The following is a 57,671-nucleotide window of genomic DNA, read 5'->3' as shown; positions in this document are numbered from 1 at the left end:
CGTACCGGCGGTGAGTCGCTCGGTCCAGTAGGCGAGCTGACGTTCCCGGTCGGCGGCCAGGATCTCGGTGCGCCACCGCGCGTAGTCGCGGAAGCGGACGCCCGGTTCGGGGAGAACCGACGCGGTGGCGTCCGGATCGGAACTCCGGGCGACGAACGCGGTGACGAGATCGCGGGTCAGCGGTCCCATCGACTGCCCGTCGACGCTGAGATGGTGCGTGACGAGGACCAGCACGTGGGTTCGCTGATCGAGCCGCAGCAACTGCAGCCGCAGCGGCGGACCGTTCACCACGTCGAGCTCCGCCCACGCCAGGTCGGTGAGCACGCGCTCGAGTTCGTCGGCTTCGACGTCCCGTGCCTCGAGTCCGCGACCGATGAGGTCGGTCACCCCGCCGGTCGGCAGTACGACGAGTTCGGGGCCGTTCTCCCCCAGCACGTGTCGTGTGCGGAGGGACTCGTGGCGGTCGACGACGTCGACGAGGGCCGGGTGCAACACCGCCGCGAGGGACTCGGAGTGGAGGTCACCGGAGAAGCGCACGGCGACCGGCACATTCCAGTCGGCACCGGCGCCGCTGTTCACGGCCTCCCAGATCCGACGCTGTGCCGGCGCGAGCGGTGCGGGCTCGTCGTCGTGGCCGCGGACCAGTGCCGGGACGTCGACTCCGGACGGGTCGTCCGCGGGCAGGGCATCGATCTGGGCGGTGAGGTCGGCGACGTCGACCGCATCGAACAGCATCCGCACAGGGATCCGACGACCGAGCTCGGCTTCGAGGAGCGCAGCGACCCGCGTCGCCGACAGCGAGTTGCCCCCGACGTCGAAGAAGTTGTCGCCCAGGCCGATCCGTGCCGCGCCGGTGACCTCGGCGAGCACGGTGGCCACACGTTGCTGCAGCTCGGTCTGCGGCGCCTCGTAGAGGCGCTCGGCCGGCCTCGGTCGAGGTAGACGTGCCCGATCGATCTTGCCGTTGTCGTTGTGGGGCAGGGCGTCGAGGACATGCACCTCGGGACGCAGATAGGCCGGCAGCAGCTGAGCGGCCTCGCGCCGGACGACCTCGGCCTGTGCGTCATCGCCCGTCACGAAACCGACGAGCCGATCCTGCCCATCGGCACCTGCGAGAGCCACGACCGCCGCATCCACCACGCCGGCGCATCGCCGGAGCGCGGCCTCGATCTCGCCGGGCTCGATGCGGAAGCCGCGCACCTTCAGCTGGTGATCCGTGCGGCCCAGGTAATCCAGCGAGCCATCACGGTTGCGCCGCACCAGGTCTCCGGTGCGGTACATCCGGTCGCCGGAAGCCTCGGCACTGAAGGGATCGGCAACGAACGCAGTCGAGGTCCGCGCCGGATCGGCGTGATAGCCCCGCGCCAGCTGGATTCCGCCCAGATAGAGCTCACCGGCCACCCCGACGGGGACCGGCTGGAGACGTGAATCCAGAACGCGGATGGTCACGGCCGGCTGTGGGCAGCCGATCGGGACACGGCCCGCCGGCGGCGTCGTGACCTCGTGGCCCGTCACGCTGACCGCGGCCTCGGTCGGGCCGTACAGGTTGTGGACTATTGTCTCCGGTGCCGCCGACCGCATTCTGCTCACGAGTTCCGCGGGGAGTTCCTCGCCGATACACAGGACGGTGGTCAGCGTGGCCGGTGGGTCGCCGGCGTCGAGAATCATCGCCAGCGCCGACGGCACGGTCGGCAGGACGGTGATCCGGTGGCGGTCGAGGATGCGGAGCAGCTCGCCGCCGTCGCGTTCGGCATCCGGTTCGGCGATGACGACGCGGGCACCGGCACCGAGGGCCCACCAGTACTCCCAGACCGAGAGGTCGAAGCCCGCGGAGGTCTTCACCAGCACCGAGTCACCCGCGGCCATCGGGTACCGGTGCTGCATCCAGCGCAGTTGTTCGCCGACGGCCGCGTGGGACATGCTCACGCCCTTGGGGATTCCGGTGGAACCCGAGGTAAACAGCACGTAGGCGGTGGTGTCCGGGTGCGGCGCCGGGAACTCGCACGCGTCGGGGCCCTCGATGAGGTTCAGCGAGTCGACGTCCAGCAGTTCGAGATCACAGTAGGGACGCGCGCCGGGTGCATCTGGACCGACACCCAGCACGAGGACCGGATCGGCGACGTCGAGGATCATCGAGGCGCGTTCCGGCGCCGAGAGGTCCACCGGCACGTAGGCGGCGCCGACGGTGGCCACCGCATACATCGCCAACAGCTGCGGCAGTCCGCGGGGCGCGGTGATCGCCACACGGTCGTCGGGTCCGACGCCGTGATCGGCGACGATGCGTGCCAGTGCCGTGACCTGCTGCGCAAACTCGCGATACGACAGCACGCGCTCGCCGATGATCACCGCGTCGGCGTCGGGGGTGCGCTCCGCCTGGGCGTGGAAGGCCGCCGCGAGGCCCGCGCTCCGCCCCACCGCCGTCTCCGCATCGGACCGGGATGCGGTCGTCGTGAGGGACCGTTGCTCCTCTTCCGACAGCAGTGGCAGGTCCCCCACCGCCCGGCCCGGGGTGTCGACGAACGCGGTGAGGATGCGCTGGTACCGCTCGACGAACTCGGCGGCGGTCAGGGCGTCGAACAGGTCGGTGGCGTAGACCAACTGGCCGGTCAGTCCGCGAGGTCGTCCGTGGGCGTCGAAGGTGTCCGCGAGCGTGAGGTGCAGGTCGAACTCGGCGACCTCGACGCCGTCGTCGATCACCTCGACCTCGAGGCCGGGCAGGGACAGATCCATCGAGCCGATGTTCTGGAACGACAGCGCCGTTTGGAAGACCGGGTGATGCGAGGTCGATCGCGGCAGGCCGAGTTCTCCCACGATACGGTCGAACGGCACCAGCGCGTTCGAGAATGCGTGCAGTGCAGACTCTTTGGATGCCGCCACCGCTTCCTCCACGGTCGCGGAGCCGTCGATGACCGTCCGTAGTGCGAGCATGTTCACGAACATGCCGGCAACCCGATCGAGGTGCTGTTCCCCGCGGCCCGCGATCGGGGTGCCGATGACGACGTCGCGGTTGTCCCCGAGCCGGCCGAGAAGGACGGCCAGTGCGGTGTGCGCAACCATGAACGGCGTGGCGTCGAGTCGGTTGGCCGCCTGGACGATCCGCGCGTGCAGGGCTGCGTCGATCGCGAAGTCGATCCTGGCTCCGTGACCGCTCGGGTGTGATGGCCGGGGCCGGTCGAGCGGCAGGTCGACGACCGGCGGCGCTCCCCGCAGTCGTTCCTGCCATCCGTGCAGCTGTGCGTTCGCGATCCCCTCGTCGAGGACGGCCCGTTGCCAGAGCGCGTAGTCGGCGTACTGCACCGACGGCGCGCCGATCGCCGGACCCACTCCGGCGTAGTCGCCGGCCAGCTCACCGGCCAGCATCACCATCGTCAGGCCGTCGGCGCAGATGTGATGGGCGACGAGGACGAAGACGTGCTCGTCGGGTCCCGCGCCTTCGACACGCAGCAGCACGGCCCGGATGGGCGGCTGTGCCGTGACGTCGAAGGTCGTGCGGGTGATGCCCCGGATGGCGCTGTCCAGGTCGTCACGACGGGCCGTGATCTTCTCGAGAACGGTCGGCGTCGAGTCGGCAGGCAGGACGACCTGATGCGGTCCGGCTGCGCTGTCGGGGTAGATCGTCCGGAACACCTCGTGCCGGCACAGCAGTCCGTGTAGTGCAGCCTCGAAGGCCGCGTGGTCGAGTTGCCCGGTCAGGCGCAGCACGATCGGGATGTTCTCGGTGAGTGCGCCGGGATCGAACCGGTTGAGGAACCACATGCGCTGCTGCGCCGGCGACAGCGGGATCTGTTCTGGCCGCGGCAGTTCCCCGAGAACCGGGCCGACGCGAAGGGCCGACGCGTCGAGTCGTGCGGCGAGCGCCTGGGCGGTCGGCGCGTCGAACAGGTCGCGAACGGACACTTCCCGTCCCGAACGGGTGCGGATCCGGGCGACGGCGTGGGCGCCGATGAGCGAATTGCCGCCTGCATCGAAGAAGTTGTCGGTGGCACCCAACCGCTCGCGGCCGAGGAGTGCGGCGAAGACCTCGGTCACCAGCACCTCGTGGGCGGTGACGGGGGCGACGTGTTGGGTGCCGGCGAACGACGCGGCCGGCAGCGCACGCAGGTCGACCTTGCCCGCCGGTGTCAGCGGGATGGCCTCGATCTCGACGATCGCCGCGGGGATCGCGTGGCCGGGCAGGGTTTCCCGCAGGTGCTCGAGCAGGGTGTTGGGGTCGAAGGGATGGACTGTCGAGACGACGTGCGCGACCAGGGCGGCTTTGCCGTCCGGTCCTGGCTGCGAGGTGACGACGGCCGCCCGAATCTGTGGATGCGCCCGGAGCAGGGCCTCGATCTCGCCGGTCTCGATGCGATGGCCGCGGATCTTGAGCTGCCGGTCGATGCGTCCCCGGTGAACCAGTGCGGGGCCGCCGGATTCGGCGTCGGCGCGGACCCGCACGAGATCGCCGGTGCGGTAGCGCCGCGATCCGGGGGGACCGTCCGGGTCCGCGACGAAGGTTGCGGCGGTCAGCGCCGCGCGACCGTGGTAGCCGCGGGCCAATCCCGTTCCGACCAGATATAGTTCGCCGCTCACACCGGGCGCGCAGGGCGCCAGTGCGGTGTCGAGGACCGCGACGCGGGTGCCGGTGATGCCGCGCCCGATGGACATCGGCTCGGTGTCGGGCACGGTCATGGGTCCGGCGAGCGTTCCCATGATGGTCGACTCGGTGGGACCGTAGGCGTTGAAGAACCGCACACCGGCGGCGATCCAGCGTTGCGCGGTCGCCGGCGAGCAGGCGTCACCGCCGACGATGATCGTCCGCAGGTCCGGGAGATCATCGGGTTCGATGGTGTCGAGTACGCCGGGGGTGAGGAAGGCGTGGGTGATGCGTTCGCGGCGGAGCAGGTCGGCGAGGTCGTCGGCTCCGTAGATGTCGGGGGGCGCGACGATGGTCGTGGCACCCGCGTCGGTCGCCATCAGCAACTCGAGCACGGCGGCGTCGAAGCTCGGTGACGCGAAGTGCAGCACGCGGCTGTCCCGGTCGACCCCGTACCGACGCTGTTCGGTGACGAACGAGGCGACACCGCGGTGCGAGACCGCCACGGCCTTGGGTCGTCCGGTGGAGCCCGACGTGTAGATCAGGTAGGCCAGCTGATCGAGGTGGCGCGGTGCCCGCAGTTCGGCGTCGGCGATCGGATGGGATGGAAGCGCGGCGAGTTCGGCGACCGTGCGATGGTCGTCGAGAATCAGGAGCTCGGCACCCCGCCGGGCCATCTGTTCGCCGGAGCTCGCCGTGGTGACGATGATCGACGCGCCGGAATCGGCGAGCATGAACGAGATCCGGTCCGCCGGATAGGCCGGGTCGACGGGGACGAAGGCGCCGCCGGTGGCGGCGACCGCGCGCGTCGAGACGACCGACCAGAACGACCTCGGAAGTGTCAGCGCCACTATGGTTTCCGGACCTGCACCGCGGTCGATGAGGGCGCGCGCCAGTTGTGCAGCACGGCGTCCGACCTCGTCGGCGCCGAAGGCCCGCCAGTCGCCGGTGTCGTCGTGACCGACGAGGCGGTGATCCGCGTTGCCGATCGCTTCGGCGAAGAAGACCGGTGCCGGGGCCTCGGGGCCCGACACCGCGGCCACCATGGTCCGCTCGCGGTCATCGAGAAGATCCAGGTCGCGCAGAGGTGTTGCCGGGGTCGTCGTGACGGCTGTGATCGCGCGACCGAGTCGGGTGAGGAGGTCCGCGGCGGTCGAGTTCCGGTAGACGTCCGGCCGATGGATCAGCGCGAGGTCGAGGCCGTCGTCCGCGGTCGGGGTCGCGGTGAACTCCAGGTCGAACCGGGCGACCGGGATGTCGAGGCGTACCGCACGTGCCGACGACAGGGCGCTGTCGCGCGCGGCAGCAGGATGGTCGCCGTCGACGGTCAGGGTCGCCTGGATCAGCGGGTGGCGAGACCCGCTGCGTGACAAACCGAGATGCTCGATGATCTCCTCGACATCGAGTTCGCCGTGATCGATCGCATCGACCACGACGTCACGCGACCGCGCGACCAGCGCGTCGAAACCGGTATGCGGGTCGACGTCCAGTCGCAGCGGGACCATCGTCACGAACATGCCGACCAGGTCTGCGACGTCCGCGTCGGATCGACCGGAGGCCGGCGTGCCGATGACGATGTCGCGACCTGGGCCGGACCGGCTGAGGGTGAGGGCGAGTGCCGCGTGCAGAACTCCGAAGACGGTACTGCCGGAACGATCTGCGAGGGTGCGGATTCGCTCGGCCTCGTCGGGTCCGAGCGCCAGGTGGTGGACCTCGGGTGCGCTGCCGTCGGCGTCGGCCTCGGGTGCCGACAACGATGGGGCGTCCGCGAGCGTCGACTTCCAGTGGGCGAGGTGCCCCGCGAGTTCAGACGACGGGTCGGCGGCGGCTCCGAGCCGGGCCGCCCGGCGGACGACGTGGTCGGCGTACTGGATGGGCAGCGGGGACCATGCGGGCGCCCCACCGTTGAGGCGTGCGGTGAAGGCCCGTTCGAGGTCACCGGCGAGAACGCGTAGCGACCAGCCGTCGGCCGCGACGTGGTGGATGGCGAGCACGACGACCGTCTCGTGTCCCAGCTCCCGGACGACGATCCTCAGGGGCAGATCCTCGGATAGATCGACGGTCGCGGACAGGGCGGCGCGGACCGCGTCCTCCTCGGACGAGAGCCCCTCGGCCACCGGCGATTCGAGAACGCTGACCACCGGATCGAGGTCGTACTCGCCGCGCGCGAGGATCACCTGGCGCGGGCCGGTGGCGCTCTCAGGGTAGACGGTCCGCAGGATCTCGTGGCGTTCGACCACGTCGCCGACCGCAGCGCGCAGCGCCTCACGATCGAGGGTCAGCGGGAGCCGGACCGGCGCGACGATGAGGTACTCCGACGACGCCGGATCGATCCGATTGTGCAGCCACATCTGGAGCTGTGCGGGTGCCAGCGGGAGCACGTCAGGACGTGCCATCTCGGTGACCGGCGCCGCGCCGCGCTGGGTGGCGTCCGCGGTGGCGGCGAGGGCGGCCGCGGTTCGACCGTCGAAAACCGCGCGTACCGGAACCCGGACGCCGAGCTTCGCGGCGATACCGGCAACCACCCGAGTCGCGACCAGGGAGTTGCCACCCGCCGCGAAGAAGTCGTCGTCGATGCCGACGTGGTCGCCGAGGACCTCCCGGATAAGCGTCAACACAACATCTTCGGTCGGTGTCCGGGCCTCGGTGGCACCGCCGACGATGGCAACCGGCGTCTCGGGTGCCGGCAGGGCGCGGCGGTCGATCTTGCCGCTCGTCGTCGTCGGCAGGGAGTCGGAGAACAGGATGTGGGTGGGCACCATGTGATCCGGAAGGTGCGCGGTGAGGTGCGCGCGAAGCTCGGCAGAGGTGGCCGACACATCGTTCTCGACCACCAGGTGAGCGACGAGCTGGGTGCCGAGGCGCGGGTCGTCGTGGGTCACGACGACCACTGCGCGCACCGCGGGATGCGCCGAGGCGACGGCCTCGATCTCGCCGAGTTCGACGCGCTGGCCACGGATCTTGACCTGGAAGTCGCTGCGTCCGAGGTAATCCAGGACGGGCGCGGCGTCACCGGCCGTGCGACGCCGGCGCACCAGATCACCGGTGCGGTAGAGGCGTTCTCCGTTCCCCCACGGCGCGGCGACGAATCGGGTGGCGGTGAGGTCCGGGCGGGCGTGGTAGCCCCGGGCCAGCTGGACGCCACCGAGGTACAGCTCGCCGGTCACGCCGGCGGGAACGGGACGCAGACGGTGATCGAGAACGTGGACGGTGTTCCCGGGCATCGGGCGCCCGATCGGGATCGGGGCGCCGTCGGCGGTGTCGGAGACCTCGACGGCAGTCACGTCGACGGCGGCCTCGGTGGGTCCGTACAGGTTGTGCAGCGCGGCGGTCGTTCGCGCGCGGACTGCTTGAGCCGTCGGAACCGACAGCGCCTCACCGCTGGTGAAGACCAGCCGTAGTGAACTCAGCACGGCCTCCACCGGCGCAGTGGCCAGGAAGGCATCGAGCATCGTCGGCACGAAGTGGATCACCGTCACCCCGTGCTCGGCGATCACCGCGGCGAGGGCTGCGGGGTCGCGGTGGGCATCTGGGTCGGCGAGGACGAGATCGGCGCCGCAGGCCAACGGCCAGAACAGTTCCCACACCGAGACGTCGAAGGTGATCGGTGTCTTCTGCAGGACGACGTCGCGGCCGTCGATCGGGTACTGCTGCTGCATCCACGCGAGTCGGTTGACGATGGCCTCGTGCGGAACGCTGACCGCTTTCGGGACACCCGTCGAGCCCGAGGTGAACAGTACGTAGGCCGGATGTCCGGTACGGAGAGGGCTGAGCCGGTCCGCATCGGTGATCGGGGTGTCACGGCGGTCGAGATGCAGGTCCGTCGGATCGAGGAGCCGATCGGCGAACGCGGCCGGCAAACGTTGCGCGACGTCCGGGGCGGCGAAGATCCGGACCGGATCGGTGGTCGCGAGCATTGCGGCGATACGCGGTGCGGGAGCCGCGGGGTCGATGGGTACATAGGCGCCACCGGCAGCGACGACGGCGTGGATCGCGACCAGCATGTCGATCGACCGCGGCACGGCGACTGCGACCGTCTGCTCCGGACCGACTCCGGCGTCGATCAGCGCGCGGGCGGTGCGAGCCACGCGATGCGCGAACTCGGCGGCCGAGATCGTCTGCTCGGCGTCGATGACCTGGCCGGCGGCGTCCCCGGCCAGTGCATCAGGAAGCGTGCGCACAGCGGGGTCGACGGGCGACGGTCCGCCGCTTCCCCACTGTTCGATGGCCCGGTCGAGTCGTGAAGCGTCGAGGAGCGTCAGATCGTGCACGCGCGAGTGTGGTCGCGTGACGAGCTGTTCCAGGATGTGCAGCAGGTCGTCGGCGAACCCGGCGACGGTGTCGCGGTCGAACAGATCGGTGACATAGGTCCAGCGCGCACGCACCGGCGCGTCCAGGCAGTCGGTGACCGGTGGCATGTCGAGGGTCAGCTGAAGGTCGAAGCGGGCCATCGGCACATCGATCGACAGCGGGGTCGCGGTGAGTTCGCCGGCGTCGATCGGTCCGGGGACCGGATCGCCGAAGGCGAGCATCACCTGGAAGATCGGATGGTGTGCACCGCCGCGGTCGATTTCGTACTCGTCGGCGAGCTCGTCGAACGGGATCTCCGAGTTCGTCAGTGCGGCGAAGTCATCCGCACGCACCGTGTCGATCAGATCCTCGACGGTGCGGTCCTCGTCGACGTGGGTGCGGAGCACGACGGTTTCGACGAACATGCCGACCAGGTCGTCGGACAGTTCGCTGCCACGCCCCGACACGGGAGTTCCCACGACGATGTCCGAGGTACCCGAGAGTCGCGCGAGCAGAACGGCGAGGGCGGTGTGGATGATGTGGAACACGGTGGCGCGCCGGGTCTGTGCCACCGCCGCGAGTTGCTTCGCCAGAGCGGGGTCGATACCGAACTCGACGGTGTCGCCGTGATGAGTCGGTTGCGCGGGTCGATTGCGGTCGACGGGCAGCGGGAGAGGTCCGGGCAGGTCCGTGAGCGTCTGCCGCCAATGGTCGCGCTGACGGGTGATGCTCGGATGGGCGTCCCCCTCCCCGGTCTCGCCGAGAAGCGTCGACTGCCAGATCGTGAAGTCCGCGTACTGAGCCGGCAACGGTTCGCGGGTTCGCAGGGTCCCCGCGGCGGCTGCGAGATAGCCGTCGAGCAGGTCGGCGACGAGCGGACCCATCGACCATCCGTCGGCAGCGATGTGGTGGACGACGATCACGATGACGTGCGACGCGGGTCCGGTGCGGAACACCGCGACACGGAACGGGATTCGACCGGCCAGGTCGAAGCCGCGATTGGCGACCTCGGCGATGTGCTCCTCGACGCCGCTGATCACCTCGGCATTCACGCCGCTGAGGTCGATCTCCGCGGTCTGCCGGGCCTCCTCGGTGGTCAAGACGTGCTGACGGGGCGTCCCGGCCTCGGCTGGGTAGATCGTACGGAGGACCTCGTGCCGGTCGACGACTCCGGTCACGGCGGTCCGGAGCGCATCGCCGTCGAGCGGACCGTCGACCTGAACGGCGAACGGCAGGTTGTAGAGAGCAGTACCCGGCATCATCTGGTCGAGCAGCCACATCCGGCGCTGCGCCCGCGACAACGGCAGGATCCCGGGTCGCTGCCGGCCGGCGAGGCGGGGCCGGTCGGAGGCCGCGGCCTCGTCGACGGCCCGCGCGAGGTCGGCGATCACGGGTGACTCGAAGACGGTACGAACGGGCAGGTCGACGCCGAGGACATCAGCGATCCGACCCGAGAGTCGCGCCGCCATCAGCGAATTGCCGCCGAGGTCGAAGTAGTCGTCGGTCGCGCCGATCACCCGGTCGGCATCCGCGGGGAGCAGGTCGTCCAGGATGCCGACGAGGATTCGTTCGGTGGCGGTCCGCGCCGCGACGTGCTCGCGCTCGGCACGCGGCGGCTCGGGCAGCGCATTGCGGTCGACCTTGCCGTGGACACCGCGCGGCAGTTCGTCGAGCATGATCGCGGAGACCGGGACCATGTAGGCGGGGATCCGGGCGCGCAGGTCGGCGAGAGCTGCCATCGCGTCGAGCGCATCCGTGTTGCCCGGTGCGGGGACGAGGTAGGCGGTGAGCGTGTCACCGTGATGGGCGGCGACCGCGGCGGCCGCGATCCGGGGATCGGCGGCGAGAGCCGACTCGATCTCCCCCAGCTCGATGCGCAGGCCACGGATCTTGACCTGGAAGTCGTTGCGGCCGTGGAACTCGAGCACGCCGTCGGGACGGATGCGCGCGAGGTCACCGGTTCGGTACATCCGCTCGCCGGTACCTGCCGGGTCGGCGACGAAGCGGTCCGCGGTCAAGTCGGCGCGTCGCTCGTAGGCGGACGCCAGCTGCACACCGCGCAGGTACAGCTCGCCGACGACGCCCAGCGGCACCTGGTGCAGGCGGGTGTCGAGGACGACCGCACCGGAATCGTCAACCGGCACACCGATGGCCACCGTCGGAGACGGCACTGCAGAGGACGCCACGGGGGTGGGTGTCCACTCGTGGTGGGTGATGCCGACCGCCGCCTCGGTGGGTCCGTAGAGATTGAAGACACGCGCACCGACCACGTCGGCGGCGCGCTCGGCCGTCGAGGGTGCCAGCGCCTCGCCGATGCACAGCAATCGCCCGACGGGATGAGGAGTACCGGCGGTGTCGGCGAGCGAGTCGAGATGCGCGTCGAGCAGGGACGGCACGAAGTGTGCCGCGGTGACCGAGGTACGTGCGAAGAGGTCGGCGATGTAGCGGGGGTCGAGGTGACCGTGCGCGGTCGCGACGACCAGGCGGGCACCGTTGACGAGGGGCCAGAACAGTTCCCACACCGACAGGTCGAAGGTCAGGGCCGTCTTGAGGACCGTGGTGTCGGCGGGTCCGAGGGGGAACTCTTCGGACTTCCACCGCAGTTGGGCCGCGATTGCTCGATGCGAGACCGTAACGCCCTTGGGGGTGCCGGTCGAGCCCGAGGTGTAGATCACGTAGGCCGTGTTCGACGGTCGCAGCGGCGCGATCCGCTCGCGGTCGGTGACCGGCGAGGTGTCTGCCGGCGGAACAGCCGTCACGTCGAGGACGGCGGCGGACTCCGGGATCGGGAATGTCGGCGTTCCCGCGGTCAGCACCACCGAGGGTGCGCACGAGTCGAGGACCAGCCGGGTCCGACGAGCCGGCGCGTCCGGATCCACGGGGACGTAGGCTCCACCGGCGGCCAGGACTGCGAGGACGGATTCGACGAGGGCCGCCGATCGTGGGATCGCGACCGCCACCCGCACCTCGGGGCCCACCGCGGCATCGATCAGGTTGCGGGCCAGCGAGTTCACGCGTGCCGACAGCTCCGCATAGGTCTGCGACGACCCGGTGGCATCGTCGTGCAGTGCCACGGCCTCCGGGTTCCGAGCGGCACCGCGCGCCAGGAGTGCGGTCAGGGTGGCGTCGTCGCGGCCGCTCACCGGTCCGGTCAGCGTGCCGGAGGTGACGTCTGCGGCGAGGTCGCCGACCGGGGTGTCCACGGCGTCGAGGGCAGCAGTCAGGAGCTCGACCCACAGCCGGTGCCAACGTTCGACGGTGCTGTGGTCGGACAGGTCCCGGTCGTAGTCCCACTGCACGCGCATCGGCGTCCGGTCCTGCGCGTCGCCGCGGTGATCCAACCCGCCTTGCTCCACCACGGTCAGGTGGAGATCGGACTTCGCCACTCCCAGCGACGGTTCCAGGATCTCGGCGTCGACACCGTCGAGGGTGAGCCGCGCCGGGGCGAGGTTCTGGTAGGAGAATCCGACCTGGAAGAGCGGGTGATGGGCCGCGGAGCGTCGTGGACGGATGGCGTCGACGAGACGGTCGAACGGCACGTCGGCGTGCTCGAACGCGTCGAGGTCGACGGTGCGCACCTGTGAGAGCAGTTCGGCGAAGGTCCGATTCGGGTCCAGGCGGGTCCGCAGCACGACGGTGCCGACGAACATCCCGACCAGGTCGGCCAGATCCCGGTGGTGGCGGCCGGCGACCGGGGTGCCGACGGCAATGTCGTCGGTTCCGCCCAGCCGCGACAGCAGGATCGCGAGGACGCTGTGGGCGACCATGAACGGCGTCGTCCCGGTGTTCCGTGCGACCGCGCGCATCCGGTCGACGAGCTCGGCGTCGATCTCGGTGTGCAGTTCACCGCCGCGCATCCGGGGGTGGGCCGGTCGCGGGCGGTCGGTCGGCAGCGCGAGCAGATCGGGCAGGCCGCTCAGATGTCGCTGCCAGTAGTCCAGTTGGACGGCGGCGACCGAGGACGGGTCGTCTTCGTCGCCCATCACGTCGAGATGCCAGAGCGTGTAGTCCCGGTAGGTCACCGGCAGCGGCGTCCACTCGGGTGCGGTCCCGCCCTTGCGGGCCTGATAGGCGACGACGAGGTCCCGGGCCAGCGGCGCGGTCGACGAGCCGTCGGCGGCGATGTGGTGCACGACGGCCACGAGAACGTGGTCGTCCGCGCCGACGGCGAGCAGTCGGATCATCAGCGGCACCCGTTGTGCGACATCGAAACCGGTGGTTGCCAGCGCGGCCAACCGGGCATCGAGGTCCTCGACGTTCTCCGGTTCGGTCAGGGTGCGCAGGTCGACTGCGGCGGCCGGCTCGACCTGCTGGACCGGACCGTGCGGGCCGTCGGGGTAGACGGTCCGCAGGGCCTCGTGGCGTTCGAGGACGTCGAGGAGCGCGTCGTGCAGTGCGTGCCGGTCGAGGGCGCCCCGCAGGCGGAGGGCCAGTGGGATGTTGAAGACCGGGGAGCCCGTGTCGAGCTGGTTGATTGCCCACATGCGGCGCTGGGCCGGCGACAACGGCACCGCCCCGTCGGACGCACCGCCTCCGGTGCGGAGTTCGGGGATTCGACGGGTCGCCGGATCCGCCAGCCGGGCGGCGAGGTCGGCGACCGTCGGTGACTCGAAGACCCAGCGGACCGGGATGTCGGTGTCGAGTTGTCCCGATAGTGTCGACACCATCCTGGTGGCGGACAGGGAGTCGCCGCCGAGGGCGAAGAAGTCGTCGTCCCGGCCGACCTGCGCGGCGCCGGTGCACGCGGCGAAGGCACCGGCGACGGCACGTTCGGTGTCGGTCCGCGGCTCGGTGTAGGGCGCCGCCCGGATCGTGGGCACCGGCAGGGCCGCACGGTCGAGCTTTCCCGAGGTGGTGGTGGGGATCCGGTCGAGACGCAGGAGCGCGGTCGGCACCATGTGTCCGGGGAGGACCGCCCGCAACTGCTCGCGAATGGCCTCGATGTCGGCTGTTCCCGTGTAGTAACCGACGAGGAAAGTGTTTCCGGCAGAGGGGCTTCCGCCGACGACCTGCATCGTCTGCGGTTCGGTGACCGCGAGGTCGACGCCGGGGACGGCTCCGATCGCGGCGTCGATCTCGCCGAGTTCGATGCGGAATCCGCGGATCTTCACCTGCCGATCTGCTCGACCGAGGTAGTCGAGCCGGAAAGCAGCACCCTCGCCTCCGCCGGTTCGGCGCCAGCGGACCAGGTCGCCGGTTCGGTACATCCGTGCGCCTGCCGGGCCCCACGGATCCGCCACGAATCGGGACGCGGTGAGGGCTTGCCGCCGGTGGTAGCCGAGCGCGACGCCCGCACCGCCGAGGTAGAGCTCCCCCGTCGCGCCGGCCGGTACCGGTTGCAGGCGGTGGTCGAGGACGATCGCGGTCGTCCCGGTGATGGGCCCGCCGATGGTGACCGGCTCGGTGGGATCGAGAGGGCCGGCGAGGGTCGCCATGACCGTGGCCTCGGTGGGCCCGTACGCGTTGAACATGCGTCGGCGACCGGTTCCCCAGCGGGCGACGAGATCGGGCGGGCAGGCCTCGCCGCCGACGATGACGGTGTCCAGATCGTCGAGTCCGCCGGGACCGTGCGCGTCGGCGGGCAGGGTGGCCAGCGCGGCGGGGGTGAGGAAGGCGTGGGTGATGCGTTGTTCGCGAAGTAGCGCAGCCAGTTCTCCGCCGCCATAGATGTGCGGCGGGACGATCACCATCGTGGCACCCGACGCGAGGGCAAGGAGGGTTTCCAGCACTGCGGCGTCGAAACTCGGTGATGCGAAGTGGATGGTGCGCGAGCCCGATCGGACGCCGTAGCGGCGAATTTGCTCGTCGGCGAAGGAGGCCAGACCGCGATGGCTGACGACGACGCCCTTGGGGGCGCCGGTCGAGCCGGAGGTGTAGATGACGTAGGCCGGGTCGTCGACGTGCAACGGGCGGAGCCGGTCCGCGTCGGCGATGGGGTGTGCTGAGGCGTCCCGGTACGCGGCGACGACCAGGTCGTCGTCGAAGCCGATCCACTCGCACAGGCTGTTCAACCCGTCGAGCCGAGCGCGACCACCGGGGCCGACGATGCCGAGATCGACGGCGCTGTCGTCGAGGAGGTAGCTCAGCCGGTCGTCGGGCAGCGCCGGGTCGATCGGCACGTAGGCGCCGCCGGCGAGAAGAACCGCGAGTTGCGTTGCGACGGAGTATCTCCCGCGCGGTAACAGCAGTGCGACGGTGACGCCGGGTCCCACGCCGCGGTCGATGAGGATCCGTGCCAACCGGTGTGCCCGGAGGACGAGTTCGTCGTAGCGCAGCGTGCGTGCCCCGTCGACGATGGCGTCGGCGTGCGGATGTGCTGCCGCCGTGCGGGTCACGAGGTCGGCGAAGAGCACGGGCTCCGACGCGACGGGCCCGCGTGCCGGCACCAGAAGCGTCTGTTCGTCCTCGTCGAGGACGTAGAGTTCGGCGACCCGGGTGTCCGGTCCGGTGGCGACGATGTCCGCGAGGACACGGAGATAGCGGCGGCGGTGGGCGACGAGTTCGGGTTCGGGATAGGCGGCGGCGTTGGCCTCGAGGTCGATGCGGAGGTCCCCGGACCCGGCCCCGGTGTAGATGGTCACCGCGAGGTCCTCGGTGGGACCCGTGCTGAGGATGTGGCTGTAACCGATGCAATCGCCGAGGATCATCTCGCTGCGGAACATCATCACGTTGACGGCCGGACCGAAGAAGCCGCGTCCCACCGAAGAACCGGCTGCCGACCGCGCGGCCAGGTCGCGGCGCATGTCCTCGAAGCGATAACGCTGGTGGCGCAGGGCCCCGCTGAGTTCGGTGGTGATGCCGGCGATGAGGTCGCCGATCTCCATGCCGGGGGTGATACCGCTGCGGATGGGCACGACGTTGGACACCATGCCGCCCGAACGCCGGAGCATCGCGTTGGTCCGGGCCGAGACGGGCAGGCTGAGTACCACGTCGTCGGTACCGGCCACCCGGGCGACGTAGACCGCGAGCGCCGCACTCGCCAACGCCGCCACGGTGACCGAGTTGTCGTCGCACCAGCGTTCGACGTTCGCGATCAGGCCGGGGTCGAGTTCGCCTCCGACCGTGCGGGATTCGGCTCCCCCACCGATGACGGGGTCGGCGAGCCGGACCGGATCGGGCAGGTCGTTCAGGCGCTGCGCCCAGTGGTCGCGGTCGCGCCCGAAGCGGGTCGACGACCGGTAGGCCTCGTCGTCGGCATGAAAGTCCTCGAGGGAGCCGGACTTCGGGGGTGGGACCGGAAGGCCCTGTGCGCGTGCGGTGTACACGGCAGCCGCTCGTTCGGCGAAGGCCGATGCACCGTAGCCGTCGAGCAGCATGTGATGCACGCGGTTGTACCAGAAGTACCGGCGGTCATCGATGCGCAGCGTCGCCGATTCCATGAGGCGGTCGGCGAAGAGGTCGAGCGGACGGCGGAATTCCTCGTCCATCCACACCCTGGCGGCGGCCTCGGGATCGTCGTGGTCCCGGAAGTCCAGGTGCATCATCTCATCGCGCAGTTCCTCGTCGAGGTACTGCAGCGGGGCCTCGGTCGGATCGTCGGCGGGGACGAGCCGGACCATCGCGGTGCCGAACTCGCGGGCCACCTGCCGGCCGACGTCGGTCAGCAGTTCGGTGTCGAGATCGCCGAGCACCTCGATGTACTGCGCGATCGAGAACGGGGTCTGCGGGACGAGCTGCTGGGCGAACCACATGCTGCGCTGCGCAGCCGACAACGGGACCAGGCGCTCACCGAGGGCCGACGTGCTCGTCGATGCTGCGTCGTGCCGCTCGTGGACATCGTTGGTGGTCACTTCTAGTCGCTTCCGGGTGGGTCAGGGCATGCCGAAGAAGACCCGGTACCGCGAGGATGACCGGGCTGGGGTGGGGTGGTCGGGCGTTTAGAATCGCCTTGGTGAGACGGCTCGACGGCCGTGGTTCGTCGGCGTCACATGCGGACCGCCGGTGGTGAACCTCCCGAGTTCACGGCATGCGGCCCACGAGAACATGTGGGTTGCCCGTCGGGATTTAGCACAGGCTAACCTTAACACGGCCTGGTGCTGCCAACGAGACCCGCCGGACCTGCCGTACGCCGACGCCCGACGATTCAGGAGATGTGATGACCGAACCTGCCGTGCGGGTGGACGCCGTCACCAAATCCTTCGGTGACGTCCACGCGGTCCGCGGAATCTCCTTCGAGGTGCCGCGCGGCAGCGTCCTGGGCATCCTCGGACCCAACGGCGCAGGTAAGACCACACTCGTCGACATCCTCTGCACCCTGATCACCCCCGACTCCGGCTCGGCCACGGTCGCCGGCCAGGACGTCGTCCGGAACCCCGGCGGGGTCCGCGAGGCCATCTCGATGACCGGCCAGTACGCAGCGCTCGACGAGACGCTGGGCGGCCGGGACAACCTCATCTTCTTCGGCCGGATGCAAGGCCTACGACGCGGTGCCGCCCGCGAGCGCGCCGACCACCTGCTCGAGCAGTTCGATCTCGCCGAGTTCGGCAAGCGACCGGTGTTCTCGTACTCCGGCGGCATGCGACGACGCCTCGACATCGCCTGCGGACTGGTGATCCGGCCCGAGGTCGTGTTCCTCGACGAACCCACCACCGGACTCGACCCGCGCAGCCGCCAGGCGGTGTGGGCGCTGGTCGAAGCCCTCAAGGCCGACGGCATCACGACGCTCCTCACGACGCAGTACCTCGAGGAGGCCGATCGCCTCAGCGACAACATCATCGTGCTCGACAAGGGCCGAGTGGTCGCCGAGGGCACCGCCGAGCAGCTCAAGCGGAAGGTCGGCGGCGCCTACTGCGAGGTGGTCCTCGACGATCCGTCGCGGTCCGACGAGATGTGTGGGCTGCTGCGCACCCGACTCGGCGTCGACCCGAGGCAGACGGTCGCCGATGAGACGACGATCACCCTCCCCACCACCGACGGTGTCGAGACCATGGGTGCAGTCATCGCCATCGCCAAGGACGCGGAGATCCGGCTCACCGACGTCGGCTTGCGCAACCCCTCTCTCGACGACGTGTTCCTCACCCTCACCGGCTCGCCGAGCGGCACCACCGAGGATGCACCGCGATGACGACCACTCACCCCGCGGACCGGGAGACGCACGCCTTCTCCCGGATCGACTGGCCCGCCGACCGCGACCCGTCCGTCGTCTCACGGAGATGGCCCTTTCTCCGGCAGTGGTCGACGATGACCGACCGCGGCGTCCGGTCGGCGTGGGCCGAGGGCGAGTTCGCGGTCGCGGTGGTCATGCCGCTGGTCTTCGCGCTCGGCTTCTACCTACCGCTCCGTCTGGTGATGGCCGACCGGGGCATCGACTACGCACAGTTCCTGACGCCGATCATCGTGCTGCAGGCCGTCGCCTTCACCGCGATGGCCGCCGCCCAGCGCGCAACCCTCGACAAGCTCCGCGGGATGAACCGGCGACTCGCGTCGATGCCGGTGCGGGCCCTGGTGCCGCTTGCCTCGAGGATGACCGTCTCCTTGATCCGTTCGGTGGTCTCGATCACGGCAGCACTGGTCTTCGGTGCGCTGCTGGGCTTCTCGTTCGACGGCGGGATACTCGACACTCTTGCCTTCGTCGGATTCGCGCTCGCGGTCGCGGTGGTACTGGCGATCGGCGCGGATTCGCTCGGCCTGATCGCCCGGAATCCGGAGGCCACCTCCCAGTTGCTCCTGCTTCCGCAACTGGTACTCGGCCTGCTGTCGACCGGCTTCGTGCCGGAGTCGGGATTCCCCGAGTGGGCGCAACCGTTCGCCCGGAACCAGCCGATCTCCCACTTCGCCGCCACCATGCGGGAACTCGCCGACGGGAACCCGATGATGTCGACCGCCCTGCCGGCGCTGATCTGGCTCGGCGCGCTGGCCGTGGTCTTCGTCTTCCTCGCCCATCACACCCAGACCCACCGGCGGCTGTACCCATGACTCGTGTACCCGTGAGCCGAACTGCCGCCTATTCCCCGGACGTTCTGGGGTTCCCGCCGCGCCAGGAATGGACCGCCGAGTCCACCACGCGCGCGTTGGTCCGCGGCTCGACGATCCAGGCCGAACGGATCCTGGTGAAGTGGGCGACCGATCCGGTGACGCTCCTGCAGTCCCTGCTGTTCCCGGCGATCATGGTCCTGATGTTCTGGCTGGTACTGGACCGATCGGTCAGCGCCCACTCCGGGACGTCGAGCGTCTTCGGCATGGTCCCGATGGTGGCGCTGGTCGGTGCGATGTCCGGTGCGTCGATCAGCGGTCTCGGGCTCCGCAGGGAACGCACCTCGGGGCTGCTGACCAAGATGTGGGTTCTGCCCGTCCACCGCGCGTCGGCGATGGTCGGACGCCTGCTGGCCGAGGCGGTCCGCGTCGTCGTCACGGTCAGCGCTGTCCTCGCGGTCGGCACCATCATCGGCTTCCGGATCGAGTCAGGCGTTGTCGGCTATCTCGCGATCCTCGGGATCACCCTCGTCTTCGGGCTGTCCTTCTCGATCATGGTGACCGCCCTCGCCCTGCTCAGCCGGGACTCGCACATCGTCGAATGGGTGGCCATCGGCACCAACCTCGCGATGTTCTTCAACACGGGTTTCGTTCCCGCCGAGTCGTATCCGGGGTGGCTGCAGCCGATCGTCGAGTATCAGCCGCTCAGCTGCGCGGTCAACGCGATCCGCGGGTTGGCCGCCGGTGGACCGATCGCCGAACCGCTCCTGCTCACCGTCGCCTGGTCGGCCGCGCTGCTGCTGTTCTTCACGCGGCCGACGCTCGCCGGCTACCGGCGGGCGGCGGGACGATGATCAGCCGTAGTAGCAGCGGTACTTGATGCTGCCCTTGATCCGGCCGAGGAAGTTGCCGGCCGTGAACAGCCACCTGCCGGTCGGCACTCGGGTGATCACCGTGGGTAGCAACGGATTCCGGATCAAAATGAAGAGGAACATGTCGAGGGTCACGTACCACGGCCAGCGCGGCATCCCGTAGTGGCGATAGTCGGAATACAGCTGGACCGTGCCCATCCCGCACGTCACCGACTGTCGCCATAGGCCCGCGAGCGTATCCCGCAGACGGTAGGCGACGAGCGCCTTGGGAGCGAGACCGAGTGTCCCCCCGGACAACTGGACCCGGATCAGGAAATCGGAGTCCTCTGCGGCGTTCACATAGTCGACATCGAAGCCGCCCACCCGCTCGTACACGTCCCGCCAGACCCCGACATTGCAGGTCGGATGCACCTGCAGGAATCCCTGCAGGGCGTACGGTTCATCGGCCGGCAGCATCTGGCGCCAACTCTGGACCTCCGGCGAGTTGAGCGAATGGGTCTCGAGCCCGCCGCCCACCGCCGAATGACGCGTTGCGACCGCGGTCAATTCGGTGAGCCACTCCGGATACACGCGGTCGTCGGCGTCGCACAGCGCGATGAAGTCACCGTCGGCCGAGGCCACGCCGGCGTTCCGGGCGTACGAGATCCCTCGCACCGCGGAGGCGTCAACCCAGCGCATCCGGAGGCGCTCCCGCAATGAGTGGTGTTCGACGTGTTCCCGTAATCCGTCGGTGGATCCGTTGTCCGCGATGATGACCTCGAAGGGGCGTTCATAGGTCTGGGCCGCCAGTGCCTCGAGCTGGATGTCGATGACGTCGACGCAGTCGAGTGCCGAGATCACGACCGACACCAACTCGGGAAGCGGACGTTCGACGTCCTCGCAGCGTTCGGTCACCCGCGGTTTCTCCACTTCATTCTCTCGATCGCCTCCCGTCAGACCGTGGGCGCGGCCCAACGTCCGGTCGGGTATGCGGCCGGTCTCGCCGGCGGCGGCTGCGCGGAGGCCCGCACAGGTCAGGTAGACACGTGCGGGTCGGTCGGTGCCGATGAGCATCGCGCGCCCCCGGGCGATGACGTCCTTCGCGACCGACGCGGCACTCCAGAGGGGTTCGGTCCGCGAGTAGCGGCGGTACAGAACCGCTCGGTTGCGGGCGATGTAGTAGTGCCGGAACGGCGCATCCTCGGTGAACTCGACGGCGGCGCCCGCGCCCCGGCCACGGAGCAACCATCGAAGCGGCCGCGGCGGGGTCCATGTTGCGGCCCGTCCCAGTCGGTGCCGAATCCGGTTGCCCGGCACGATGAGTGCGTGGCCGCCGGCTGCGCGGGCGCGCAGGTAGAACTCGGTTTCCACGCAGTCGATGAACAGCGACTCGTCGAACAGACCGATCTTCTCGAAGAGGCTACGCGTGACGAGAAGGCCCGACTGCAAGGGCTCGAAAGCCAGGGTCAGCCCCTCGACGGCAAACCAGAACGGGGCCACGTCGTCGTTGATGTAGGCCGGCGATGCCATCACGTCCGACAGTCCGAGCGACTTGGCCAGTTCAAGGTGATCGACGGCCCGTCGGACGTAGTCCGGTTCGAGTGAGGTGTCCTGGTCGAGGGTGAGGACGGCGTCGGCATCTCGCGAAAGCGCCTCACGGACACCCTGGTTGAGAGCGTGTGCGATGCCCTGGTTCGATCCCGACTCGAGCACAGTCGCACCGGCCGCCGCGCAGTCGTCGAGGACGGTCCGCACGGCTCCCCGCGGGTCGGTCGTCAGCGACGGCGATCCGTCGTCGACGACGATCACCGAATCCACCTGCCGGAGAACATTCGCCACGGAATCGACGAGTTCTCGCGTCGGCTCGAAGGTGGGGATGACGGCGACCACGGTCATGACGGGGTTCCTTCGTTGTCGGTGAGATAGAGAGCGGCCGACACCGCGGCGGCCGTGGCGGTCACGTGCGGAGCACGCATCATCGCGTGATGGTCGGCGGCGACCGTGACGGTGCGCATGCGACCGGTCACCATCCGCGCCCAGGTGTCGGGATGGTCGGGGTTCTCAGCGGCGCGGATCAAGGTGATGTCACCCCGGTACGGCGTCGGCCGGTGGCGCCGGATCTGCTGACGACCGAGATCCCAGAAGACGTTCCACTGCAGGGTCGTCGGGAGGTTCCACCAGCCGGCGGTCACGACCAGGGCGCGCATCACCAGGCGTGTCCACCGGATCTGGAGCGACTGCGAGTTCGACGCACGTTCTGCATCGTCAGTGCCGGTGCGGTCGGGCAGTCTCGCGGGATCGTCGGCGCCCGTGTCATCGGTCATGCGGCCACCGATGCGCTCGACCAGCTCGGGCTCGAACCGGGAGTCGAGGATGATCACCGATTCGCAGCGCTCGTCGCGGCCGTCGAGGATCGTCGCGGCCTCGAGCATGACGAAGCCGCCGAGTGAGTACCCGACGAGGCGGTACGGGCCGTCGGCCTGAATCGACTCGATGTCCTTCACCGCGCGTCGTGCGGCGGCACGGATCGTCCGGTCCGCCCGACCGCGCTTCTCGAGTCCATGGGCCTGCAGGCCGTAAACCGGTGCATCCCCATCGATCTCACGGGCCAGTGGCAGCAGGCTGGCCGCAGGTGTTCCCGCGCCGGACATCACGAAGACGGGGGTGCCGGTCCCCTCGCGGAGCCGGATGATCGTGGCACCGGTGACCGAGCGGGCGCGGTCCCGATGAGCGGCGTCGAGGAGTTCGGACAGGCCGGCGATGGTCGGGGTGCCGGCGAAGTCCGCGGTCGAGATGTCGACGAGCCAGCGGTCGCGAAGTTCGGCGAGCATCTTCGCGGCGGCGAGCGAGTCACCGCCCAGCGAGACGAAATCCTCGTTGCGCCCGACGGTCTCGAGTCCGAGGATGTCGCACCAGATGTGCATGAGGGTCGACTCGGTCGGTCCGCGAACGGGTTCGGGTGTCCGCGGCGGTGCGGGCGGAAGGGCGGCGCGGTCGACCTTGCCGCGCTCGTTCCGGGGCAGCGAGGTCAGAACCACCACGTCACGCGGGATCATCCACGGTGCCAGCGTCTTCGCGAGCGCGGTCCGGATCTCGGCCGGCGACGGCGTCCACTTGTCCGGGGCGACGGCGACGTGCGCGATGAGCTGTGCGGTGTCCCGGTCGGCGGTGACCACCGCGTCGACGGTCCACGGCAGAGCTCGTAGAGCTGCCTCCACCTCGATGGGTTCGACGAGGTAGCCGCGAATCTTGACCGCGTCGTCGCGTCGCCCGAGCAGATGCAGCCGGCCCTCGCCGTCGAACCGACCGAGATCGCCCGTCCGGTAGCGGCGGCGCCCGTCGGGCAGGTTCTCGAACTTGGCTGCGGTCAGCGCGGGATTGTTGAAGTAGCCCGACGCGATGTACTCCGATTCGACGACGACCTCACCGGTCGACCCGGTCCGGACATCGTGGCCCGCCTCGTCGACGATGCGGACGGACTTCTTCGACGCGGGCGTGCCGACCGGGACCGCACCAGGGGGAACGGGCCGATCCGGCGGGAAGAGGTTGAACGCGAGATTGGCCGTCTCCGACGACCCCGACCAGCTGCAGAACACCCCGGCCGGTGAAATGGTCGCGCGGACGCGCTCGACGTCGCCGGAGTGGACCGGTTCGCCACAGGTCGACACCAGACGCACGCTCTCGATCACATCGCCGGGACCGAGGTCGGCGAGCCAGGACCTCAGGAGCGACGGCGTGCAGTGGACCGTCGTCGCCCGTTCCTGGCGCAGCCAGTCGCAGAGCCCCTCGGTGGTACGTCGGCGGACGTCCCAGAGCAGCAGCGTCGACCCGTTGAGCAACGACATCAGCAGACAGTCGACGCCCGCACCGAAGCTCAGCGGTAACAGCGCCGTCGCCTTGTCCTCGTCTTCGAAGCGCATGAAGGTCATGCCGTCGAGCGCCATCCCGAGGGCCCAACGATGAGGAAGCGTCACGCCCTTGGGCTTACCGGTGGAACCGGAGGTGAAGATCAGTACGGCCGGGGCGTCGGGCGCGGGCACCGCGAGCGGAGTGTCCGACGACGGAAGCGCAGCGATGTCGGCCGGGGACATCCGCTGAGCTCCGGAGAGTTCGAGGATGTGGTCTCGGCGGTCGTCGGGCAGAAAGGGGTCGACCAGGATCACCGGGTGTCCCGAGGTGAGCACCGCGAAGATCGCGAGAACGGAGTCGATGTCGGACTCGACGTCGACGGCGACCGGTCGTCCCGGCTCGGTCATCGCGGCGGCGATGGCGCGTCCGCGATCATCGGTGCGGTTCACCGCGTCGCGGTAGCTGATGGAGGCCTCGGGGGTCCGGACGGCGACCGCGTCGCCACATTGTGTCGCCGTGTTCCGCCACAGGGCGACGACACTCTCGTCGGAGTTCTCGGCCGTGGCCGGAATCGTCGCGGAGGTCGCCGGATCGATCCTGGTCATGGGGCGACTACCGGCCTAAGGGCGTGCATAGTTAGGTTAGGCTACCTAATCCGCTGTCCGTATTGTCGGCAGGGTCACCGACGTACGCCGCGTGATCGCCGACCCTGGCGACCGCTCCTCCTCAGGACGGATCGGCCGGCCTGCTGTAAGAAGTACCGGTGCTCGAAAAGCGTCCCCGTCCACGCAGCGGATCCGTCTTGTCCCGCGCCGTCGGCGCCGGGGTCGGCTGATGCGCGTGATCGTGGTCGGCGCGGGCGCCGCCGGTTCCCTGGTCGTGTTCCACCTGGCTCGCCTGGTCGCTGCGGGTGACCGGGCCGAAGCACTCGAGGTCGTCGTCGTGGACCCGACCGGCCAGGTCGCGGGTCCCGCGTTCGGCACCAAGGATCCCGCCCACCTGCTGAACGTCCCGGCCTCAGGGATGTCGGTGGACCCGGATGAGCGGTTCGACTTCGTGGACTGGTGCCGTGCCGAGGGGCTCGTCTCCGGCGACGAAGCGCACTACTTCTTCGCACCGCGCGCACAGTGGGCGCGCTATCTGCGGACCCGGTTGGCGGAGGCGTGCGAGCGCGCCGGCGGCCGGCTGAGTGTCCGGCACGTCCGGGAAAGCGCGGTCGGGGTCACCGCCGTCGGTCAGGGAGTTCGGGTGACTACCTCGGACGGAACCGTCGTCGACGGCGACCGGCTGGTGCTCGCGACCGGACTCCCGGGTGTCGGGGACGGCTGGGCACCCTGCGACCTGAGCGATCAACCCCGGTACGTCGCCAACCCGTGGCTGCCCGACGCCCTCGAACCAGTGGTGACCGACGACGGTGACGTCCTCGTGGTCGGCACCGGCCTCACGATGGTCGACGTGGCGATCAGCCTGCTCAAGTCGGGCGGCAACCGTCGCGTCGAGGCCATCTCACGCGGCGGCCGACTCCCCCGGCGGCATGCCGACACCTACCTCGGCGAAGTCGTCCCCGACACCTCGACCTGGGGTGACAGCCTCGACGAGATCCGTGCCGCGGTCGCCACCCATGTCGCGAGAATCGAACGCCTGCTGGGGAACTGGCGGCCCGGCGTCGACGGTGTGCGCTACCGCGTTGCCGAACTGTGGGCCCGGCTCGACGAGGCGGACCGCGGCACCTTCGTCCGCGAACTTGCCGGCGACTGGCTTGTGCGTCGGCACCGGATGCCCCCGTCGAGCGGCAAACTCGTCGACGAGGCCCGGCGATCGGGACGCCTCGTCGTGCGCTCTGGACGGATCAACCGCGTCGACGCGGTCCCCGGTGGTCTCACCGTCACGACCGGCGACGACGAACGCACCTATGCATGGATCGTGAACTGCACCGGTCCGCAGTCGGACGTGCGAGAACTCGGTAATCCCGTCCTGGACTCGGTTCTCGACGCCGGGATCGCGACCACCGATGCGCTCGGCCTGGGCCTGGTCACCGACGACGGGCACGTCCTCGACGCGGACGGCCACCCGGGTCCGATCTGGACTCTCGGCTCGCTGCGCCGCGGCGAGCTCTGGGAGACCACCGCCGTACCCGAGATCCGCACTCAAGCAGAGGACTTGGCCGCGTCGCTCATCGGTGACGTCACCAGCCACCGATGAGCGACGACCAACCGGGTTCGCTCCGTCGGGGCGCCCCGATCAGGACGCGCTCACCAATACTGCGGTGCCGAGCCAGATGAGCGCGGCCACCTTGATCACTTCGAAGGCCACGTAGACGAGATGAGCTGAGCTACGCGGACCCTCATATCCGGCCAGCACGGCGTCGGACCGCTTGGCGAGGGCCGGCCGTACTGCCACGAGCTGGATGACCAGGGCTGCGATCGCCACGCCTGCGGCAATCGGTGTGGCCACCCCGGGCCACGAACCGAGCACGACGGCGATCAGAATCGCGGCCGCCCAGACGACCTCGGCGGCATTCAGTGCGCGGAAGACCAGTCGCCCGATCCCCAGACCGATGGGCAGGGTCACGCCCGGCGCCCGGAACTTCAGCGGCGCCTCCAGGAACGAGATCGCGAAGACCATGCCGAGCCACACGAAGGTGAGCGCGGTGACGACCGCCGCGGAGGTGCTCATCGCGCGCTCGACCGCAGCAGTTCCGGGCCGAAGGTCTCGTAGTGGATCCGGCTCTCCGCGATGTCGCGGCCGAGGAACTCCTCGCGCATCGAGGACAGGAATCCGGTGGGGCCGCAGAGCATGACGTTGGATTCGGGGTGCACCTCGACATTGTCCAACGTCATGTGGCCGACTCGGACCGAATCGGAGACGATGTGCGGCGAGGTGTTCTCGTACCACTGGATCAGTCGGCCGGTGGGCAGCGAATCCACGAGCGCGGCAAGCATTCCGCGGTGCGGCTGGCGGTCGCGGGAACGGTCGGCGTGCAGGACCGTCACCGGCCGGGCATCGCCCTTCTCTGCCAGCGCGGTCAGGAGGCCGATCACCGGCGTGCACCCGATCCCGGCCGAGGCGAGCAGCAGCGGGGCATCGTCGTCGGGCAGGGTGAGGTCGCCGAACGGGGTGCTGACCCTCAGGGTGTCGCCTTCGAAGACGTGCTCGTGCAGGTGTGCCGAGACCTCGCCGGCGAGCTTCACGCTGAAACGCCACTCGGCATCGTCGGGCGAGCCCGTCAGACTGTACTGACGAATCTGCTGCGCGCCGTCGCTCAGCGGAACCTGGACCGAGATGTACTGTCCGGGGTGGAACTTCGGTAGTTCACCCTCAACCGGGGCCAGGGTCAGCGCAATGGTGTCGGGCGAAACCTGCACGCGGTCGCTGACCGTGACCTCACGCCACACCTGGCCGGGCTCGACACCCGCGGCGGCGTACAGGTCGGATTCCGAGGCGATGAGCAGGTCGGCCATGTCCCAGTACAGCTGGTCCCAGGCATCGGCGACCTCTGGCGTGACGGCTTCGCCGAGAACCTCGACGATCGCCGCGAACAGATGCTGGTGGACGACCTTGTACTGATCGGCGGTGACGCCCAGCGACGCGTGCTTGTGCGCGATCCGGTCCAGGATGAACCGCTGACGCCGGACGTCGGGTTCGAGCTGGAGGCGCACGAAGGCGGCGACCGAGCCGGCGAGGGCCTGCGGCTGTTCACCGGACTTCTGGTGAGTCCGGTTGAACATGTTGTCCAGCAGCGTCGGATGCGCGTCGAAGAGCCCGCGGTAGAACCGCGGGGTGATCTCCGGGAGTGCCCCCTCGACTGCGGGCAGGGTCGCCGCGAGAGTGGCGCGTTGGGTGTCGGACAGCATGAGAACTCCTTTGTTCACTTGCTCATCGGGATAGGAGTTCCGGCGTGTGGCCGGAAGTCTTTGTGGGCGTGTCGCTACCGCTCCGCCTGGAGCGGTCCATCCACTTGCGGTGGCCGCGTCGACAGCGAGAGCAGCACCGCGGTGGTCGGCTCGGCGGCGAGGTCGGCGACGGTCTCGGCGTCGAGGCTCTCGTAGAAGGCGGCGGCCGCACGGGCGAGCGCTCCCCGCAGACGGCATCCGCGCCGGAGCGGGCACGGCTGCGGGCCTTCGCAATCGACAACCTCCCCGTCACCCTCGAGGGATCGCGCGAGCCAGCCCACGCGCGCTTCGCGGCCGAGGTCGGTGATCGTCAGACCACCGGTACGGCCGCGGCGCGCGTGGACGACGCCCATCTCCGACAGCCTGCCGACGACTTTGGCGACATGCGTGTACGGGACGGCGAGCTCTGCCGCGAGATCCTTCGTGGTGAGAGGTGTTGCAGCCCCACGCTGTTCACCGGGCGATTGTTCACCGGCCGGTTGTTCACCAGCGACGGCGAGCCGCATCACGACCCGGAGGCCGATGTCGGTGAAGCGTGTCAGCTGCATGTCGCAAGTAGACCATAAATCGGCATCCCGAATACCAATTAAATGGGCGTGTTCTCGCTCACTCGGCGGACGCGTCGTCGATCGTCGCGACCGGTATCCCCAGGGTTCATGCTCGGCGAATCATGGTGCGTGCGTTGTCAATCGCGGCGCACCCCGGATCGTTGTTGAAGTACACGTAGACGTCGCACTCGTCGTCGAACGTGTCCCATAATCGACGCAGCCAGCTGTCGATGGCGCGGGTTCCGTAACTCATCGGCCGCTTGGCGGGGCCATCGTGCAGGCGCAGGTATCCGAAGCCGGCCGTCCGCCACAGCGGGGTGAGGGATCGACTCTTCCGGTCGGCCCAGCACAGGGCGGCGTTGTGACGTTCGAGCACGTCGCGCACCTCGTCGGTCCACCAGGATTCGTGGCGAGGCTCGACGGCGACCTGGACGGTGTCCGGGAACAGCTTCAAGGTGGCGTCCAGGGAGTCGGGTTGCGCCTGCAAGTTGGGCGGGAGTTGTAGGAGGACGGGCCCGAGCTTGGTGCCGAGGCCGGCGGCACGGTCGAGGAAACGCTCGACGGGCTCGGCCGGCTCCTTCAACCGCTTCACGTGCGTCAGGTAGCGGCTCATCTTCGTAGCCATCCGGAAGTGGGCGGGCACCGTCGCGGCCCAGTTCTCGAACACAGTCTTCTCCGGCAGTCGGTAGAAGGTGTTGTTGACCTCGGCCGTCGTGAACCGCTCCGCGTAGTAGTTCAACCATTCCCGCTGCGGGAGCTTCTGTGGGTAGAACGCGCCGCGCCAGTCCTTGTATTGCCAGCCCGAGGTGCCGATGTGCAGCATCGCTCCACCTATCCGCCGGTCGACGGGTGACGAATCCCGTCGACGGCTTTTCGCGCGTGTGGGTGTCGCATCACCGAACACGGGTACCCGCCTACGGAAAGTCGCAACCACCGAGACAGGAGTGACATGACGAAACTGGCGATCATCTACTACTCGGCCACCGGACACGGCACGGCCATGGCTGACGAACTGAAGACCGCTGCCGAGGCGGCCGGAGCCGAGGTGCGGGTCCGCCACATCCAGGAGACCCGCGACCCGGCGAGCTTCGCGGAGAACCCTGCCTGGTCGGCGAACTACGAGGCGACCAAGGATCTACCGACCGCCACCGGCGACGACATCGTCTGGGCGGACGGCGTCATCTTCGGCTCCCCGACCCGATTCGGCAGTACAGCGTCGCAGTTCCAGACCTTCATCGACTCACTGGGCGGACTCTGGGCCGAGGGAAAGCTCGCCGACAAGGCCTATGCCGGTTACACCTCGAGCCAGACCGCACACGGCGGGCAGGAGACGACACTCGTCGGGCTGTACACCTCGCTCATGCATTTCGGCGGCATTCTCGTACCGCCCGGTTACACCGACGGACTGAAGTTCGCCGACGGGAACCCGTACGGCGTCTCACATGTCACCGGCCCGGAGAACAAGAACGACCTCGACGACCCGACCAAGGCCGCCCTCGCCCACCTGGCACAGCGAGTCGTGAAGGTCGCCGGTCTGTTGGCCGGATGACAAGGCCGGTCCTGCCCTCCCGATCGCTCGCGTTAATGCGTTGACAGAGCGGCGCACGCGCGCGAGCATCGGAACCATGCATTCCGTGTCGTCGCCCACCGGGCGTGAGGAGGTCGTCGGCGTCCTGCACGCCGGCGCTTGAGTGACCTGCCCCGACCGGCGTGAGTACCGCATCTGCGGACCGCGCCGGTCGACGCGTGCCCTCATTCCTCCCACGACACCCGAGGTGTTTCTCACTCATGCATGCCCTGACCGAATCCGAGATCCGTGGATCCTTCGTCAATGCGACCGTCCGCGAACGCAAGTCACTCGTCCTGCCGCCCGATTTCAAGGAACTGAACTGGGAGAGCAAGGATTTCGTCGGCTGGCGGGATCCCAAGCAGCCGATGATCGGCTACCTCGTCATCCCGACCGACGACGAGCCCGTCGGCATCATGCTCCGCCTGGGCGGACGCCAGCCGCGCAAACGACCGCTGTGTTCGTTCTGCGAGGACGTCCTGCTGCCCAACGACGTCGCCTTCTTCAGTGCCAAGTCCGCCGGCGCCGCCGGCCGGAAGGGCGACACCATCGGCACCCTGATCTGTTCGAACTTCGAATGCTCGAAGAACGTGCGGATGAAGCCCCCGCCGGTGTTCGGCGGGCATGACCCCGACGCGGTCCGGCAACAGCGAATCCAGTCGTTGCGCACACGCCTCGACGGTTTCGCCGGACGCGTGGTCGGCACGCCGACGTAGACGCCACTCCCAAGTCGGCACTATCGGCGACGGGGCGGCCGTGCCGGGATGAGGCGATCTCGAGCATGACGCTGCGGGTGCGGGTGGTGAGTCATCGATCGGCAAACCGCGCGTTGACCAGAACGGGTGTGGCGGGGCTACCTTCGTCGAGCAAGGCCACGGCGGTGTCGAACACGTTCTGATGCACGGCATTGAAGAACACCACTCTGCCAGCGGGAAGAACCGTGCTGGTGGTGCCGGCGTCGCGGTCGGCACGGGACCCGATCAACGCCCCGACCACCTGGCGGCCCCGGGCCGGCGGTGCCCACAACAACGCGGTGAGCATGTCCAGCTCCAGGGCGAGAGTGTTGTCGACCTCGGCGGTGTCGTCCCCGGTAGTGCCGGTGAGGGTGAGGTCGTCTCGGTTTACACCTCGCACAGCGGTTCGATCGCGGTCGCCAGCGGTTGCGGCGCATCAGAGGGTGCGACCTCGGGTTTGTCGGCCATGACGATCACCTGCTGTCTTCTTGTCCGTGTCGGTGGTTAGGCGACGTCGCTGCTGACGCCAGCGAGGTCGTCGTATGACCACTGTTCGCATTGGGCGGCCAGTGAGCGAGCTCGTCGCCATAGCGCGGATCACCTTCGGTGTAGGCCCGGTCGGACTTGGCCCAGTAGGCCACGGCCCGCTGCGCATAGTCGGTGGAAGGCATGCGTCTCGGCTTCTTTCCCGGTCACGCGGCCGTAGAGGCTGGTGGACGGTCAATATTTGAACCAGCATTATTCGACAAACACTCTCAGTCGCCATTCCCAGTAGCTCAAGTACAGCTCGAAATGCGTTGTATTGCAATCCTTTTCACCAGTCAGGTCTTACCGCCTCGCGTGATTGAGTCAAGGTTAATCTAGGGCTTCACGTCCGCAGTATTTTGCGTAAGGAGCTATGAAACCGAGTGGCCCAATCATTCGCAGCCGAACACTGTCGTTATCAAGTGATTTGGCGAACAATGCCACGTGCGTCGAAACGGGTTCGACCACGGGGCTAGCAAGAACGCCCGGGGTCCGGAGGGTGCGCACCCGGAGTGCGGGCGCGGGTGCCTTACGGCGACATCACTTCTCCGTACCCATAACGGCCACCGCCGTGTGCACGTGCGCTCGGCGGGGTCGGCACCGGTCAATGCCATCAACCCGATGGTCATCGAAGCGATGAGGGAGATCGGCCTGGATCTGGGCGCCGAATACCCGAAACCGCTGACCGATGATGTGTTGGCCGCCGCCGATGTGGTGGTCTCGATTGGCTGCGGCGATCCCTGCGCGATCTATCCCGGCAAGCGATACCTCCGACCGGACCCTCGACGATCCGCAGGCTCAAACTCTCGAGACGGTCCGCGCCATCCGCGACGGCCTGGACACCAGGGTCCAACGTTGTTGCGCGAGTTGACCACTCCCGTTCCTGCCTGATTTTCATCTGCTTCCTGTCCCTCCTGACGGAGGGATCTCAATTCATGTCCATCACCCCCAGCGAGTTGTTCGTCTGCGTGTACAACGCCGGACGCTCGCAGATGGCCGAGGTGGGCATCGACATCACGGCGCAGACACCGAAAATCCTCACCACCGATGCCGTGCAAGCCTCAAACGTGTGATCACCATGGGCTGCGGTGACAGCTGCCCCATCTTCCCCGAGCGAGAGCTACCAGGACTGGGTCCTTGACGATCCGGCCGGGCCAGGGCGTGGAAGCGTTTCGCCCGATCCGCGACGAGATTAAGACCCGCGTCGAGGCGCTGATCGCCGAATTGACGTCCCAGCCCGCCGCCTCGGGCGGGTGCTGAATCAGAGATCAGTCCGGGGTCACGGTCAGCGCGCGTTGCGCGGAGCGTGCAGCGAGGAAGTCGTCGACGAGTTGCTGGCGTTCAGCCGGGCCGATCGGCGGGAGTGCGGTGAGTCGGGTGAAGACGATGGGTCCGACGAGTTGGGTCAGGGCGAGATTGGTGTCGAAGCGACCGAGCTCCTGCTGGGCTCCGGGGCTGTCCAGGATCCGGTCGAACGGTTCGCGGTATTGGTTGAGCACCCGTGCGCGAAGCGAACTGACCGGGTTCCGGTCTTCTTCGGGATGCGGTGTCGCCCCGGCCGTGCCGGGTTGGGCGGACCCGAGGGCCAGCCACCCGAGCATCGTCAGTTGGGCGGGGGCTTCCTCGATGAGCTTGGCCTGACGGTCCAGCAGTTCGATCAACTGTTCACGGATCGTTCCGGACGCCGGCTGCGCGGTGACCGGGGGCAGCAGACGCTCGAACGCCGCGGCCAGGAGCTGGGTGCTGTCGGTGAAGTGCCGGTAGAGGGTAGTCCGCGCGACCTTGGACGCCCTGGTGACCGCGTCGATCGTGACGGCCTCGATACCGCCGGTCGAGAGCAGGGACGTCGCCGCGTCGAGCAGTCGTGCGCGTGAGCGTGCCTTCCGGGGATCCACGAGCCGGTCCTCGTCGTCGTCGGTGTTCTGGTTGATCATCTCTTCGCTCACCTCGTAATTGTGCCCTCGGATCAGTCGCAGGCACTATCCCCGCACCCCACATTGTGATACTCATAGTAGTGGAACGCTACCAGCTGTAGCGTTAAGTGGAGGTGGCTGCATGACCGCCGATGGTCGAGTGCTGCTGTCGCGGGCTCAGAAGTGGACGTTGGTGGTCTCGTGCCTGTCGGTGGCCCTGGTGGTCGCCTCAATGGCGGCCCTGTACACCGCGCTTCCGAACATTGCGGTGGCCACCGGGGCGACGCAAACCCAGCTCACCTGGGTGGTCGACGGGTACACGCTGGTGTTGGCGTGTCTGGTGTTGCCCGCCGGGGCCCTGGGTGACCGCTACGGCCGGCGGGCGGTGCTGATCGTGGGGTTGGCGCTGTTTTCGCTGGCCTCGGCGGTGCCACTGTTGGTATCGACACCGTGGTGGTTGATCGCGGCGCGGGCAGCGGCCGGGGTGGGGGCGGCGTTCATGATGCCGTCCACGCTGTCGATCCTGACTGCGGGATTCCCCGAGCAGCAGCGGGGGCGTGCGGTCGGGATCTGGGCTGGGGTCGCCGGGTCCGGGGGCCTGCTGGGGATTCTCGGGTCGGGGCTGCTGCTCGACTACTGGTCGTGGCAGTCGATCTTCGTCGGCCTGACCGCGGTGGGGGTGTTTCTGCTGTTGTGTGCCTTCACCATTCCCGAATCCCGCCAGGAAAATCCGCCGCTGATGGATGTGATCGGATCGGTCGCGGTGGTGTTCGCGGTCGGACTAGTGGTGCTCGCTATCATCGAAGCCCCAGTACGCGGCTGGTCGGATCCCGTGGTGGTCGCCGGGTTCGGGCTGGGGGTGGTGGCCGCAGTGGTGTTCGTGGCGTGGGAGTTGCGGGCGGATCATCCGCTGCTCGATGTGCGGTTCTTCGCCCGTCGGGGCTTCGGCAGCGGATCATTCTCCATCACCATCCAGTTCCTGGTGACGTTCGGTGTCTTCCTGGTCCTCGTCCAATACCTGCAGTTGATCTTTGGATACAGCCCGTTGGGTTCAGCGCTGGCCTTGGCGCCGATGATGGTGCCGTTGGTGCTCTTGTCGGCGGTCGCACCGTGGATGACGACCCGGCTGGGGTTGCGGTTGATGACGGTGACCGGGCTGCTCGCCATCGCCGCGGGGTTCTACTTCATCAGCCGGCTCGATTTGGACTCCACCTACGTCGACGTGATGTGGCCGACGCTGATCATGAGCGCGGGTCTGGGCCTGACCGCGGCGCCGGCGACGGCGGCTATTGTCGCGGACACCGCGGTCGACAAGCACGGGGTCGCCGCGGCGGTCAACGACGCCACCCGCGAGATCGGCGCGGCGATCGGCATCGCGGTCGCCGGCAGTGTCCTGGCCGCCGGGTACAGCCACAACATCGCCCCGGCGATCGCGCGGCTCCCACCGGAGGCGCGGGGCCCGGTCGCCGACTCACTCGCCGGTGCCCTCGAGGTCGCCGATCGGGCGGGACCGGCCGGCCAGCAACTCGCCGACTTCGCCAAGTCCGCGTTCCTGCACGGCGTCGAGCAGTCCGCGATCGTCCTCGCACTCATCGCGGCGGCGGGTGCCGCGATTCTGCTGGTCTGGGCACCCGGCCGCGCTTCCCCGGACGCAGGCGCATCGAGGAGCCCGGCTGAACCGGCCCAGCGCAGTCGATCCCGCGCCCGCCGCTAGCCAGCACCGTCGAGAAGGAACGCCCATGACCCAGCTACCGCTGCCGCCGCACTCGCCGACCTGCATGGGGTGCGGGCCAGACAATCCCGCCGGCCTGCAACTGGTGGTGTTCCGCTCCGGCGACGAGGTCTACACCGATGTGACGTTCGACGAACGTCACATCGGTGCGCCCGGCCTCGCGCACGGCGGGGCAGTGGCCGCCGCCTGCGACGACCTGTTCGGCTTCGGCCTCTGGATCGCCCGCACCCCGGCAGTGACCCGGAGCCTCACCGTCGACTACCTCGCCCCCGTCCCGCTGCACCGGCCCCTGCGCATCAGCGCCCACGTCCGGGAGATCGACGGCCGCAAACTGCACCTTAAGGCGACCGCCACCGCCGACGACGGCACCGCATTGTTCACCGCCCAGGCGGTGTTCATCGCCGTGTCGATCGAGCACTTCGCCCAACATGGCCCCCCCGGCGCCGTCCAAGACCTACTCGACCGCCTCACCTCCGCGCTCGACCACGACGGGCCGGACAGACCGTCACCGCACCCGCCGGACCGCTGACACGACCGAAAGAAGATGCATCGGTAATGCGGCACACCAGTGCCCGTCCTCACCCCGGCCGGCCACACCCACCAGAAGCCCACAATGCGGCCCGGCCAGTTCCGGTGCTGTTACGCACGAAGTGGGGTCTACCACTGCTGACCGTGGGCTCGAGCGTGGGCGGGGCCGTCGTCGTCGCGCTGCTGATCGTTCTGGGCGGCGCACCGCACCGATACGGCGCCCAGCTCGGAACGCTTCTGCAGATCCTGGCGGTCTACGTGGTCGTGGCTCTGCTCGCCGCAGTTCGAGGCGTCCTCGCCCTGCGTCGACGCAGCCTCGGGTGGCTGGACACCTCCTCTGCGCCGACACCCGACCACGCCCGCCACACCCTGCGATTGCCCACCGAGTCCACCGTCCTCATCGGATCTCTGTGGGCCGGGGGCATCCTCGCGATGTCCGGCTCGGCCTTCGCGCTCCTGCCCGTCTGGGAGGCCCTCGGCGGAACCCTACTCATGACATTGGGCGGACTTGCCACCGTCGGATACAACTACCTCTTCGTCGAACGTGCACTCCGTCCAGTGATGGCCACGATCCTGGCCGTCGACACCCCACACGCGCCACCACGAACGTCAGTCATCTCCCGGCTGATCCTGACCTGGGCGCTGACCTCCGCGCTGCCATTGGCCGCGGCCATCGCGCTCCTGCACTATCCAGATGCGGCACCGCCCGACCGCATCCACGCCGCGACCTACCTCGCCGCCCTCGGACTCGTATCCGGAGCCCTCGCGGAAACACTGCTGGCCCGCGCCGTCGCACAACCGATCCACCAGATGCGCGGTGCACTCCGCCGCATCGGGCAAGGCCGGCTCGACGTGCGTGTGCCCGTCGACGACAGCAGCGAAATCGGGGTACTGCAATCCACCGTGAACGACATGGTCCGCGGACTCCAGGAGCAGGACCGATTGCGCGACCTGTTCGGACGGCACGTCGGAAGAGACGTCGCGCAACGCGCACTCGACCGAGGAGCCGACCTGACCGGCGAAATCCGGGAGATAACAGCACTCTTCGTCGACGTAACCAACTCGACGGCACTCGCCCACCAGATCTCACCGCAAGAATTCGTCGACAAGCTCAACCGCCTCCTCGCAGAAGTGATCGCGGCAACCGAGAGCCACCACGGGCTGGTCAACAAATTCGAGGGAGACGCCGCGCTCTGCATCTTCGGGGCGCCCGTCGCCCGAGCCGATGCCGCTGACTCCGCACTCCACGCCGCACGGCAGATCCGCGACCGCGTCCTGGCTCACGGGGAACTCGACATCGGGATCGGACTCGCCACCGGCCCCGTCTTCGCCGGAAACCTCGGCACCGACCAGCGCCTGGAATACACCGTCATAGGCGACGCGGTAAATGAAGCATCACGCCTCACCGAACTCGCCAAACACACGCCGGGACGGATCCTCGCCAGCGACGCCGTCATCAGAGCCGCCAGCGAACCCGAACGCGAATACTGGACACCACACGGCGACTGCTCCCTCAGAGGACGAACCCTGCCGACACAAACCTGGGAAAGCATCCCACCAGGGAACTGACCGCAATCCCCCGCAACCTGCATCGAGACCGACAGCGCATGGAATTCTTGGTCGGGAAGTCGAAGCAAACCCTGGCGCCGGGTTTGCCATCACCACGGTCGCCAACCACAGCGCGACGCCTTCAACACCCGAACCTACGACGGTTCGATTTCCCCGGTATATGACTATGACGATGGAGACGATCAAGCCGGATTGAGCCCCACTGAGCACAGGGACCAACTCGAGCCGTCAGGTGGGCCACATCAAGGTTGCCTGGCATGTTTCGACCCGAGCGTCGTGGCATGAATGTGCACTACCGCGCCCACACTGACGTTCTGCAAGCGTTGCAGCACGTTCTTGACCCGTCCTGCTGCCGCTGAGCCGTGCCCATCGGGAGCAGTCCCGCGAGTTCCCGATAGCTGTGTTTAGTGCTCGGGGGAGTATCAGATTAACGGTGTAAGTGGCGTTTTCGGTTAGTTGTCCTCGCTGGCCGGCATGCGGTCGGCGAAGGTGATGGCGAATGCGTTGAGTGCTGGTTTCCACCGCATTGTCTGTCCATCGTTTCTGTCCGGTGCCGGTCGCTGGACCCGAAGGGTACCGGTCAGACGAAGTGGGCCGTACGCTGGAAGCCAGCGCTCAACGCCCTGGCCATCACGTTCGCCGATCGGATGCCCGCAGCCGAAGAACGCTGACCCGCCGAGCAATCGGAAACCGCCGCTTACACCGAATATCGGACAGACCCCGACAGTCCCACCGAATTACTTTGGTTACTCACGGCTGTGGAGGTAGGCGGTGTAGTCGCGTTGGGCGAGTTTGGCCCAGCCGGTAGTCGTTGCGGTGCTCAGTCCGAGTTGCGTCGCCAGAACCGCCGCGGGCAGGTCGGTGCCCAAAGCGAGGAGCGCGTGGTTTCGGCTGATTCGGCTGGGAACTCCAGCGGCGGTGAGCTTTCGACTCAGGGTGGTCGGGTGTAGCGGATGGTGTGCTCGGCTGCCGGGCAACAGGTAGTGTCCGCGGCCGTCTCTGGTGTACGCGTTCGGATTGTTGGTTGCTTGCCTCGCTAGTACGTCGATGAGATCGGCGAGGCGGTCGGGTAGTTCGATGGGATGGCGCGCCAGGGTGATGTAGCGGCGGGTCTTTCGGCGCTTCAGCGACGAGGTGGTCAAGTTTTGCAGTTGCGACAGTCGGGCGCCGTAGAGAAGAACTAACAGTCCGGCGACGCGGGTAGGCAGATCTGCCGGGGTGTCGCCCGAGAGTAGTGCTGCGATCGTTCGGTGGTGGTCGTGTTCGTCGCCGGTCTGCGACGGTGGCGGGTAGGTGTAGCGGGTGATTGATAGGTTCTGGGCCAGTCCGCGTTGAGTGAGCCAGCCGATGAAGCCGGCGATGTTGTTGGTGCGACGGCGTTGCCCGTCGGTCCAGGCGTCGAGCTTCGATTGAGTGAGATCGCTGATCGTCCATTCGTTCTCATCGAGATGGTCGAGCAGGGTGATTGCCGTGCGGATGCGGTTTCGGGCTGCGTCGGCGGCGGCGTGGGTGAATCGTCGCCGGCGGGATCTGCGGCGGGCACGTCGCAAGATGGCCCAATGCCCGTACGGTCCAATCAGGGCGCTCTGATGTGCTGGCAGAGCGGCGGCGGTTTCGGTGATCCAGGTCCCGAGTCGTTCTATCGGTTCGTCGCGCGCGGGCAGTAGTTCTGCATCGATGAGCACCTCGCGCAGGTGGTGCCGTCCCCACGAGGGTGGGCACTGATCGAGTGCGCTGTGGCTCAGTGGTTCGTCGATCAAGGCCAGACTGCCGAGCAGTGCCGAGGTGGTGGGTTTGCTCAGCCACCGCAGCGTCGATTGCGGTTGTCCTCGGTCCGCTAGATAGTCAGGTAGTGGCTCGAGGCCTGCAGGCACGGATGATCCGTGCGGACCGGTCAGCAGTTCACGTGTGAGCCGGATGATCGAACATCGGTGACAGGTCTGGGCGAAGTGGTGCGGTCCCCCTTTGCCACAGACCCTGCACTCGTAGCCAACCTTCGATCCGGCGCACGGGCCACATATTGGATCCGCCGCAGAGTTTTTCCCGATGAGTGCGCGATCGGTACTGCACTGCGCACATCGCCTCGGGTGGTTCACGGCCGCGCGGTAGCACCGCTGGCAGACCGGGCCCAGCGGCCAATGGGTATGGACTGGATGCGACTGCATGCAGATCCCGCACACCTTCTCCGGCGTGCTCGCGCACCGATGGCATAGATCGGTGGTGCCCGCGTGGGCCCGAATCGCGATCGGCGCGTCGGTGCCGCACTGCCCGCACCGCCGTTGAGGCGCGTTGTAGCAGCGCTGACACAGCTCACCTACATCGCTGGTGGCCTTGATGTGGTCGATGCGTCCGCATCCGGCACAACGCCGTTTGGGCCGTGCGCAATGCACACACAACGGCTCTCCCGTGGCGGTCCTCGTGGACGGTACCTTCTGCTTGCCGCAGCTACCGCACATCTCATGGCGGCGGGCGTTGTAGCAGCGGCGGCACAGCCCGCCTTCGGGTGTGCGTTTGACACGGACCATGATCCGCCCACAGTCAGAGCACGGGTGATGGGGCGGTGCGGCGGCGTTCATGATTCTGTGCGGGGTCGCCGGATCGTGGTGCGGCGCGCCGCAATAGGGGTGGCACCCGCGTCGCGACCCGCGGCCTTCTTCGCTGAAGTGTCAACGATGCGGGGCTCGATCAGATCGTTGGGGGTGCATTCGAGGATGTCGCACAGTGCGACCAGGGTGTGCATGCTCAGTCGTTGGGGCTGGCCGGTCACCAGCCGGTACACCTGTTCGCGTGACAAGGTGATCCCGCGGTCGCTCAGATGCGGTTGAAGGTCGGTCGTGGAGAACATGCCCTGCTCAGCCATTTTGGTGCGCAGGTGCCACAGGTAGTCGATCTGTTTCATGACGTCGTCCCGTGGTCGAAGTGGCGGCCGTAGCGGGCGTGGATCGATTGCATCAGCAGGCCGTTGCGATATTCGTTGCTGACCCCGACGTACACCGCAGTGGTTGAGGAAAGCGCATGCCCTACCTGCTCTTGAATGAACCGTTCGGGGTAGTCGAACTCGACGAGATGGGTGACATAGGAGTGGCGTAGCGAATGCAGGTCCAGCTTCGGGTCCAGGCCGGCGGCATCGCGGGCAGTAGTGAATGCGGCATTGATGGCACGCACACCCAGGCGGCTACCACGTTCGGTTAGAAACAGGGCCGGGTGCTCGTTGTGGTCGAACTCGCTGCGGATCTCGGTGAGGTAGTGGTCGAGAATCTCGACGATCCAGCTCATTTCCGGGACTGTGAGCACGGTGCGCCGTTTTGGTGGTCCACCGCGAGAAGCCTTGCCGGACCGCACGGTCACCGCACCGAACCGCCCGAAGGCGGGGAACTTCGAGTTTCGGCGCAGATCAACAACATCGGACCGCGAGACCTCTCTGCGCCGCATGCCGTACGCGTAGCAGTACTTCAGCGCGACCGCGTCCCGCAGCGCCGGTAGCGCACCCTTGCGGCGGAGGGCCCTGATCTGGCTGACTCGCCCGTCAGCAGCGTCAAACAGCGCCTGGGTCTCGTCATACGTCAACGGCCGTCGGCCCTCATCACCCTCATAATCGGCGACGTGAATGACAGAGTTGTCTTCATGAAAAACCTGCAACGGCGGCTGGCCAAACCGGCTGGCGCACTCGGAGATCCACCCGTACCGGGGGTCGAGCAGATACGAGCAAAACAGACCGATCTCGACCTGGTAGCCACGCACCGTGGAGAACCGCAGAGGATTAGATCCCGAACGCAGGTCACTAACCCAGGCCTCGCCCTCTTCTGGGGTCCATTGCCACGGATACAACCCCGTGAACTCGGCAAACCGTTGGACCAACCGAACCCGTGGCCCGATCGTCGACTCACGCAAGAACCGTGCCCGTTGCTGCTGAGCCCATCCCTGCACCATTGCCTCGAACATAGACCGTTCAGGATCAAGCTCTACAACATTTGATGCCAGCGACTTTCGCGCACCGGCCGCATCTTCACCCGTCACACCACTGTTGTATCAGATGCAACATTGATGCACACAGACCCAATGGTCCTACCAGGACATTTGCGCGCGCATTCAGGAGCATCCGACGGTGAAGCCTGCTGGAAGAGCCAATTCCGTCACCCGGCCAATGATGCATTGGATGAACAATAAATCCCGTTCGCCGAGTGTCTTGATGCGGTCGAGGCCGAATCCTGACCAGTCGCCATCGCCGGCCACCACCACCGGAGCTTGCAGGTAGCCCAAGGGCCATCACGTAGTCACGCGCTGCGTCGTCGGCGCTGATGTCGATCACCCGATAGGTCAGGCCCTCCTTGTCAAGGGCTCTGTAGGCGGCGTAGCACTGCACGCACGCGGGCTTGGTGTAGACGGTGATCGTTTGTAGGTGCCGGGGGTGCTGGGTGTTGCGGTCATAGCGGTGGGCTTCCGCTGTGTCGAACAACGGTTGCGGCTCAGGGAGTTTCGGTTCCTGACGAGCCGCAACCGAAGTGCTGGGATTCGGCGTGGTCAGATCGGGAAGGCGTGGTCGGTGGCGGCTTCAGCCGTGACGTCACAGGGGTGTCGATCACCAATTGAGCGCACCACCCGGGTGTTGGCGGAATTGGCCAGCCAACGATCGAACTGGGCGGTGAAGTCGGCTGGCGAGGCGAAATGGCGGCCCGGCAGAAACGAGGTCTCGGAGAACCGGTTGTTGCGTTCGACCATGCCCCTGCATTCGGGATCGCACACAGATCCCATTGCGAGCACCCTCCGGGCTGATAGACCACCCGGTCAGCGGGATCCACCCCACGGAACTCCAGGCGAATCACCCGCACCCGATCCTTGAGGACCGTCAACGACCTCGACCACCCAATCCCCTGCGCGATCACCTGAATCGCCCGGGCCTGGTGCACGGATAGGTGACAGGGTTAGTCACGCGGCCTGAGGGGCCTCGTGGTTGATGATGGTCTCGAATTCAATGGGGGTCAATCTGCCGAGGCGGTCCTGTCGTCTGCGGCGGTGGTAGGTCCGTTCGATCCAGTGCACGATGGCGGCCCGGAGCTCGTCTCTGGTGGCCCAGGATCGACGGTCGAGGACGTTGTTCTGTAGCAGCGAGAAGAAGCTCTCCATCGCCGCGTTGTCACCACACGCACCGACCCTGCCCATCGACCCGAGCATGCCGTGCCGGGTGATGGCCTTCTGCATCTTCTTCGAACGAAATTGAGACCCTCTATCGCTGTGCAGAACGCAGCCGGCCACGTCCCCTCGCCTGGCGACAGCGCTGTTCAGGGCGGCCACGGCCAGGCGGGACTTCATTCTCGAGTCGATCGAGTACCCGACGATCCGGCCCGAGTAGACGTCCTTGATCGCGCACAGGTACAGCTTGCCCTCGGCCGTCCAGTGCTCGGTGATGTCGGTCAGCCACAGCTCGTTGGGGCCGGGCGCGGTGAAGTCTCTCTTGACGAGATCGTCGTGTACAGGCGGGCCGGCCTTGCGGTGCTTGCCGCGGCCTCTCTTGCTGATGGTGCTGGTCCAGCCGCCGGCGGAGCAGATCCGCCACGCCGTCCGCCGGCACATCTTCTCGCCTGCGGCTTCGGCCTCGTCGGCGAGGTAGCGGTAGCCGAACTCCGGGTCTTCGCGGTGGGCGTCGAACAGGGCGTTGGCCCGGTACGCCTCGGCGAGCTCGGCGTCGGTGATCGGGTTCTTGCGCCACCGGTAGTAGGGCTGGCGAGCGATCTTGAGTACCCGACACGCCACCGTGACGGGGATGCCGTCAGCGGCCAGCTCACTCACGAGCGGGTACCACCTTTTCCCGGCAGATTCGCTTGGGACAGGTACGCCGCCGCCCGGCGTAAGACCTCGTTCTCCTGTTCAAGCAGGCGCACACGCCGCTTGGCCTCGCGCAGCTCACGCGATTCGGCCGACGTGGTGCCGGGCTTGATCCCGGCCTCCACGTCGGCCTTGCGGATCCACTTGTTCAGGGTCATCGGGTGGATACCGAAGTCGGCAGCGATCTGTTCGAGAGTCACACCGTCTTCACGGTTCTGGGCGACGCGGACAACGTCGTCGCGGAACTCCTGGGGATAGGGCTTGGGCACAGCTGGCATCCTTCCAGGCCGCCCGGCAGGGCAAGCCAGATCAGATGTCACCTACTCGTGCACCAGCCCCCCCCCCCGGGTTTGCTGGAGGCTCGGTTAGTTGGTTCCAGCGTTTGCGGGGACCGGGTTCTCACGGTAGCTGGTGACGGTGTGGGTCGACCAGTAGGCGCTCTCGTACTCGACGGGTGGGACGTGTCCGATCTCGCCGTGCAGGCGGCGGTGGTTGAACCATTCGACGTACTCAGCGACGGCGATCTCGACCTCGCCCACACCTGCCCAGCCGCCTCGCGGGCGCATCACGGGGTTACGGATGCATTCGGCTTTGAACAGCGAGTTGAACGCCTCAGCCATCGCGTTGTCGTATGAATCCCCTTTGGAGCCAACAGATGTCACCGCTTCGGCTTCGGCCAGTCGTTCGGTGTAGCGGATGGCTCGGTATTGCACTCCGCGGTCGGAGTGGTGGATCAGCCCGGCCACGTCGTGGCCGGCACGCGACCGTGCCCAGGGATAGCGAGACTCAAGACACGCAAGACCACGCGCAGCGAGGGAGCTGAAACACCCCGGCCGGCTGACCGGGTCAACCGTCAGTTCACCGCGGCGGCACCGAACGCGTTGTGGGTGGCGGACCTGACCTACATCCCGCGCAATGCCGCACAGATCAGGATTGAGGTGGGCCCTTCGTAGTGGTCCAGTTGTTGTGCGACTCTGTTGCCCGAGTGTTTGGGCAGGAAGAATCGACGACGACATGGCAGGTAGCAAGCGCCGGCGGCATACGCCGGATCAGATCATCCGCAAGCTGGCCGAGGGCAACAAGCTCCTCGGGACCGGGCAGGAGTTGGCTGAGGTGTGCCGGCATCTGGAGGTCACAGAGTCGACCTGGCATCGCTGGGTGGCCCAGTACGGGGGCATGAAGGCCAATGACGTCAAACGCCTCAAAGAACTCGAAGCTGAGAACGCTCGGCTCAAGAAGTTGGTCGCCAACCAGGCCCTCGATATCGACATGCTCAAGGAGATTTCGTCGGGAAACTTCTGACCCCGAACCGCAAGCGCAGCGCCGTGACGATGCTGCGTGAGCGGTTCGGGGTATCTGAGCGGCGAGCATGTGCTGTGGTGGGCATCCACCGCTCCACGATGCGACTGCACCCAGCGCCGATCACCGCGGAGGAAGCCGAGCTGCGGTCCTGGCTACGTGGGTTTTCCACCGACCGGCCCCGCTGGGGCTGGCGACGCGCCGCGATCGCCGCGCGCAAAGCGGGCTTCACGGTCAACAACAAACGCATCCGCCGCCTGTGGCGCGAGGAGGGGCTGCGAGTTCCCCAGCGCCGCAGGAAGAAACGGCTCACCGGAATCGGGACCGCGGTTGGGGCGATGTGCCCAATCCGGCCGAACGTGATCTGGGCGATGGACTTCCAATTCGACACCACCGCCGACGGCCGAACCATCAAAATGCTCAACGTGATCGACGAGTTCACCCGCGAAGCCCTGGCGATCCACGTCGACCGCGTCATCAACGCCGATGGCGTGGTTGACGTTCTCGACCGCCTGGCCCTGATACATGGTCCACCGTGCTACGTGCGGTTCGACAACGGACCGGAATTCGTCGCTCACGCCGTCAACGACTGGTGCCGATTCAACGGCACCGGATCACTATTCATCGACCCCGGCTCCCCGTGGCAGAACGCCTGGATCGAATCGTTCAACGGCCGCCTGCGCGACGAGCTGCTCAACTCCTGGCGCTTTGACTCCCTGCGCGAAGCCCGGGTCATCATCGAAGACTGGAGGATCGACTACAACGCCAACCGACCCCATTCGGCCCACCACGGACTCACCCCCGCCGAGTTCGCCCTACAGTGGACCACGACCCACCAACCTCAAGCCGCATAGCGACTGGACCATCGAATGGGTCCCCCTCAGGATCGACTCCGTGTTCATCGCGGTGAGCCGCGACGAACTCCACGATCAGCGCTGTGGGCGGTCGATCTCCGCCGCAAAGAAAGCCGAAGCCTGCTTCAAGATCGTGTTCGCTCGCCGCAGTTCACGGTTCTCCCGCTCCAACGCCGCGATGCGGTCAGCGTCCTCACTCGTGGTGCCCGGGCGGACCGCGCCGTCGATCTCGGCCTGACGAACCCAATTGCGCAACGCCTCGGGATGGACTCCGAGCTGATCGGCGATCCGCTTGATCGCACCTCTCGACGAATCGGGATCTCGTCGCGCTTCACATGCCATCCGGGTGGCCCGGTCCTTGAGTTCCTCACTGTACTTGCGTGGTGCTGCCATGCTCTCCATCCTTCACAGGTTCGAGAGCCTCCGACAGACCCGGGGCGGTTCACCCCTCAGTGATCGGCCGGTTTGTCGACATCACCGCCGATCTACACCGGGTGCGGATCGCGTGCGGCGAGGTCACCGTCGCCGACCATGACCGCAGCTGGGCCAACCACGTCACCATCGCCGACGCACAGCACGTGCGGGCGGCTAAAGAATTGCGCCGCGACTACCGCAACCAACAGCTGCAGAACCGGGCCCGCAATGCCGCGCGCGTACGCACCCACCCCGACGGCCACGAGGTGCCCATCAGAGCGCTACCCGACTACGACGACCTGTTCGGGGTGCACTTCGCCACCCCGCCACCAGGCGGACTCACACCCACCGCATCCACTATCACTGAAGGATGAAACACCATGTCTGACAATTCGATCGGCAAACATATCGAGTTCGCCGCACGGGCGTTGAAGATGCCCACCATCCGCCGCTGCTGGGCCGAGCTGGCTGAGCGGGCACGCGCCGAGAACTGGACCCACGAGCAATACCTTTCCGCGATCCTCGATCGTCAAGTCAGTGAACGCGAAGCCAACGGCACCGCTCTACGGATCAGTGGCGCCCGGTTCCCGGCGATCAAAACCCTTGAGGACTTCACCTTCGACCACGTCCCCGGCCTGCGTCGTGACGTGATCGCCCACCTGGCCACCAGCACCTGGATCGCCAAGAGCGACAACGTCATCCTGCTCGGACCACCAGGAGTAGGCAAAACCCATCTCGCCATCGCGCTCGGCATCAAAGCTGCCCACAACGCCTACCCGGTACTCTTTGACACCGCCACCGGATGGGCCACCCGCCTCACCGAAGCACACGCCACCGGTCGCCTAGCCCACGAACTCAAACGGCTCCGCCGCTACCGACTGCTCATCATCGACGAAATCGGCTACCTGCCGTTCGACTCAGACACCGCGAACCTGTTCTTCCAACTCATCGCCAGCCGCTACGAACAAGGTTCGGTGCTGATCACCTCGAACATGCCCTTCGGTCGCTGGGGCGAAGTCTTCGCCGACGACGTTGTGGCCGCCGCGCTCATCGACCGACTCGTCCACCACGCCGAGGTCATCACCATCGACGGCGACTCCTACCGCACCAAAACCCGACGATAACTCGTCAACACCGACCAGTAACCACACCACAAGGGGGTCAAAATTCAACCGTCGATAAAGGGTCAGTTTTCAGCCGCCGTTGACAATGGCGCATCGAGACCGCGAAGCGATGGGTGCACGCACAGGTTTCGGTCTTCGCGGATGCGTTCCAGCGCACGTTTATCCACGCTGTCGATCAGTTCTAGGAGTTGAGCGCTATCGAGTAGCTTGTTCTCGATCCTCTGCATTGCGCTGGTGCCCTGGGGGGTTAGGCCGTGGTCCTGAGCCTTTTCAATTTCCTCTCGAAGGTCGATGGCGTCTCTGTCGCCGTCGTCTGCCAGGGACCCGATCTTGGCGATGAGATCGGTGGTCACGGCTGTCCACGTGATGGTGATGCTCGCGCGTACGGCGCCGCTGTTGTAGCACTGCCACGCCTCGGTGGCGAGTGTTCTGGTTTCTGGGTTCCATACCTCTTGGATCTGGGTATCGACCGCAATCACTCTCGTAACCCCTCGCAAAGAGACATATCCAGTATGCTGTGGGGAGTCTATCTGGGCGCTGATTTGGGCCTGTAGGTCGACGATGAGGCCGGTCAGCTCGTGCTGTGCTCGACTGACCCGGCGGGCGTTGGCATTCTGGGCGGGTGTGGACTTGGATTCGTATTGACCGCAACGCCCTCGGGGCGGGGTTGCACTTCGCCAACCGTCTGCCCGCTCGCTGTGTGCAGCACCTCAGCACGTGACCGCCAGGGGTCAGAGCGTGAAGATGCCGCTGAGAGTAACTGCCGAACTGCCGCACGGGGTGTGCTTCGGCACCCCGTGGGGCATCAGCCTCGACGGGCTGCTGGCCTCGGTGCTCTGGCACCGCCACAAAGCCGCGGCCGCCGCCCGCGGCGAGGTCCTCACCTACGACCCCCTCGCGGTGCCCGAAGACCTGGAGCTACCGCTGGCGCGCTGCGAGGCCGGGCAGCCGTGGCACTGGATGTGCACCTTCGCCCACACCGTCCCCACCACTCCATATCCCGAACCACGTATGCGGTCCAGCCGTACGGATCACGCTGATCTGCAACGCCTCTCACCCTCGGTACCCTCCACGGTCTCAGACGCCCGCGGGCACTACCGCAAACGCCTGATCCCCGCCGCCGCGACGATCACTGCGACCGCGACGTGGCGCGCGGTCGGCGACCCCGGGAAGATCACCGAGCTGCTCGCCGAGGTCACCGATATCGGCAAGTACCGCACCAGCGGCGAAGGCCGCGTCACCGCCTGGACCATCGAACCGGCACCCGGCGACGACGTCTGGTCCGCTGGCCACGAACACCACCCCGGCGTCCTGGGCCGCAGCACCCCGGCACCGTGCGTCGCTGACCGCCCGGACATCGTCCACGGTGGGCGTTCCCGGATCGCGGTCCGGGCGCCGTACGCCCACCCCAGCCGCCACGCGGACGCGGCCTATCTGCCCGCACCCGACGAGGCGCAGCGGTGACCCGCGTGCGGGGCGGCCGAGCCACGACGCGCACTGCGGTGATCGCGGCGTGCGCGGTCCTCGCCGCCGGCGTGGCCGGCTGTGGGTCGGATCGATCCTCACCGAGATCAACGTCAAAGACACCCTGAGAACAAAGCTCGATGTGGACATGGAAAATTACCTGATCCTGGAGGCTTGTAATCCACCTTTGGCCCATCGCGCTCTGGGAGTCAATCGGCAGATCGGTCTGCTGTTGCCCTGCAATGTCGTGGTCCGCACCGACGCCACCAATCGATCAAACTCGATCGTCGAAGCGATGAATCCCGACCTGATGGTCGAGGTCTCCGGGGAAGCCGAACTTGCACCGGTGGCCACCGACGCGTCAGCCAAACTCTCGGCCGCTATCGCGGCATTGGAAGCCATAGCCTCCACGTGAGTAAACACGTCCAACAGTCCGCGACCGCAACGAGTACCTATGAGCGCAGGGACATTCCATCTTGACCCGGCATGCCCGTTCGCCTTGGCCGCCTCACGGTGGCTGCTCAACGCCGCGCGGCGCCGACATCGAGATTGATTGGCGGCAAATGAGTTTGGCAGTGCTCAACGAGGGCGCAGATGTTCCTGAGCACCAGCAACAGCACCACATAGCGGTCTCTCGCAGGCTGGGTTGTGTCCTGGCCGCTGCACATGACAGGACCGGCGACAGGCACTCGGACCGCTCTGCACCGCCCCGGGGCAGCGTGTGCACCACCAGAGCGCCGACGTCACCACAGCAATGGTGGCCGACGCGCTCTCCGAAAGCGGCCTCGATCCCCAGCTCGCCGACAATCTCCACGACTCCACCTACGTCAGCGCAGTGTGCGTCGCTCACCGGGAAAGCCAAGACGGTCTCGGCGGCTCCGGTGGATCGCACCGAATGAGTCAGCTATCCCGTGTCCACGCATATCGACCCCCGAGCAAGTTGATCAACTCGCCGGGGCCACTATCTGGGGCATACACGTCAGGGCGCATTGCGTTCTACAAGCCCGTCCGCGATTCTCGATGATGCCGCGCCGACTTGTCGGAGAAGCCGTGCCACTCGCGGCATGACCTCCAGATCGCGGTAGACAGCCGCGTGCACAAGCCAGGCCGCAGCTTCAGCCGCAGTGAGCGCGGGAGTGTGGTGGTATTCGTCGGTGGGCTCGATCATCGGTGTCCGGACGAGCGGGAAAAAGACTGTCGTCACAGAGACCCCTGTGCCGCGCAACTCCGACGCTATGCTGCGTCCGAAAGCGGTAATCGCGGCCTTCGATCCCGCGTATGCCGAGAACTTTGGCATGGCGCCCATCGGGATACCCCAGGTGGACACGTTGATGAAGTGACCGCTGCCGCGCTCCTTCATGGCAGGTAGGAACCCTAACGTCAGTTGCACGGGACCGAAGTAGTTGACCGCCATGGTGCGCTGATAATCGTGTAGCCGATCAGTCGAGTCGAGGACCTCGCGGCGAATCGACCGCCCGGCGTTGTTCACGACGATGTCCGGGCAGCCGTATTTATCGAGCACGTACTGGATCAAGCGAGCTGTGTCGTCGGTATCGGAGAGATCCCCCGGACAGGTGTCGGCATAGCCGCCCTCGGCCCGGATACGCGTGACGAGTTCGTCGAGGCTGTCGGCACGACGCGCCACCGTCAGGACGTGGGCTCCACGACGGGCGAACTCTTCAGCTGCCGCAGCACCGATGCCCGACGACGAGCCAGTGACGAGGACGGTCAAGTTTTGTAGCCGTTTAGCCGGCGATCTGGTGCGAAGTGTGTTGACGAGCTCGACCGGCGTGCGTGGTCGTTGTAAAGCAGTATGCGCGACTCGGGCTGGCACGTATTTCACGGCTACTGTCACCATGGGTGGAACCGTAGATCACGAGGCCCCGCAGCACCAGTGCCCGGCCGTCCGCTGGGGTGCAAACGCTGTCTGTCGGCGCGATCGCTGCCGCTGGCTTCACCAGCGAATCCAGCGCAGCCGGAACCGATTCCGCATCTTTTCCCCGAACAAAGTTGTGCTGCAGGCGATTACATCGCCTAACGGAACAACGTGTCGATCTCTGTACGTCAGGCGAGCGCTGGCGATCAAAGAATGTAAACGTGGACCGCTGTGGCCACAGGTCCCAGCTTGCAACGAGGGGACCTGAAAAGTCGAACTCAGAACCGGCGAGCGACCTTACGTTACGCGCTGCTCGTACGAACACGCGTGCATCCGATGCTTTAGGTCAGCCCGGTCTGAGGGGGACCCATTCGATGGTCCAGTCGCTATGCGGCTTGAGGTTGGTGGGTCGTGGTCCACTGTAGGGCGAACTCGGCGGGGGTGAGTCCGTGGTGGGCCGAATGGGGTCGGTTGGCGTTGTAGTCGATCCTCCAGTCTTCGATGATGACCCGGGCTTCGCGCAGGGAGTCAAAGCGCCAGGAGTTGAGCAGCTCGTCGCGCAGGCGGCCGTTGAACGATTCGATCCAGGCGTTCTGCCACGGGGAGCCGGGGTCGATGAATAGTGATCCGGTGCCGTTGAATCGGCACCAGTCGTTGACGGCGTGAGCGACGAATTCCGGTCCGTTGTCGAACCGCACGTAGCACGGTGGACCATGTATCAGGGCCAGGCGGTCGAGAACGTCAACCACGCCATCGGCGTTGATGACGCGGTCGACGTGGATCACCAGGGCTTCGCGGGTGAACTCGTCGATCACGTTGAGCATTTTGATGGTTCGGCCGTCGGCGGTGGTGTCGAATTGGAAGTCCATCGCCCAGATCACGTTCGGCCGGATTGGGCACATCGCCCCAACCGCGGTCCCGATTCCGGTGAGCCGTTTCTTCCTGCGGCGCTGGGGAACTCGCAGCCCCTCCTCACGCCACAGGCGGCGGATGCGTTTGTTGTTGACCGTGAAGCCCGCTTTGCGCGCGGCGATCGCGGCGCGTCGCCAGCCCCAGCGGGGCCGGTCGGTGGAAAACCCACGTAGCCAGGACCGCAGCTCGGCTTCCTCCGCGGTGATCGGCGCTGGGTGCAGTCGCATCGTGGAGCGGTGGATGCCCACCACAGCACATGCTCGCCGCTCAGATACCCCGAACCGCTCACGCAGCATCGTCACGGCGCTGCGCTTGCGGTTCGGGGTCAGAAGTTTCCCGACGAAATCTCCTTGAGCATGTCGATATCGAGGGCCTGGTTGGCGACCAACTTCTTGAGCCGAGCGTTCTCAGCTTCGAGTTCTTTGAGGCGTTTGACGTCATTGGCCTTCATGCCCCCGTACTGGGCCACCCAGCGATGCCAGGTCGACTCTGTGACCTCCAGATGCCGGCACACCTCAGCCAACTCCTGCCCGGTCCCGAGGAGCTTGTTGCCCTCGGCCAGCTTGCGGATGATCTGATCCGGCGTATGCCGCCGGCGCTTGCTACCTGCCATGTCGTCGTCGATTCTTCCTGCCCAAACACTCGGGCAACAGAGTCGCACAACAACTGGACCACTACGAAGGGCCCACCTCAGGTCGTCAACCGAAATAACGAACTCGGAGCAGACCTGCGAGCCCCGCAGAGCCACTGCCGCACATAGGGACGGGCCGGACACGTCATCGAGGGTCAACAGGGCCGGTGTTCCGTCGTGCCGGCTGGTCAATTCGGGCAGAAGTATCCAAACCGCGAATGGGGTACTGCAAGTACCTGGTACTGTGCGAACACCCATCGCGGAGGGCTGTTCAGCAAGGTGAAGGAGAATCAGTATCGCTACGGAACTTGCTGGTCGTGCGACAGACAGTCTTGCGACCTTCGGAAACACGATTGCCCTCGCCGGCCAGGCATTACGGTGGGCCGTGCACGACATTGTCACCGGACGGTTTCCTTTCCGGGAGGTCGTTGTACAGACCTGGTTCGTCATCACCGTCACGACGTTGCCGGCGATCCTGGTGGCGATTCCGTTCGGCGTTATCGTCTCGGTGCAGGTCGGAAGTCTGACCCAGCAGGTCGGGGCCACGTCCATCGCCGGCGCCGCTGGTGGACTCGGGATCATTCAGCAGGGGGCACCGATCGTCACAGCCCTTCTGCTCGGTGGTGCGGCAGGGTCAGCCATCGCCTCTGACCTCGGCGCACGCACCGTCCGTGAAGAAATCGATGCCATGGAAACTCTTGGACTCAACCCGACCCGTCGAGTCGTCGCACCGCGGTTCGTTGCGGTTCTCATCGTCGCTCCAATGTTGTGCATGCTGATCGTGTTTACCGGTCTCGTGGCCGGCTACATCCTGAGCGTCAACGTCCAGGGCATCACGCCCGGAAGTTACGTCGCCTCGTTCGCCTCGTTCGCCTCGTCGGCGGACATCCTGGTGGCACTGATCAAGTCATTGGTGTTCGGTCTCGTGGTCGTGGCGATCGCATGTCACCGGGGTCTGTCCACGAAAGGCGGCCCGAAGGGTGTGGCCCAATCTGTCAACGCCACCGTGGTCCTGGGGGTGGTGGCGTGCTTCGTCATCAACGTGGTCATCACCCAGCTGACAATCATGTTCGTCCCGCAGACCATCGGATGACGGAGAACACGTGACCGCAGTACCATCCACCCGTTTCACTTCGGTCACTCGTCCGATCGTGCGTTCTGTGACGCCCCTCGCCGAAGTCCCCGCACAACTCGGGCACATCACCACGTTCATCATCGACACCGTCGCAGGAATTCGTCACGTCGCGACCACCTATCGACGACAGACGCTCTTGTACATACAGGAGTTTGCCTGGGGACGAGGCGCTGTTCTGGTCGGCGGGGGTACCGCAGTCGTGCTGGTCATTCTCGGAATGGCTGTCGGGGCATCTATCGGCATCCAGGGTTACGCCTCGCTGGACCTGGTGGGGATGGGGTCTCTTACCGGGTTCATCTCGTCATACGCCAACACTCGGGAGTTGGCACCGATGATCGCTGCGATCGGCTTTGCGGCCCAGGCCGGCTGTCGCCTCACTGCGGAGATCGGTTCGATGCGCATCGCCGAAGAGATCGACGCACTCGAATCGATGGCGGTGCGGCCGATTCCATACGTCGTCAGCACACGCGTGGTCGCAGCGATCACCACCATCATCCCGCTCTACATCGTGACGCTGATACTAAGTTTCGCCGCGGCCAAGCTGGTCGTCATCCTGCTACACGGCCAGTCAGGTGGCACCTACGACTTCTATTTCAATGCGTTCCTCAAACCGCAGGATCTGGCGTTCTCAGTCATCAAGGTCCTGATTTTCGTAGTTTCGGTCGTCATCATCCACAGCTACCAGGGTTTCTACGCCACCGGTGGAGCAGAAGGCGTCGGCCGCGCGTCTGGTCGAGCGATCCGCAGCAGTCTCATCGTCATTGTTGTGGAGGACATGATCTTGACCCTGCTGATGTGGGGCTTCGATTCGGGCGTCAGGATTTCGGGCTAGGGGTTGAAGTGGCTGTTTATAAAGATCCGTCAGGGCGCGCGCCCTCAATAACAAATTTGACACTGCGTGGGATTGGGGTCCTCGTCGTAGTGGTGGTTGCGGCCTATTTTCTGGTGTCAAACGCAACCGGAAAATTTGAAGATAACAAGACAGTGACGATCACCACCGACGCGATTGGTGACGGGTTGAAGGGCGGATCGGAGGTGAAGTATCGGGGCCTCACGGTGGGCAAGGTGTCCTCGGTGTCGGTGCGCGACCAAAGCACGTCTGTGAAAATTGAGCTCACCGGAGCGAACGACGACATCCGGTTGCGTCAGGGCTTGGCGGTGAATTACACGTCCGCCAGCGCGCTGGGGCCGACGGCACTGGATATTGTCGACCCCGGGCAGGGAGCGCTCATCCGTGATGGCGGCAGTGTCTATGTGAGCAAGCAGCAGTCCGAACAAACGTCGGTCTCGACCCTGATTCGAAAACTTTCCAAGCTGGTCAATGCTCTCGATCAGCCGGCGTTCAATTCTGTGGTGAAGTTTGTCGTCGACGATTCCCAAACGTTTGCCGACGCCGGCAAACTCATGTTCCAGATCGCACAGCTCACTCGGGACGTTCAACAGCGGCCAGTGGGCCAGGATTTGGCGATCGCGGCAGACGTGTCCGAGGGTGTTGCCGACTTCATGAAGCCGTTCATTCCGGGCATCCTCATAAACGTCGACATCGCTGACTTCTTCGCCACCGACGAGGCCATCAAACAGACCAAGGGCAACCTCAACGACACCGGCGAGGTCCTGTTCGGCGCACTCGGAGGACTGTTGAACAAAAACTACCCGGCGTTGAGTTCACTACTGGACGTCGGCCTCGATCTGGCGAGGCCAGTCGCCAGATCGGCCTCGGGGCTCGCGCGGACCGTTTACACCATCCCGCAGATCCTGGACAGCATCGACAAGGCCACGCCGCAGGTCGGCGAGCGAGTACAACTTCAGGTCGCCCTGGTAGTGCAGACGTCACCTGCGCTGCAGAGCGCGCTTGCAGTAGGCGGACCGAGGTAGATGAAGCTCAAGTCGATAACTCCCACCATCATCAAGATCGTCGCGTTCGCCGCAGTCATCGGCGTTCTCACCTACGTGATCATCGCCATCCTCCAACCCAGCTCGGATGGACCGAGTTCTGAACGATCAGCGGTCTTCTCCGATGCCTCCGGGCTCAAACCTCGCGACGGTGTGCGGCTGGCTGGAGTCAAGGTCGGTTATGTGACGGCGATCGACCTGAACGGGCCCACGGCGGTCGTTCATTTCCAACTGAACGACGACATCACGATCACATCGAAAACCACCGCCGCCGTGCGTTATCAGAATCTTCTCGGACAGCGATATGTCGAATTGATCGGTGCGGCACAGGGGAAGACACAGGGGGAACTCACACAGGTGGCGCTCGACAAGACCATTCCCTCATTTGATGTGTCCACCTTGTTCAACGGATTCAAGCCGGTGTTCGACACGCTTAATGCCGACGAGATCAATGAACTGCAGTCCAATTTATTGCGCGTTGCTCAAGGTGATGGAAGGGGCATATCGCCTGTTCTGAAGCAGATCGCCAACATCACCGCCTACGGGAACCAGCGGTCTGAGATCATCACGAATATTGTGACGAGTCTCGGCCAGGTCTCCGACCAGCTCGAAGGCCGCTCGGCGGAGATGGTCGAACTCGTCGACAAGCTGGGATCGATCGTCGACGCCTTCAGCCGCGTGAGTGACCGGCTGCGAGAGTCGCTACGCGAGGTCAACCGGTCCATGTCGAAGACGGTCCTCACCGGCGAGCAACTCGAGTCAACGTACGACCAGAGTTTCGCGGCGATCTATCAGCGTCTGGCGCGAGAACCCGGGGAGTTAGAGGGTCTACTCAACGGTGCGGTGCTGCTCAAGCCCCTTATGGACTCGCTCACCGCTGCGACGAACTCCACGCCGAGCGAGGCGCAATGTTCGAAAGGTCTCCTGCCCCTGCCGGATACAGCGCAGATTGCGCTTATGGGGCAACGATTGGTGGTGTGTAAGTGAGGTTGTTCAATCGAAATCGATCGCATCACCAGCCCGAACGCAGACGCGACCTCATCGTCGCCGGTGTGGTGGTGGTGACCGTGGTGGTCGGTCTGGTCATCGCCGGGGCCGTGTATATCGCACCGCCCGGTCAAAAGGTGTACTCGGCCCATCTGGTCAACACCGGCGGGCTGGAGTCGGGTGATCAGGTGCGTATAGCGGGGATAAGACAAGGGAGGGTGTCGTCGGTGGACCTCACGGGAACGGTTATCACAGTCAAATTTCGACTCGACGACTCGGTGTCAGTCCGTTCGGATGCTACCGCAGCGGTTCGCCTGATCACGCCGATCGGCGGGCGAGTTCTCGATCTGGACCCAGGGTCAGGACCGACCGCGCTGTCGGGGGCCATCCCCCTTGTTCAGACATCGAGTACCTACGACATCTCCAACACGCTCGAGACGACGACGCCGGTGTTCCGTGATGTGAACGGCGTCGATCTCCGTCAAACTGCGGCGCTGCTGCAGAATGCGTTCTCCGACGGCAACACAAACATTCCCGACGCACTGAGGAACACCAGCAGTCTGATGGACCTCCTAGAGCGACAGTACGGTCAGCTCGACAAAACGGTCGCTCTATCGGATGAATACGTCAAAGCTTTCGCCGACCAAAAACAGGTGCTAGTCGACTTTCTCCGTCAACTCAGCTTCCTGGCCAGGACGCTGGGACCTGATATCCAGAACGTCCGCGACGGGTTCGACTATCTCAGGCGTCTGTTCAAACTCCTGACGAGGCCGCTCGTGGCGTACCGCGATGGCATCGAACCGTCCGTGCAACAGTTCAAGACGCTCCTGGACAAGGTGTCGACAGAGATGCCGGGCTACTCCAATGCCCTGACACAGATCGATCAGATCACTCAGCGCCTCGGCGTCCTCCTCCAGGCGCCGGTCGGTGCGCCGGCCACCACAGAACCAGAGGTTCGTGTGTGCATTCCGAGTGGTGACGACAAATGCTGACCACCTGGGTCCGAAGACTGCTGCTCCTGATCGCCGTGGTGGTGGTCATCGCTGGTATCGGGATAGGCCGGACAGCGTCCGACGACACGCGCGCCCTGTGCGCAGAGTTCACCGATGCATCGGGCCTCTTCGAAGGCAACGCAGTCGCCATGCTCGGCAAGAAGGTGGGCAGCGTCGTCGGGGTGCACCAGAATAAAGGTCAGTCCGGTGTGAGGATCGACATGCGGGTCGACAAGAGCGTGCCGCTGTCTGCCGACGTCGGCGCGACTCTGGTGTCGACATCCATCGTGACCGAACGTCAGATCGAGTTCACCAAGCCGTACTCCGGTGGAGCCCGATACGAGACGAATCAGTGCATTCCGTTGAGTAAGACGAGAACCCCGCTGGGAATCAGTCAGACGCTCGACTCGATCAGCGACTTGTCCGAGGACCTGGTCAAGGACAACGGCAGAAACACCGACGCCGTCCTGCAGTCCCTCAAGCTCGTTTCCCGCAATCTGGAAGGGACCCAGGGTGACGTGGCCGGGATCATCAAGGACTCTGCCACGCTCATCAACGACCCGGCCAAGCGGGATGGACAGGTTCGCAGGATCGTCGGGAACCTCGCAACACTGACGGGGGTGGCAGCCGAGAACGACAAAGAGGTGACCGCCCTCTTCGACAACTTCGTGGGTGCCATCAATGTCATCGTCGCGTTCGGCCAGACGTTCGGCGCGGCAGTCGAGTACGCGGGGACGTTCGTACCGATCCTCTCGCGGCTCGCAACGGATTTCGGGCCCCCAATATTCGCGATCGGTGATGCTGCCGTTCCGCTCATCGCCGGCATGGGAGAGCAGCCGGACATGGTGGCAGCGGTCGCAGCCCGCACGGCAGACCTCATCATGAAACACCCCGATGCCAAGTCGATCGTGCAGGCGTTCGCAGTGTCGCTGCCTTTGCGAAGCCTCGTCAGTGGCTGCGCCGCGCCGGTGGCAAACGGCGTCTGCGGGCCCGGCGATGCATCAAGGACGATCGCCGGGATGATGGGGGGAGGGGCCTGATGATCTCAGTCAACCGGGCACGCCTCGGACCCATGGTGATCGCACTGATGGCAGCGATGGTGTTCGTGACGTCGTGTGGGATCAACGCTGACAATCCGCCGACCATAGGAACCTCTGATGGCAACGGCTACGACATCCAGATGGAGTTCACCAGCGCACTCAATCTGCCGGCCCTCGCAAAAGTCCTCTCAGAGGGGCTCAGCGTCGGAACCGTCGAGAATGTCACGTACGAGAACGGGCATGCGGTCGTCAAAGCTCGCATCGATAACAAGACTCAGCTGCCGGCCGAATCGCGAGCCGAGCTGCGTCAGGACACTCTCCTTGGTGAGATCTACGTTTCCATCCTTCCCCCAGCCGAGCCGTCGACGGGTGCCTTGCTGCGGTCGGGTTCGGTGATCCCGCTGGCACGGACCGAGCCGGCAGCGAATGTCGAGGACGTCATGCGTGGGATGGCGAATGTTCTCGGCGGCGGTGAACTCGACAAGATCCACACCGCGATCTCGACATTGAACACCTCGTTCCCCAAGGATCCGCAGGAATTCGACGCCCTGTATCGGACAACGCTGGAGACCGTTTCGGAGGTCTCCTCGAACACTGACAAGCTCGACGTGGTGTTGAGGTCGGCTGATCGGACTCTGAAGGTGATTTTGGCTGATCCGTCGGGAATCGACCGGATGCTGGCTAAGGGCGGAACCAACTTCTATGGCCTCGGCTACTCCCTGATCGACGTCGCGTTACTCATC

The 57,671-nt window shown here is 66.4% G+C and carries 40 protein-coding genes and 7 pseudogenes (2 of these 47 cut by a window edge); 25 read left to right on the top strand and 22 right to left on the bottom strand.

What is annotated here, in order from left to right; translation table 11 throughout:
• Positions 1–16,653: the 5' portion of a non-ribosomal peptide synthetase gene (locus GKZ92_RS00470; protein ID WP_230461873.1), read on the bottom strand. Its footprint begins 768 nt before the window's first position; the window shows 16,653 of its 17,421 coding nt (coding positions 1–16,653); it begins with the start codon at positions 16,651–16,653; its stop codon lies off the left edge, out of view.
• A 305-nt stretch (positions 16,654–16,958) separates the two neighbouring features.
• On the opposite strand from GKZ92_RS00470, the gene GKZ92_RS00465 reads away from it, so the two are divergent.
• The 3 genes from GKZ92_RS00465 to GKZ92_RS00455 are packed head-to-tail and all read left to right on the top strand — an operon-like array spanning position 16,959 to position 19,629.
• The gene (locus tag GKZ92_RS00465; protein WP_006360570.1) at positions 16,959–17,927 is read left to right on the top strand and encodes a daunorubicin resistance protein DrrA family ABC transporter ATP-binding protein; all 969 of its coding nucleotides are present in this window, start codon (positions 16,959–16,961) and stop codon (positions 17,925–17,927) included.
• The gene (locus GKZ92_RS00460) at positions 17,924–18,778 is read left to right on the top strand and encodes an ABC transporter permease (RefSeq protein ID WP_006360571.1); all 855 of its coding nucleotides are present in this window, start codon (positions 17,924–17,926) and stop codon (positions 18,776–18,778) included. Before GKZ92_RS00465 ends, GKZ92_RS00460 begins: the two co-directional genes overlap by 4 nt.
• On the top strand, positions 18,775–19,629 hold the full coding sequence (locus GKZ92_RS00455; protein WP_042377894.1) for an ABC transporter permease: 855 nt from the start codon (positions 18,775–18,777) through the stop codon (positions 19,627–19,629). Before GKZ92_RS00460 ends, GKZ92_RS00455 begins: the two co-directional genes overlap by 4 nt.
• On the opposite strand, the gene GKZ92_RS00450 is transcribed toward GKZ92_RS00455, so the two are convergent.
• Together GKZ92_RS00450 and GKZ92_RS00445 are read right to left on the bottom strand one after the other, a co-directional pair.
• A complete protein-coding gene (locus tag GKZ92_RS00450) occupies positions 19,630–21,522 on the bottom strand; it encodes a glycosyltransferase family 2 protein (RefSeq protein ID WP_006360573.1) in 1,893 nt (630 codons plus the stop codon).
• A complete protein-coding gene (locus tag GKZ92_RS00445; RefSeq protein WP_035755436.1) occupies positions 21,519–24,080 on the bottom strand; it encodes an alpha/beta fold hydrolase in 2,562 nt (853 codons plus the stop codon). Before GKZ92_RS00445 ends, GKZ92_RS00450 begins: the two co-directional genes overlap by 4 nt.
• A 229-nt stretch (positions 24,081–24,309) precedes the next feature.
• On the opposite strand from GKZ92_RS00445, the gene GKZ92_RS00440 reads away from it, so the two are divergent.
• A complete protein-coding gene (locus GKZ92_RS00440; RefSeq protein WP_035755437.1) occupies positions 24,310–25,677 on the top strand; it encodes an FAD/NAD(P)-binding protein in 1,368 nt (455 codons plus the stop codon).
• Positions 25,678–25,716: 39 nt separating this feature from the next.
• Here GKZ92_RS00440 and GKZ92_RS00435 read toward each other — a convergent pair whose 3' ends face one another.
• The 4 genes from GKZ92_RS00435 to GKZ92_RS00420 form a co-directional block, all read right to left on the bottom strand.
• The gene (locus GKZ92_RS00435) at positions 25,717–26,151 is read right to left on the bottom strand and encodes a hypothetical protein (RefSeq protein WP_006357324.1); all 435 of its coding nucleotides are present in this window, start codon (positions 26,149–26,151) and stop codon (positions 25,717–25,719) included.
• Positions 26,148–27,329 (bottom strand): FAD-binding oxidoreductase, encoded by a 1,182-nt coding sequence (locus GKZ92_RS00430; RefSeq protein ID WP_006357323.1) that lies wholly within the window; start codon positions 27,327–27,329, stop codon positions 26,148–26,150. Before GKZ92_RS00430 ends, GKZ92_RS00435 begins: the two co-directional genes overlap by 4 nt.
• 74 nt (positions 27,330–27,403) lie before the next feature.
• The gene (locus tag GKZ92_RS00425) at positions 27,404–27,916 is read right to left on the bottom strand and encodes an RrF2 family transcriptional regulator (protein WP_006357322.1); all 513 of its coding nucleotides are present in this window, start codon (positions 27,914–27,916) and stop codon (positions 27,404–27,406) included.
• Positions 27,917–28,022: 106 nt separating this feature from the next.
• Positions 28,023–28,739, bottom strand: coding sequence for a DUF72 domain-containing protein (locus GKZ92_RS00420; RefSeq protein WP_006357321.1), 717 nt, complete (start codon positions 28,737–28,739; stop codon positions 28,023–28,025).
• 126 nt (positions 28,740–28,865) lie between these two features.
• Here GKZ92_RS00420 and GKZ92_RS00415 point away from each other — a divergent pair, with 126 nt between their 5' ends.
• Positions 28,866–29,465: a flavodoxin family protein gene (locus tag GKZ92_RS00415; RefSeq protein ID WP_006357320.1), complete on the top strand. Its 600-nt coding sequence runs from the start codon at positions 28,866–28,868 to the stop codon at positions 29,463–29,465.
• Between the two features lie 239 nt (positions 29,466–29,704).
• Entirely contained in the window at positions 29,705–30,199 is a 495-nt protein-coding gene (locus tag GKZ92_RS00410) for an FBP domain-containing protein (RefSeq protein ID WP_006357319.1), read from the top strand.
• Between the two features lie 91 nt (positions 30,200–30,290).
• On the opposite strand, the gene GKZ92_RS23630 is transcribed toward GKZ92_RS00410, so the two are convergent.
• Together GKZ92_RS23630 and GKZ92_RS23625 are read right to left on the bottom strand one after the other, a co-directional pair.
• Positions 30,291–30,524: a hypothetical protein gene (locus GKZ92_RS23630; RefSeq protein WP_230461872.1), complete on the bottom strand. Its 234-nt coding sequence runs from the start codon at positions 30,522–30,524 to the stop codon at positions 30,291–30,293.
• A 166-nt stretch (positions 30,525–30,690) separates the two neighbouring features.
• Positions 30,691–30,888: a hypothetical protein gene (locus GKZ92_RS23625; RefSeq protein WP_006357317.1), complete on the bottom strand. Its 198-nt coding sequence runs from the start codon at positions 30,886–30,888 to the stop codon at positions 30,691–30,693.
• Positions 30,889–31,288: 400 nt separating this feature from the next.
• Between GKZ92_RS23625 and GKZ92_RS00400 the strand changes: the two are divergent.
• Both GKZ92_RS00400 and GKZ92_RS00395 read left to right on the top strand, forming a co-directional pair.
• Positions 31,289–31,613: pseudogene (locus GKZ92_RS00400) on the top strand (arsenate reductase/protein-tyrosine-phosphatase family protein); the annotation flags it as partial.
• 64 nt (positions 31,614–31,677) lie between these two features.
• Positions 31,678–32,002, top strand: a pseudogene (locus GKZ92_RS00395) (heat-shock protein HtpX).
• A gap of 8 nt (positions 32,003–32,010) precedes the next feature.
• Here GKZ92_RS00395 and GKZ92_RS00390 read toward each other — a convergent pair.
• Positions 32,011–32,676, bottom strand: a complete 666-nt coding sequence (locus GKZ92_RS00390) for a TetR/AcrR family transcriptional regulator (RefSeq protein WP_035755443.1) — start codon at positions 32,674–32,676, stop codon at positions 32,011–32,013.
• Between the two features lie 121 nt (positions 32,677–32,797).
• On the opposite strand from GKZ92_RS00390, the gene GKZ92_RS00385 reads away from it, so the two are divergent.
• The 3 genes from GKZ92_RS00385 (at position 32,798) to GKZ92_RS00375 (ending at position 36,484) form a co-directional block, all read left to right on the top strand.
• Positions 32,798–34,369 carry an MFS transporter gene (locus GKZ92_RS00385; protein WP_006357313.1) on the top strand — a complete coding sequence of 524 codons (1,572 nt, stop codon included), beginning with the start codon at positions 32,798–32,800 and terminating at the stop codon, positions 34,367–34,369.
• A gap of 25 nt (positions 34,370–34,394) precedes the next feature.
• On the top strand, positions 34,395–34,916 hold the full coding sequence (locus GKZ92_RS00380; RefSeq protein WP_006357312.1) for a PaaI family thioesterase: 522 nt from the start codon (positions 34,395–34,397) through the stop codon (positions 34,914–34,916).
• 143 nt (positions 34,917–35,059) lie between these two features.
• Entirely contained in the window at positions 35,060–36,484 is a 1,425-nt protein-coding gene (locus GKZ92_RS00375; RefSeq protein ID WP_230461871.1) for an adenylate/guanylate cyclase domain-containing protein, read from the top strand.
• 452 nt (positions 36,485–36,936) lie between these two features.
• On the opposite strand, the pseudogene GKZ92_RS23990 reads toward GKZ92_RS00375, so the two are convergent.
• Positions 36,937–37,023 (bottom strand): annotated as a pseudogene (locus GKZ92_RS23990) (hypothetical protein); the annotation flags it as partial.
• Between the two features lie 15 nt (positions 37,024–37,038).
• Here GKZ92_RS23990 and GKZ92_RS23620 point away from each other — a divergent pair.
• Positions 37,039–37,155, top strand: a pseudogene (locus GKZ92_RS23620) (hypothetical protein); the annotation flags it as partial.
• Positions 37,156–37,230: 75 nt separating this feature from the next.
• Here the strand turns inward: GKZ92_RS23620 and GKZ92_RS00365 are convergent.
• The 7 genes and pseudogenes from GKZ92_RS00365 to GKZ92_RS23525 form a co-directional block, all read right to left on the bottom strand.
• Positions 37,231–38,358, bottom strand: a complete 1,128-nt coding sequence (locus tag GKZ92_RS00365) for a hypothetical protein (RefSeq protein ID WP_006357308.1) — start codon at positions 38,356–38,358, stop codon at positions 37,231–37,233.
• 698 nt (positions 38,359–39,056) lie between these two features.
• Complete coding sequence (locus tag GKZ92_RS00360) at positions 39,057–39,383, bottom strand: helix-turn-helix domain-containing protein (RefSeq protein ID WP_006357307.1); 327 nt, start codon at positions 39,381–39,383, stop codon at positions 39,057–39,059.
• Complete coding sequence (locus GKZ92_RS00355) at positions 39,380–40,426, bottom strand: tyrosine-type recombinase/integrase (RefSeq protein WP_035756103.1); 1,047 nt, start codon at positions 40,424–40,426, stop codon at positions 39,380–39,382. The genes GKZ92_RS00360 and GKZ92_RS00355 overlap by 4 nt, the downstream gene beginning before the upstream one ends.
• 147 nt (positions 40,427–40,573) lie before the next feature.
• A pseudogene (nrdH, locus tag GKZ92_RS00350) lies at positions 40,574–40,874 on the bottom strand (glutaredoxin-like protein NrdH).
• Between the two features lie 131 nt (positions 40,875–41,005).
• Positions 41,006–41,203: a hypothetical protein gene (locus GKZ92_RS23615; RefSeq protein ID WP_006357305.1), complete on the bottom strand. Its 198-nt coding sequence runs from the start codon at positions 41,201–41,203 to the stop codon at positions 41,006–41,008.
• Between the two features lie 207 nt (positions 41,204–41,410).
• Positions 41,411–42,576, bottom strand: a protein-coding gene (locus tag GKZ92_RS00340; RefSeq protein ID WP_085948641.1) for an IS3 family transposase whose coding sequence is annotated in 2 segments (ribosomal slippage) — positions 41,411–42,289 and positions 42,292–42,576 — 1,164 coding nt in all. Because the reading frame shifts where the segments join, the coding sequence is not laid out codon by codon here.
• Between the two features lie 96 nt (positions 42,577–42,672).
• A pseudogene (locus tag GKZ92_RS23525) lies at positions 42,673–43,047 on the bottom strand (integrase core domain-containing protein); the annotation flags it as partial.
• Between the two features lie 274 nt (positions 43,048–43,321).
• Here GKZ92_RS23525 and GKZ92_RS00335 point away from each other — a divergent pair.
• A protein-coding gene (locus GKZ92_RS00335; RefSeq protein ID WP_085948638.1) for an IS3 family transposase occupies positions 43,322–44,460 on the top strand; the annotation gives its coding sequence in 2 pieces (ribosomal slippage) (positions 43,322–43,592 and positions 43,592–44,460; 1,140 coding nt in all).
• 75 nt (positions 44,461–44,535) lie between these two features.
• On the opposite strand, the gene GKZ92_RS00330 is transcribed toward GKZ92_RS00335, so the two are convergent.
• On the bottom strand, positions 44,536–44,853 hold the full coding sequence (locus tag GKZ92_RS00330) for a transposase (protein WP_035756199.1): 318 nt from the start codon (positions 44,851–44,853) through the stop codon (positions 44,536–44,538).
• A gap of 59 nt (positions 44,854–44,912) precedes the next feature.
• Here GKZ92_RS00330 and GKZ92_RS00325 point away from each other — a divergent pair, with 59 nt between their 5' ends.
• Together GKZ92_RS00325 and istB are read left to right on the top strand one after the other, a co-directional pair.
• On the top strand, positions 44,913–45,248 hold the full coding sequence (locus tag GKZ92_RS00325) for a Mu transposase domain-containing protein (RefSeq protein ID WP_040004363.1): 336 nt from the start codon (positions 44,913–44,915) through the stop codon (positions 45,246–45,248).
• A gap of 6 nt (positions 45,249–45,254) precedes the next feature.
• On the top strand, positions 45,255–45,998 hold the full coding sequence (gene istB, locus GKZ92_RS00320) for an IS21-like element helper ATPase IstB (protein ID WP_155224889.1): 744 nt from the start codon (positions 45,255–45,257) through the stop codon (positions 45,996–45,998).
• Between the two features lie 62 nt (positions 45,999–46,060).
• On the opposite strand, the gene GKZ92_RS00315 is transcribed toward istB, so the two are convergent.
• A complete protein-coding gene (locus GKZ92_RS00315; protein WP_035756068.1) occupies positions 46,061–46,477 on the bottom strand; it encodes a hypothetical protein in 417 nt (138 codons plus the stop codon).
• 265 nt (positions 46,478–46,742) lie between these two features.
• Here GKZ92_RS00315 and GKZ92_RS00310 point away from each other — a divergent pair, with 265 nt between their 5' ends.
• The 3 genes and pseudogenes from GKZ92_RS00310 to GKZ92_RS23985 all read left to right on the top strand — a co-directional run.
• Complete coding sequence (locus tag GKZ92_RS00310) at positions 46,743–47,462, top strand: hypothetical protein (protein ID WP_006358896.1); 720 nt, start codon at positions 46,743–46,745, stop codon at positions 47,460–47,462.
• Positions 47,463–47,511: 49 nt separating this feature from the next.
• The gene (locus tag GKZ92_RS00305; RefSeq protein ID WP_006358895.1) at positions 47,512–47,877 is read left to right on the top strand and encodes a DUF302 domain-containing protein; all 366 of its coding nucleotides are present in this window, start codon (positions 47,512–47,514) and stop codon (positions 47,875–47,877) included.
• A gap of 276 nt (positions 47,878–48,153) precedes the next feature.
• Positions 48,154–48,486: pseudogene (locus GKZ92_RS23985) on the top strand (mycothiol-dependent nitroreductase Rv2466c family protein); the annotation flags it as partial.
• Here the strand turns inward: GKZ92_RS23985 and GKZ92_RS00300 are convergent.
• The gene (locus GKZ92_RS00300; protein WP_075863886.1) at positions 48,442–49,320 is read right to left on the bottom strand and encodes an SDR family NAD(P)-dependent oxidoreductase; all 879 of its coding nucleotides are present in this window, start codon (positions 49,318–49,320) and stop codon (positions 48,442–48,444) included. The pseudogene GKZ92_RS23985 and the gene GKZ92_RS00300 sit on opposite strands and share 45 nt — an antisense overlap.
• 404 nt (positions 49,321–49,724) lie before the next feature.
• Positions 49,725–50,863, bottom strand: a protein-coding gene (locus GKZ92_RS00295) for an IS3 family transposase (protein WP_085950464.1) whose coding sequence is annotated in 2 segments (ribosomal slippage) — positions 49,725–50,593 and positions 50,593–50,863 — 1,140 coding nt in all. Because the reading frame shifts where the segments join, the coding sequence is not laid out codon by codon here.
• 403 nt (positions 50,864–51,266) lie between these two features.
• Here GKZ92_RS00295 and GKZ92_RS00290 point away from each other — a divergent pair.
• The 7 genes in view from GKZ92_RS00290 to GKZ92_RS00260 are tightly spaced (at most 32 nt apart) and all read left to right on the top strand, a layout consistent with a single transcriptional unit that may run on beyond the window.
• Complete coding sequence (locus GKZ92_RS00290) at positions 51,267–51,974, top strand: MlaE family ABC transporter permease (protein WP_006359633.1); 708 nt, start codon at positions 51,267–51,269, stop codon at positions 51,972–51,974.
• A gap of 10 nt (positions 51,975–51,984) precedes the next feature.
• Positions 51,985–52,848: an ABC transporter permease gene (locus GKZ92_RS00285; RefSeq protein ID WP_006359632.1), complete on the top strand. Its 864-nt coding sequence runs from the start codon at positions 51,985–51,987 to the stop codon at positions 52,846–52,848.
• An 8-nt stretch (positions 52,849–52,856) separates the two neighbouring features.
• Positions 52,857–53,891: an MlaD family protein gene (locus tag GKZ92_RS00280; protein ID WP_040004233.1), complete on the top strand. Its 1,035-nt coding sequence runs from the start codon at positions 52,857–52,859 to the stop codon at positions 53,889–53,891.
• A complete protein-coding gene (locus tag GKZ92_RS00275) occupies positions 53,892–54,896 on the top strand; it encodes an MlaD family protein (RefSeq protein ID WP_155224888.1) in 1,005 nt (334 codons plus the stop codon).
• The gene (locus GKZ92_RS00270; RefSeq protein ID WP_042378899.1) at positions 54,893–55,888 is read left to right on the top strand and encodes an MlaD family protein; all 996 of its coding nucleotides are present in this window, start codon (positions 54,893–54,895) and stop codon (positions 55,886–55,888) included. Before GKZ92_RS00275 ends, GKZ92_RS00270 begins: the two co-directional genes overlap by 4 nt.
• Positions 55,882–56,928: an MlaD family protein gene (locus tag GKZ92_RS00265; protein WP_042378896.1), complete on the top strand. Its 1,047-nt coding sequence runs from the start codon at positions 55,882–55,884 to the stop codon at positions 56,926–56,928. Before GKZ92_RS00270 ends, GKZ92_RS00265 begins: the two co-directional genes overlap by 7 nt.
• Positions 56,929–56,960: 32 nt before the next feature.
• Positions 56,961–57,671 carry the 5' portion of an MlaD family protein gene (locus GKZ92_RS00260; protein ID WP_230461845.1) on the top strand. It continues 294 nt past the right edge of the window, so only the first 711 of its 1,005 coding nucleotides appear in the window; its start codon is at positions 56,961–56,963; its stop codon lies off the right edge, out of view.

The organism is Gordonia sp. 135 (assembly GCF_009720185.1).
Taxonomy (GTDB): Bacteria; Actinomycetota; Actinomycetes; order Mycobacteriales; family Mycobacteriaceae; genus Gordonia; species Gordonia alkanivorans.
The sequence above is the reverse complement of the archived record's forward strand: the minus strand, read 5'-3'. Positions and strand labels throughout refer to the sequence as shown.

Excerpts from the sequence above, each read along its gene's own strand:
- GKZ92_RS00465 (WP_006360570.1), top strand. The coding sequence starts at position 16,959 with ATGACCGAACCTGCCGTGCGGGTGGACGCCGTCACCAAATCCTTCGGT.
- GKZ92_RS00460 (WP_006360571.1), top strand. The coding sequence starts at position 17,924 with ATGACGACCACTCACCCCGCGGACCGGGAGACGCACGCCTTCTCCCGG.
- GKZ92_RS00455 (WP_042377894.1), top strand. The coding sequence starts at position 18,775 with ATGACTCGTGTACCCGTGAGCCGAACTGCCGCCTATTCCCCGGACGTT.
- GKZ92_RS00450 (WP_006360573.1), bottom strand. The coding sequence starts at position 21,522 with ATGACCGTGGTCGCCGTCATCCCCACCTTCGAGCCGACGCGAGAACTC.
- GKZ92_RS00445 (WP_035755436.1), bottom strand. The coding sequence starts at position 24,080 with ATGACCAGGATCGATCCGGCGACCTCCGCGACGATTCCGGCCACGGCC.
- GKZ92_RS00440 (WP_035755437.1), top strand. The coding sequence starts at position 24,310 with ATGCGCGTGATCGTGGTCGGCGCGGGCGCCGCCGGTTCCCTGGTCGTG.
- GKZ92_RS00435 (WP_006357324.1), bottom strand. The coding sequence starts at position 26,151 with ATGAGCACCTCCGCGGCGGTCGTCACCGCGCTCACCTTCGTGTGGCTC.
- GKZ92_RS00430 (WP_006357323.1), bottom strand. The coding sequence starts at position 27,329 with ATGCTGTCCGACACCCAACGCGCCACTCTCGCGGCGACCCTGCCCGCA.
- GKZ92_RS00425 (WP_006357322.1), bottom strand. The coding sequence starts at position 27,916 with ATGCAGCTGACACGCTTCACCGACATCGGCCTCCGGGTCGTGATGCGG.
- GKZ92_RS00420 (WP_006357321.1), bottom strand. The coding sequence starts at position 28,739 with ATGCTGCACATCGGCACCTCGGGCTGGCAATACAAGGACTGGCGCGGC.
- GKZ92_RS00415 (WP_006357320.1), top strand. The coding sequence starts at position 28,866 with ATGACGAAACTGGCGATCATCTACTACTCGGCCACCGGACACGGCACG.
- GKZ92_RS00410 (WP_006357319.1), top strand. The coding sequence starts at position 29,705 with ATGCATGCCCTGACCGAATCCGAGATCCGTGGATCCTTCGTCAATGCG.
- GKZ92_RS23630 (WP_230461872.1), bottom strand. The coding sequence starts at position 30,524 with ATGCTCACCGCGTTGTTGTGGGCACCGCCGGCCCGGGGCCGCCAGGTG.
- GKZ92_RS23625 (WP_006357317.1), bottom strand. The coding sequence starts at position 30,888 with ATGCCTTCCACCGACTATGCGCAGCGGGCCGTGGCCTACTGGGCCAAG.
- GKZ92_RS00390 (WP_035755443.1), bottom strand. The coding sequence starts at position 32,676 with ATGATCAACCAGAACACCGACGACGACGAGGACCGGCTCGTGGATCCC.
- GKZ92_RS00385 (WP_006357313.1), top strand. The coding sequence starts at position 32,798 with ATGACCGCCGATGGTCGAGTGCTGCTGTCGCGGGCTCAGAAGTGGACG.
- GKZ92_RS00380 (WP_006357312.1), top strand. The coding sequence starts at position 34,395 with ATGACCCAGCTACCGCTGCCGCCGCACTCGCCGACCTGCATGGGGTGC.
- GKZ92_RS00360 (WP_006357307.1), bottom strand. The coding sequence starts at position 39,383 with ATGAAACAGATCGACTACCTGTGGCACCTGCGCACCAAAATGGCTGAG.
- GKZ92_RS00355 (WP_035756103.1), bottom strand. The coding sequence starts at position 40,426 with ATGTTCGAGGCAATGGTGCAGGGATGGGCTCAGCAGCAACGGGCACGG.
- GKZ92_RS23615 (WP_006357305.1), bottom strand. The coding sequence starts at position 41,203 with ATGGTCGAACGCAACAACCGGTTCTCCGAGACCTCGTTTCTGCCGGGC.
- GKZ92_RS00330 (WP_035756199.1), bottom strand. The coding sequence starts at position 44,853 with ATGGCAGCACCACGCAAGTACAGTGAGGAACTCAAGGACCGGGCCACC.
- istB (WP_155224889.1), top strand. The coding sequence starts at position 45,255 with ATGTCTGACAATTCGATCGGCAAACATATCGAGTTCGCCGCACGGGCG.
- GKZ92_RS00310 (WP_006358896.1), top strand. The coding sequence starts at position 46,743 with ATGCCGCTGAGAGTAACTGCCGAACTGCCGCACGGGGTGTGCTTCGGC.
- GKZ92_RS00300 (WP_075863886.1), bottom strand. The coding sequence starts at position 49,320 with ATGGTGACAGTAGCCGTGAAATACGTGCCAGCCCGAGTCGCGCATACT.
- GKZ92_RS00275 (WP_155224888.1), top strand. The coding sequence starts at position 53,892 with ATGAAGCTCAAGTCGATAACTCCCACCATCATCAAGATCGTCGCGTTC.
- GKZ92_RS00265 (WP_042378896.1), top strand. The coding sequence starts at position 55,882 with ATGCTGACCACCTGGGTCCGAAGACTGCTGCTCCTGATCGCCGTGGTG.